Origin of the sequence: Achromobacter sp. UMC71 (assembly GCF_014170305.1) — a bacterium.
In the GTDB taxonomy this organism is placed as follows: Bacteria; Pseudomonadota; Gammaproteobacteria; order Burkholderiales; family Burkholderiaceae_B; genus Achromobacter.
In genome coordinates, this window is the sequence record NZ_LZZT01000028.1 from 1 (window position 1) to 54698 (window position 54698).

Consider the following 54698-nt stretch of genomic DNA (forward strand, 5'->3'; position numbering starts at 1 on the left):
GATTTCCGGAGAACCCCATGCCTGATCCCCTGCTGGCCGCGCGCGGCGTGACCCGCCGCTTCGGCGGCCTGACCGCTGTCAACGACGTCTCGCTGGCGCTGCGGCCAGGCGAAGTCCATGCCGTCATCGGCACCAACGGCGCGGGTAAATCCACCCTCATCAACATCCTGTCCGGCGAGCTGGCGCCCAGCAGCGGCGAGGTATCGCTGGGCGGCCGCGACATCACCGCCTGGGGCCAGCCCGAGCGGGCCCGCGCCGGATTGGGCCGCAGCTACCAGCGCTCGACCTTGTTTCCCGAACTGAGCGTGTTCGAGAACTGCCGTCTTGCCGCGCAAGCGCGGCGCCAGCGCTTCTGGCATTGGTGGCGGCCGGCGTCATCCTGCGCCGCCAGCGCGGCGCTGGCCACCCAAGCGCTGGCGCGCACCGGCCTGGCCGATGACGCGGCGCAGCCCGCCGGGCTGCTACCGCACGGACGCAAGCGCCAGCTTGAAATCGCGATGTGCCTTGCCGGCGAACCGCAGGTGCTGCTGCTGGACGAACCGCTGGCCGGCATGGGGCCGGAAGAAACCGACCGCATCCTGGCCCTGTTGCAAACGCTCAAGGACGGCCACGCCATCCTGCTGGTGGAGCATGACATGGACGCGGTGTTCCGCATCGCCGAGACGATCACGGTGATGGTCAACGGCAGCAGCATCGCCAGCGGCAGCCCGGCCGAGATCCGCGCCAACGAGCAGGTGCGCACCGCCTACCTGGGCGATGAATCGGACGCGCACGGCGACGCGGGAGACACGTCATGCGCGCACTGATCGAGGCAGGCGGCCTGCATGTGTATTACGGCGCCAGCCATGTGCTGCGCGGCGTCGACCTGCGCATTGACGCCGGTGAATCGGTGGGCCTGGTGGGCCGCAACGGCATGGGCAAGACGACGTTGATCCGCAGCCTGGTGGGCCAGGTCCGCAGCGCGCACGGCAGCGTGGCCGTGCGCGGCCAGGACTGCACTCGCGCCCGCCCGCATGCCATCGCGCAACTGGGAGTGGCCTACGTGCCGGAGGGCCGCGGCATCTTCCCCAACCTGAGCGTGCGGGAAAACCTGCTGGTGGCCGGCCGCAAGGGGCAACAGGACCGGCAGGACTGGACCTACGAACGCGTGCTGCAGACCTTTCCGCGCCTGACCGAAAGACTGGGCCACGGCGGCCAGCAGCTGTCGGGCGGCGAGCAGCAGATGCTGGCCATCGGCCGCGCGCTGATGACCAACCCCGACCTGCTGATTCTTGATGAAGCCACCGAGGGCCTGGCGCCGCTGATCGTGGCCGAGATCTGGAAGATCATCCGCCAGATCCGCGCCACCGGCATGTCCACCCTGATCGTGGACCGCAATTACCGCGCGGTGCTGGCGCATACCGACCGCTGCGTGGTGATGGAAAAAGGCCTGATCGTGCAGGACGGCGACAGCGCCGCGCTGGCGGCCAGGCCCGAACAGCTGACGCGCTATCTGGGCGTGTAGCGGGAAGGCCGGCGGCCCTGCCCGCGCCGCCGGTCAGATCAGCGCTTCGATCAGGAACGGACCGCGGCGCTTCAAGCCTGCCTGCAGGGCGCGGGCAAAGCCTTCTACCGTGTCCACGCTGACCGCTTCCACGCCCATGCCGCGCGCCAGGTGGGTCCAGTCCAGGTAGGGTTCTTCCAGGTCGAGCATGCGGCGCGCGTTGCGGCCGGGTTCCACGACACCCACGTTCTTCATTTCGCCGTGCAGCGTGGCGTAGGACCGGTTGGCCAGGATCACCGTCAGGCAATCGAGGTTTTCGCGCGCCTGCGTCCACAGCGCCTGCAGCGTGTACATGCCGCTGCCGTCGGCCTGCAGGGTGACGACCTTGCGGTCCGGGCAGGCCACCGCCGCGCCTGTGGCCATGGGCAGGCCGATGCCGATGGCGCCGCCGGTCAGCATCAGCCAATCGTGCGGCGCGCTGCTGGCGCTGTAGATCGGAAATTCGCGGCCCTGGGTGATGGATTCGTCGCAGACGATGGCGTTTTCGGGCAGGTGGTGCGCGACCAGGATGTTCACCGCCGCGCCCGTCAGCTTGCCCGTGGCGGGGACCTCGTAGGCAGCGGCCGGCGCGGCCAGGCGCGGCGCGTCGGCGGCGATGCCCAGCTCGTCGGCCAGCCATTCCAGCGCATGCGCCAGGTCTTGTTCGCCGGTGGCCAGCACCACCTGCTGGCAATCGGGCGGCGCCAGCAGGCTGGGCTTGCCGGGATAGGCAAAGAAACCCACTGGCGCCTTGGCGCCGGCCAGCACCAGGTGGCGCACGTCTTTCAGCTTGGCCACGGCCAGGTCGATGGGATAGGGCAAGCGGTCCACCGGCGTGCGCGCGCCGCCGCGTTCGATGCGGCGGTTGGAGGTTTCGGACATCAACCGCACGCCGGTGGCGCGCGCGATGCGGCCGGCGGCATTGAGCGCGCGGTCGCGCAGTGCTGCGCCGCCCAGCATCAGGGTTGTGACTTCGCCGCTGCGGATCGCCTGGGCGGCGGCGCGGACGGCGTCGATGGACGTATGCGGCACAACGGCGTCAGTGACCTTGACGGGGGCCGGCGTATCGGCCGGCAGTTCGGTCCAGGCGGTATCGGCCGGCAGGATCAGCGTGGCGATATTGCCCGGCTTGCGGCGCGCCACGGCGATGGCCTCGGCGGCGTCGGCGGACATGGCCTGCGCGGTCAGGCTGCGCTTGACCCAATGCGACATCGGCCGCGCCACGCCTTCGACGTCGCTGGTCAGCGGCGCGTCGTATTGCACGTGATAGGTGGCGTGGTCGCCCACGATGTTGACCATCGGCGTGCGCGCGCGCTTGGCGTTGTGCAGATTGGCCAGGCCGTTGCCCAGGCCCGGGCCCAGGTGCAGCAGCGTCGCGGCCGGCTTGTCGGCCATGCGCGCATAGCCGTCGGCCGCGCCGGTGACGACGCCCTCGAACAGGCCCAGCACGCAGCGCATTTTCGGCTTGCGATCCAGCGCCGCCACAAAGTGCATCTCGGACGTGCCCGGGTTGGCAAAGCAGACGTCCACATCGTTGGCAAGGAGGGTATCGCAAAGACTATCAGCGCCGTTCATCGTGTTTCCCTGGTTGTTTTGTTGGCTCGGGCAGGCGGCGAACCGCCCGCCCCCTGGCATGATAGGTAGCGTAGCGCAAACTCGGTAGAGCCATTTTCCGCGCTCGGCATGGAACCATTCCGGTCTCGTTCCGGCTGCCGGAATTTTCGCCCCCTAGGCCAGGATCTGCCCCAGGAACGCCTGCGCGCGCTCGGAACGCGGCGCGGAAAAGAAGTGGTCCGGCGTATCAACCTCGACGATGGCGCCCTGATCCATGAACACCACGCGGTCGCCGACCTCGCGCGCAAACCCCATTTCGTGCGTGACGCAGACCATCGTCATGCCGTCCCGCGCCAGCGACACCATGGTGTCCAGCACTTCCTTGACCATCTCGGGGTCCAGCGCCGAGGTGGGCTCGTCGAACAGCATGATCTTGGGCTGCATGCACAGCGCGCGGGCGATGGCCACGCGCTGTTTCTGGCCACCGGACAACTGGCCGGGATACTTGGCCGCGTGCTGCGGAATCTTGACGCGTTCAAGGTACTGCATGGCGCGGCGCTCCGCCTCTTCGCGCGCCACGCCCTTGACCAGCATCGGCGCCAGCGTGCAGTTCTCCAGCACGGTCAGGTGGGGGAACAGGTTGAAGTGCTGGAACACCATGCCGACTTCCGCGCGGATGCGCTCGATGTTCTTCACATCGTCGTTCAGCTCGATGCCGTCGACCACGATGCGGCCTTTCTGGTGGTCTTCCAGCCGGTTGAGCAACCGGATCGTGGTGGACTTGCCCGAGCCCGACGGACCGCACAGGATCAGTTTTTCGCCGGGGCTCACTTGCAGGTCCAGCCCGTCCAGCACCTGGAAGTCGCCATACCATTTCGAGACGCCCTGCATCGTGATGATGGGCGCCGCGCGATTCATTCCGTCCATGGCGTCAGGCCTTTGAGATGTCGTGGTTATCGCCCGCGCCGCTCCAGTAGCCCGGCACGGTCAGGCGCTTTTCCGAGCGGCGGAACAGGTAGGCCAGGATGCTGCACAGCGCGAAATAGATGACGCCTACCAAGGTGTAGACCGTCAGCGCCTGGAACGTGGCGCCAGCCAGCATTTCACCGGCGCGCATCAGTTCGTACACGCTGATCACCGCCACCAGCGAGGTTTCCTTGATCAACACCAGCGCGTAGTTGCCCAACGCGGGAAAGATGGTGCGCAGCGCCTGCGGCAGCACGATGCGCTGCAGCCGCTGCCCGCGGCGCAGGCCCAGCGCGCGGGCCGCCTCGTACTGGCCCGAATCCACCGACTGGATGCCGCTGCGGAACAGCTCGGCCAGGTAGGCGCCGAAGTTCAGCGTCAGCCCCAGCACGCCGGCCACGAAGCCGTTGATCACCACACCCATCTCCGGCAAGCCGTAATAGATGTAGAACAGCTGCAACAGCAGCGGCGTGCCGCGGATGATGTCGATATACAGGCGCGCGGCGCGGCTCAACGCCCGGTGCCGCGACAGCCGGCACAGGCAGACGACCAGGCCCAGCGCCACCGCCAGGAATGCCGAACAGAAAAACAGCGCCAGGGTCCAGACCGTGCCCTCGGCCAAGGGGGTCAGGTACATGCGCAGGGTAGCGAGATCCAAGTCGTGCTCCTTATCCGTGCCGGGACGGCCTTATTTGCTGAGCAGGTCCGATACGCCCCACTTCTGCCCGATGGCGGCCAACTCGCCGTTGCGCTTCATCTCGGCCAGCGCGGCGTTGACGGCGTCCAGCAACGCGGCGTTGCCCTTCTGCACCGCCATGCCCACCTGCCACTTGCGCTGCGGCTGATAACCGGTGTCCAGCTTCACGCCCGGGATGTTCTTGGTCTTGATCTGATAAATGATGCTGGGCGGATCGACGATGCCCAGGTCGATGCGGCCGGCGCGCACGTCGGCCAGCAACGTTGAATAGTCCTGGTAGGTCGACACCTTGGTGCCGGGCATGTCCTTGATCATGTTGAACTGCACCGAGTCCACCAGCACGCCGACCTTCTGGCCCTGCATGTCCTCGAACTTGCCGTAGCGCTTGGCGGCCTTGTCGCTGACCACGATGCCCTCGCCCCACTCGTAGACTGGCGCCGAGAAGTCGATGGCGCGGGCACGCTCCTCGGTAATGAACAGGGGCGCGGACATGACGTCGGCGCGGCCCGAGGTCAGCGTCGGAATCAGGCCCGAGAACGGCACGTCGGCCAGCTTGTCGGACACGCCCAGGTGCTTGGCCACCGCGGCCGCCACGTCCACCATGATGCCTTCCAGGCGGTTCGATTGCGGATTCTTGAAGCCGTGGGGCGGCGCGGACGCGGTGGTAACCACGTTCAGCGTCTTGCCGGCGCGCACTTCGTCCAGCGTGCGCCCAACCCCGGCGCCGGCTTGCGCCAGCAGGGCGGCCGAAGCCAGGCCGAGCAGGATGGATTTGAGTTTCATGGAATTCCCCTTGTATGAATGAATGCCGCGGGCGCCGGATCAGGCCGGACGCCCTTGCGGGTACTGCCGTACCGCCACCGCCGCCAGCGCGCAGAATTCCTGCATGACGGTGGCGGCCAGGAAGGCCGTGGCGCCCTGCACGTCCTGCGGCGGCGAAACGGTATTGACGTCGAACGCCACGAAGTTCAGCCCAGCCAGTTGGCGCAGCAGCGCCAGCCCTTCCTTGGGCGACAGTCCGCCCCACTCCGGCGTGCAGACGCCAGGCGCGCACGACGGATCGAAGATGTCCATGTCGAAGCACAGGTAGACAGGCCGCTCGCCGATGCGCTGCTTGATGTCGTCCAGCGCGCCCTTCTGGTCGGCGTCGAATTCGTCGTAGGGCATGATCGTGTAGCCGACCTCGCGGCCGAACTCCAGCACGCCCGGCATGAAGGAACTGCCGCGCGTGCCCACGTGGAAGCTGCGCTGCACGTCCAGCAGGCCCTCTTCGGCGGCGCGGGTAAAGGTGGTGGCGGTGTTGTAGCCGGGGATCGGATAGGTATCCGTATGCGAGTCGAAATGCAGCACCACGAAATCCGGATGGCGCCGTGCCACCGCGCGCAGCTGCGGCAGGGTCACCGCGCCGTCGCCGCCCATCGAAATGGGAATGGCGCCGGCGTCCAGGATGGCGCCGATGCCGGCCTCGATCAGCGGATACGAGGCGTCGGGGTCGCCGGGATGGCAGGCCACGTTGCCCACGTCGACCGCGCGCAGGAATTCAGGCGGATTGTCGATGCCGTGGCGACGGAAGATATCCACCGGCCGCAGCAGGCGCGACTGCTCGCGAATGGCGTCCGGGCCCTGGCGCGAGCCGACCCGGAACGGGTGCGTGCCGCAATCAAAGGGGATGCCCACGACGCAGGCGCGCGCGGCGCCGGTGCCGGCGTCACGCGCTGACGGCAGGCCCATGAACCCCGAGACGGGATGAAAACAGACTTCGGTGGACGGCGGCACAGCGCGGCTCCCTGGCGTCGGCCAGCCGCGTCGGAATCGCGTCTGGCCAAAAAATTTAGATTCAATCGAATCGCTGTGCGATACGATCACGTCAAAATCAGAGTAACGCGCAAAAAGACCAGCCGCCAATTAGGGAATTTCCCTGAGCGGCTCGCCTATTACCTTATTAAATTAGTCGGAAATATGCCGTGGCCGGCTCGCGCATGGTGCGCCGCGCGCGCACCAGATTGCAGCCTGCCCTGAGGCAGGCCCGCGCGGTCAGGCCTCGTCGCCCAAGGACGGCAACGCGCCGCGCAGCGAGCCGCCGGGCGGCTCCCACTCGTAGAACGGATGCGAGCGTCCCAACGTGCGGGATGCGCTGATGGCATGGGCCGTTTCCACCACCTGGGGACCGAACACGGCCTGCGCCTGCTCGAACGACCAGCGGCTGGAAGGCACCGACACATTGACCGCGCCCAGCGGCGTGCCGCCCGCGTCCAACACGGCCGCGCTGATGGTCATGTCGCCCGGATAGAACTCGCTGTTGGAACGCGCATAGCCATGCCGGCGCGCGAATTCCAGCTCGGCCATCAATGCGTCCAGGTCGGTGATGGTGGAGGCCGTGAAGGGCTTGCGGTCGCAGCGCTGGAGCAGGCCGCGCGCCACGTCCGGGTCCAGGCGCGCCAGCACCGCGCGGCCCGATGCCGTGGTGTACAGCGGCAGGCGCATGCCGACCGGCATGTTGACGAACATTTCCTTGTGGGTGGCAAAGCGCGCCACGTAGACCATGTCCAGCCCGTCGGGCTCGGCCAGGCTGCAGGTTTCCTGGCAGTTGCGGTTCAGCGAGTGCAGGAAGGGGTTGCCGCCCAGCACCAGCGGGCTGGTCTGCACATACTTCATGCCCAGTTCCAGCGACCACGGCCCCAGCGAGAACTTCTTGCTGGCCGGATCCTTGCGCAGGTAACCCAGCGTCCATAACGTATGCGCGAAACGCTGCACCGAACTTTTGCTCAAGCCCGTGGCCTCGGCCAGTTCGGGCAAGGTCATCGCCGGCCGGCCTTCGCCGAAGGCCCTGAGCACGGAGACGCCGCGCGCCAGCGCGGCGATGAACAAGGGGGAATCCTCGGCGGGTTGGGGTTGCGTCATGGCGCGCGGAGCGTCCGGGGGAAAAGCGCATAGCGTACCGCATAACGGTTTACCCGTATCGCATCGCGATCCTCGTCACCGAGCAGTCCCTGACGAACCGGGTCGACAACGGCTCGCCGCCACCAAAAGAAAACGGCCCGCGCTAACGGGCCGTTTGCCTCATGCCGTCTTGCTCAGCGGATCGGCCACGGGTACATGGCGCCGCCCTTGCTCCACAGCGCGTTGGTGCCGCGTTGCAGGCCCAGCTTGCTGTCCTTGCCGACGTTGCGCTCGAACACTTCGCTGTAGTTGCCCACGGCCTTGATGGCGTTGTAGGCCCACTTTTCATCCAGGCCCATGTTCTTGCCGGCGCCCGGCGTCACGCCCAGGATGCGGGCGATGTTGGGGTTGTTGCTCTTGAGCATCTCGTCCACGTTCTTCTGGGTGATGCCGTATTCCTCGGCTTCCAGCAGCGCGAACAGCGTCCAGCGGACGATGCCCAGCCAGTTCTCGTCGCCCTGGCGCACCATGGGGCCCAGCGGCTCCTTGGAGAAGCGTTCCGGCAGGATCTCGTAGTCGTCCGGCTTGGCGACCTGGGTGGCGCGCACGGCGGCCAGTTGCGAGGCGTCATCGGTGAAGGCGTCGCAGCGGCCGGATTCGAACGCGCGCACGACTTCGGTGACCTTGTCGATCACGACCGGCTTGAACTCGATGTTGTTGGCGCGGAACCAGTCGGCCAGGTTGAGCTCGGTGGTGGTGCCCGGCTGCACGCAGACGGTGGCGCCGTTCAGTTCCTTGGCGCTTTTCACGCCCAGCTTCTTGTTCACCAGGATGCCCTGGCCGTCATAGAAGCTGGCGGCCACGGCCGACAGGCCCAGCGAGGTGTCGCGGGTCTGGGTCAGCGTGACGGTGCGCAGCAGCACATCGACTTCGCCCGACTGCAGCGCGGTGAAGCGTTGCTGGGTCGACAGCGCGGTGCCCTTGAATTTGGTTGCGTCGCCGAACACGGCGGCAGCCACGGCGCGGCAGATGTCCACGTCCATGCCTTCCCATTCGCCCTTGCTGTTGGTGGCCGAGAAACCGGACACGCCGTCGGTCAGGCCGCACTGCACATAGCCCTTTTTCTTCACCGCATCCAGCGTGGGGCCGGCCACCGCTGCCTGGGACGCGCAAGCCAGGGCAAGAGCGCCGGCAGCAAACGAGATCAACCGCTTCATTATTGCTTCTCCTGAATTAGGTGCCCGCGCCGGCCTGTAGGCCTGCCGCGGCTGAAACCGAGCCCATGCTTTGCGGGCCGGCCGCCAGATTACGCGATGTCCACGGCGTGAACAACGCGCAAGCGCCTAGTGGAAACCCGAGGTGAAAGCGTCCGGCAATGGCCCCTAAAGTCCGATCACCGAACTTTATCCGCACCCTCCACGACCGATGACGCCCACCCTGCGTGCCATACTTTTTTCGCGACCTGTCCGAAAGACGGCGCAATCTACATTCCCAGAAAAACCGGCCGCGCCACAACAAAAAACCCGGGCTGCGCGCCGGCATTCGGCCGATTCATGGAGGAGACAAATCCATGGCACAAGCAAGGAAACCGCAGCCCCGCAGCCTTGCGGCAGGACATCGCCGCCACGCCCTGAAAACCCTGTTGTACGCCACGCTGGCCGCCTGCGGCCTGGCCGCGGGCGCCGCGCACGCGGCCGACGCCTGGCCCGGCAAACCCATCAAGGTGATCGTGCCCTACACGCCGGGCGGATCCACCGACATCGTCACGCGCATCGTGATGGAAAAACTCGGGCCGCGCCTGAAGCAGACCATCATTGTCGAGAACCGGCCGGGCGCCAACAGCAGCGTGGGCGCGGGCATCGCCGCCAAGGCCGACCCCGACGGCTACACCTTCCTGTCGATCCTGCCGGCCTACATCATCAACTTCCATCTGTACAAGCTGGGCTACAAGCCCGAAGACCTGACGCCGGTGGCGCAGATGGCCGACCTGCCGCTGTTTCTGTTCGTGGCGCAGGACCTGCCCGTGAACAACCTGGCCGAGCTGGTGGCCTATGCGCGCAAGCACCCGGACAAGCTCACCTACGCGTCCAGCGGCAACGGTTCCAGCGCGCACCTGACCGGCGCCGACTTCGCGCTGCGCAACAAGCTCACGATGACGCACGTGGCCTACAAGGGCAGCGCGCCGATCCTGACCGACCTGCTGGGCGGCCGCGTGTCGATGGTGTTCGACCCCATCCTGGTGCCGATGCAATACGTCAAGCAGAACCGCCTGAAGGCGCTGGGCTTTACCGGCAAGGCGCGCTGGCCCACTGAGCCCGACATCCCCACCATGGAAGAAGCCGGCATGCCCGGCTTCGTGACCGGCTCCTGGGCCGGCCTGATGGCGCCGGCCAACACGCCCAAGCCGATCATCGAACGCATGGCGCGCGAGATCAGCGAAATCGTGCAAGAGCCGGACGTGCGCCAGAAATTCTTGGACGCCGGCTTCCTGCCGGCCAGCGGCACCAGCGAGCAGTTCGCCGAGCTGATGAAGCAGGACTCGGCGCGCTACGCCGACATCATCAAGCAGGCCCGCATCACGGTGGACTAAGGCACGCGGGGCGCGCCGGCAAGCCGCGCCCCGCCCGGACAGAAGGCAACCATGATCGACAAATTCATCGACACCCCCCAGGCCGCGGTGGCCGACATCCATGACGGCGCCACGCTGCTGGTCAGTGGCTTCGGCGGCGCCGGCATGCCCACCGAACTGCTGCACGCCCTGATCGAGCAGGGCGCGCGCGACCTGACCGTGGTCAGCAACAATGCCGGCAACCACGAAACCGGCCTGGCCGCGCTGATCAAGGCCGGCCGCGTGCGCAAGGTGATCTGCTCGTTTCCCAAGGCCTCGCACTCCTGGGTCTTCGACGCGCTATACCGCCAGGGCAAGATCGAACTCGAATGCGTGCCGCAGGGCACCATCGCCGAACGGCTGCGCGCCGCCGGCGCCGGGCTGGGCGGGTTCTTCACGCCCACGGCCTACGGTACCGAACTGGCCGCCGGCAAGGAAACCCGCATCATCGACGGCCGCGGCTACGTGTTCGAGTCGCCGCTGCACGGCGACTTCGCGCTGGTCAAGGCCGACCAGGCTGACCGCTGGGGCAACCTGACCTACCGCAAGAGCGCCCGCAACTTCGGCCCCATCATGTGCATGGCGGCCAAGACCACCATCGTGCAGGTGCGCGCCAAGGCCGCGCTGGGCGAACTGTCGCCCGAAGCCGTGGTGACGCCCGGCATCTTCGTGTCGCGCGTCACCGAAGTGGCCAACGCCGCGTTCTCCAGCTGAAGGAACCCGCATGCATACCCCCCTGACCCGCGAGGCCATGGCGCGCCGCCTGGCGCTCGACATTCCCGACGGCAGCTACGTCAACCTGGGCATCGGCATGCCGGTGCTGGTGGCGGCCCATCTGCCGGCCGGCCGCGAAATCGTGCTGCACAGCGAAAACGGCATCCTGGGCATGGGCCCGCCGCCCGCCGAGGCAGACATCGACCTGGACCTGATCAACGCCGGCAAGCAGCCGGTCACGCTGCTCGACGGCGGCGCGTACTTCCATCACGCCGATTCGTTCGCCATGATGCGCGGCGGCCACCTGGACATCTGCGTCATGGGCGGCATGCAGGTCGCGGCCAATGGCGATCTGGCCAACTGGTCGCTGAACAAGCCCGGCGAAGCCCCCGCCGTGGGCGGCGCCATGGACCTGGCCGTGGGCGCGCGCAGCGTGTACATCATGATGGAGCACACCAGCCGCGACGGCTCGCCCAAGATCGTCGAGCGCTGCACCTACCCGTTAACGGGCGCCGCCGTAGTGGACCGTATCTACACGGACCTGGCCGTCATCGACATCACCCCGGCGGGCCTGGTGGTCCGGGATATGATCGACGGCATGACACTGACAGAACTGCAGCGGCGCACCGGTGCGCCGCTGCGCGCAGGCTGATGCTGCCCAACCTTCCCCCACCCGGCTACGCCGCGCCACTGGCCCCTGAAGACCACCCCGACCAGTTGCGCGGCGATCCGGACTACATGCTGACGCTGGCGCGCGGCCTGCACGTGATCCGCGCGTTCGGTACCCGGCGCCATCCGCAGACCGCCGCCGAACTGGCGCGCCGCGCCGGCCTGCCGCGCGCGGTGGTGCAGCGCTGCCTGCACACGCTGATGCTGCTGGGCATCGCCGAACAGCATGGCCGCCAATACGTGCTGACCCCGCGCATCCTGGGCCTGGGCTATGCCTATTTTTCGTCTACGCCGTTCGTGTCGCTGGCCCAGCCTGTGCTTGAGGAACTGAGCGCCACCGTCAACGAAACCTGCGCGCTGGCGATCATGGAAGGGCACGAAATGCTCTACCTGGCGCGTTCCGAGGTGAACCGCCTGCTGGCAACCTCGATGGGCCTGGGCAGCCGCTTGCCGGCCTATTGCACGTCCATCGGCCGGGTGTTGCTGGCGCAATTGTCCGAACCCGCCCTGGCGCGCTACTTCGCCGCGGTCGACCTGCAGCCCTACACGGAATTCACGCTGGTCACCGAAGCGCGGCTGCGGGCGGAACTGGCGCGCATCCGCGAGCAGGACTACGCGGTGGTCGACCAGGAGCTGGAATTGAATGTGCGCGCGATCTCGGTGCCCGTGCGCTCGGCCAGTGGCAAGGCCTGCGGCGCGGTGAACGTCAGCGTCAAGGCGGCGCGGGTGCCGCTGGAGCGGCTGACGGGAGAATTCCTGGCGCCGATGCGGCAGGCGGTGGAACGAATCGGGGAATTCCTGGCAGCATGACCGGCGCTGCCGGACGCGCGGAGCGCCCGGCCAGGACCGGGCCTGGACCAGCGGCCTTTCACGCCGCGCCGGCCGACCCGCTTACAGGTCGGTCGTGTCCAGCGTGAACGCCGCCGCGGCGCGGCCGATGCGGTCGTTGACGGCGTGCCATTCGTCGCTGGCGGGCGGCGCCTGCACGATGATGCGGGCGTAACCCTGGCCGTCCAGGTCGCGCAGCAATGCATACAACGCCTGGGCGTAGCGCGCCGGATCGGCGGGCACCTGCTGCCATTGGATGCGCGGGTCGATCGCCGAGGGCCGCGGCGCATAGGCCACCACCACCACCTTGCCCGCCGGCAGGCCGCGGCCTTGCTGCACGGCCTGCAAGCGCGCATCGGACGCAAGTTCCAGCGCGGTGCGCGGCGCGTAGTGCGCCTTCAGCGTGCCGGAGGCGCGCGGCGCGGCGGCGTCGGGCGCGAACACCTGCACGCCCAGCACGGCTTCGATCTGCGCGGCGGTGACGTGGCCGGGGCGCAGCAGCACCGGGCCCGCGCCGCGATCCAGCCGCGACAGGTCCAGGATGGTGGATTCGATGCCGACCTCGGACGCGCCGCCTTCCAGCACCGGCATGCCGGCCGCGACTTCGTCGGGAAATTCGCTTTTCACATGGTCGGCGCGGGTCGGCGAGACCTGGCCGAACTTGTTGGCGGACGGCGCCGCCACGCCGCCCTGTCCGTTCGGCTTGCCGGCGGCGAACGCCGCCAGCAGCGTCTGGGCCACGGGATGCGAGGGGCAACGGATGCCGATGCTGTCCTGTCCGCCGCTGACCGTGTCGGCGATATGCGGCGCGCGCTTGAGGATCAGCGTCAGCGGACCCGGCCAGAAGGCGTCGATCAGCAACCGCGCCTCGGGCGGCACGTCGGCCGCCCAGTACGACAGGTCGCCCTGCGGCGCGATGTGCACGATGACGGGGTGGTTGGACGGCCGGCCCTTGGCGGCGTAGATCTTGGCCACCGCCTGCGGGTTCTCGGCGTCGGCGCCCAAGCCGTAGACGGTCTCGGTGGGAAACGCGGCCAGTTCGCCGTCCAGCAGGCGCTGGGCGGCAAAGGCGATGTCCGCGGCGCTGGCGGAATGGGACGGCTTGGCGGACATGGCGTCAGTCGGGCGCCTGCATGCCCAGCGCGGCGGCCACGCGCGCGGCGTCGGCCTGGGCCTCGGGCAGCGTCGCCGCGACGATGGTGACGTGGCCCATCTTGCGACCACGGCGCGCTTCGCGCTTGCCGTACAGGTGCAGCTTGGCGGTGGGCACCGCCAGCGCCGCGGCCCAGTCGGGTTCGCGCTGCGCATCGCCCGTCGCGGACGGATACCAGATGTCGCCCAGGATGTTCAGCATCACCGCGGGCGCCAGCAGGTCGGTGCTGCCCAGCGGCAGGCCGGCCATGGCGCGCGCCTGCTGTTCGAACTGGCTGGTGACGCAGGCGTCCATGGTGTAGTGGCCGCTGTTGTGCGGACGCGGCGCGATCTCGTTGACGATCAGACTGCCATCCTTGAGCACGAAGAACTCCACGCACAGCACGCCGTGATAGCCCAGGCCCTGGGCGATCGATTGCGCGGCCTGGGTGGCGCGCGCCTGGCGTTCGGCGTGGGCGGCGTCCAGCTTGACCGGCGCCGCGGTGGACACGGCCAGGATGCCGTCACGGTGTACGTTACGCGCCACCGGGAAGACCACGCTGACGCCATCGAAGCCGCGCGCGATCACGACCGAGATCTCGTAGTCCAGCGGCATCAGCGCTTCCAGCACGCAGGCCACGCCGCCGAATTCGGCAAAGGCGGCGAGCGCGGCCTCGCGCGTATCGATGCGGGCCTGGCCCTTGCCGTCGTAACCCAGGCGGGCGACCTTGAGGATGCCGGGGAACAAGGCAGCCGGCGCGGCGCGCAGGTCGGCTTCGCTGCGGATGGCCGCGTGCGGCGCCACCGTGATGCCTTGCGCGGCGATGAATGTCTTTTCGGAAATGCGGTCCTGCACGATCGCCACCGCATCGGCGGCCGGGCTGACCCGGCAGCGGGTCGCCAGCGCGCGCAGGCTGGCGGCCGGCACGTTCTCGAATTCGGTGGTGACGGCCTGACAGGTCTGGGCCAGGCGCTCCAGGCCGGCCTCGTCGTCGTAGGCGGCCTGGATGTGCAGGTCCGCCACCATGCCGGCGGGGCATTCGGCGGCCGGGTCCAGCACGGCGACCTTGTAGCCCAGGCTTTGCGCCGCGTGGCAGAACATGCGGCCGAGCTGGCCGCCACCGAGCAGGCCGAGCCAGCCGCCGGGGGCAATGGTGAAAGCAGTCGATTGCGTCATTCGGATCAGGCCTCGGGCGGAACCTTCATATCGCGCGCGGCCTGCGTCTGGCGCGCGCGGAACGCCACCAGTTTCTTGTGCAGGCCCGCGTCGGTGCCCGCCAGCGTGGCGATCAGGTGCAAGGCGGCATTGGCGGCCCCGGCTTCGCCGATGGCGAAGGTGGCCACCGGCACGCCCTTGGGCATCTGCACGATGGACAGCAGCGAGTCTTCGCCGCGCAGGTACTTGGACGGCACCGGCACGCCGAACACCGGCACTTCGGTCAGGGCCGCCATCATGCCCGGCAGGTGGGCCGCGCCGCCCGCGCCGGCGATGATGCCGCGCAGGCCGCGATCAAACGCCGCGGCGCCGTATTCGGCCATGTCCTGCGGCATGCGGTGCGCGGAGATCACGCGCGCCTCATAGGGCACGCCGAAGTCTTCAAGCATGGTGACCGCGTGCTTCATGACCTCCCAATCGCTGGAAGAACCCATAATCACGCCCACCACGGGGGTGGCCTCTGCCGCTGCGGAAGTCTTGGCTGTCATAACCGGTGTCAAAGAGTTGGATTACCGCGGCGAAACCGCGAAACCCGGTATTTTACCCGGCGCCGGCAACACCCTTACGGCGGACTGGCGGAACCCAGCCAGAGATAGGTCGTGGGATTGTCCGGGCAAGGCCCGAAACCGCACTGCAGCGTGGTACTGCCCAGGTTGCCCAGCACCATGATGAAAAACAGGGCCATGACCAGCACGCCCAACGCCGAGACCGGCCGCTTGAGCACGTTGTCGCCCCACTTGCGGTCGGCCGACAGCATCACCACGCAGAACACGACCAGGACGCTGAAGACGATGAACGCCCAGGTATAGAAATGCAGCCCCAGGAAGGGCGTGCCGTAGCCGGGATCGCCCGGCGCAATGTGCAACAGCACCTGGCGGCCCGCTGCCACCATGCCGCCCAGCGAGGCAGCGATCGTCATGGCGTAGTGCATGGGCGACGGGCCCAGCCGCATATTCAGCATCAGCCCCACCCCGGCCAGCACCAGGGCCACCCGCTGCAGCAGGCAAAGCGGGCACGGCAGCTCGTCATAGGTGAATTGCCAGACGAACGCCAGGCACAGGATGGCTGTCACGCCCAGCAGGGCCAGGCCATTGAGAATGCGCGAGCCGCGCGCGGGATTGCGGGAAAAAATCATGGCCGTCCCTAGAGCGAGAGCGCCAGGGGGCTGGTCATGTGGAACTGGCACCAGATGGCGAAGACCAGCAGGGTGATCAGCCAGAAGGCGACGCAGGGGCGGCGCTTGCCGATCATGCCGAACCACACCGCGGCCAATCCGGTCAGGAAAGGCAACATCATTATCATGCGCAGCTCCTTTCTACATCCGGTGGGCGATACGCCCTCGCGGCGGCTGCGGGCCGCGCCCGGCAAGTTGGCTAAAGGGAAAGCCGCGCGGCCGCGCCGCCAGCTTCCTGATGCAATGTGCCGGCGAGTATAGCGTAACAATAAGCAATAATTCTTACCAAAACCTGGGGATTTCCCGAGGTCACTGGGCTCGCCAGGCGAAAAAAAACCGCTCGGATATGAGCGGTTTTTTCAGGGAAGGCCCAGGCCTCAGGCGATCAGGCGATCCAGCGCTTCGCGGTACTTTGCGGCGGTTTTTTCCAGCACGTCCTGGGGCAGGCGCGGCGCGGGCGGGGTCTTGTCCCAGGTCTGGGTTTCGAGCCAGTCGCGCACGAACTGCTTATCGAACGACGGCGGGCTGATACCCACGCGGTAGCCGTCGGCCGGCCAGAAACGCGAGGAATCCGGGGTCAGCACTTCGTCCATCAAGTAGAGCGTGCCATCGTCGTCCAGACCGAACTCGAACTTGGTGTCGGCGATGATGATGCCCTTGGTAGCGGCGAACCTGGCGGCTTCTGCGTACAGCTTGAGCGTCACATCACGGATGCGTTCCGCCATTTCCTGGCCGACTTCCTTGACCACGTGGGCGAAATCCACGTTTTCGTCGTGCATGCCGAATTCGGCCTTGGCGGCGGGCGTGAAGATGGGCTCGGGCAACTGGCTGGCCTGTTGCAGGCCGGCGGGCAGCTTGATGCCGCAGACGGCGCCGGTGGCCTGGTAGTCCTTCCAGCCGGAACCGATCAGGTAGCCGCGGGCCACCGCTTCGACCAGGATGGGCTTGAGGCGCTTGACCACCACGGCGCGGCCGCGCACCTGGTCGATCTCGTTGGGCGCGACCACGTCTTCGGGCTTCACGCCGGTGGAGTGGTTCGGCAGGATGTGGGCCAGCTTCTGCAGCCAGAACTCGGTCAGTTCGGTCAGCACCTGCCCCTTGCCGGGGATGGGATCGTCAAGAATGACGTCGAACGCCGAGATGCGGTCCGAGGCGACGATCAGCAGCTTGTCGTCGCCCACGGCGTACATGTCGCGGACCTTACCGCGGCCCAGCAGCGGCAAGGACGTGATGCTGGATTGATGCAAAGCAGAAGTCACGGGAAAAATGGCCTATGGCAAAAAATGAGGGCGCAAGAAAGCGCATAGGTTACTGCAAATAGGTCTGTCTTGCCGGGGCGCGGACCCCGGGTTAGTCTGGCTGCATTCCAATATATGCGCCGGCCGAGGCCGCTCGTCACGGCGCCCCCTTTTCACCTGGAGGAGACAAAGTCGTATGCAGGATGCATCCCTAAAACGCGCGTCCCATGCCGACGCGCAGGTCCACCTGACCGGCGGCTGCCAGTGCGGGGCCGTGCGCTATGCGGTGACCGATGAGCCCATCATGGCGGCCACCTGTCATTGCCGCGATTGCCAGTATTCCAGCGGCGGCGCGCCGGCCCACGCGCTGATGTTCCCGGCCGGCTCCGTCATCCTGCTGCGCGGCAAGGCGCGCGAACACCGCTACAAAAGCGACTCGGGCCGCACCGTGATGCGCAGCTTCTGTGCGGACTGCGGCACGCCGCTGTTCGGCGGCTCCGACACCACGACCTATGAGGTGGTGCGGGCCGGTTCCCTGGACGACCCCGAGGCCTTCCATACCCGTGTCAGCCTGTGGACCGATTCGGCGCCGTCCTGGCACCACGTGGACAAAGCCGTGCCCCACTTCCCCAAGAACGCGCCTCCCGCCTAGGGCGGCGGAAAAAAAACGGGCCCCTGCGGGCCCGCTTTTTTTGTCGCGCTGCCAGCCCGGCTGGCCAGCCCAGAAGGGCCACCCGCCGGGGCGGCTGACGGCTTACTGCACCACCTGGGCGAGCTTGCCCGACGCGTACTGGGCGGCGATGTCGGTCAGCGGCAGGGCCTTGATCTTGCTGGCGTTGCCGGCGGTGCCGAATTCCGTATAGCGAGCCACACAGATTGCCTTGGCGGCGGCGCGGGCCGGCTTCAGATATTCGCGCGGGTCGAACTTCTCGGGGTTCTCGGCGAAGAAGCGGCGGATCGCGCCGGTCATGGCCAGACGGATATCGGTGTCGATATTGATCTTGCGCACGCCGTACTTGATGGCTTCCTGGATTTCCTCGACGGGCACGCCGTAGGTTTCCTTCATGTTGCCGCCGAATTCGCGGATTTCGGCCAGCAGTTCCTGCGGCACGCTGGAGCTGCCGTGCATCACCAGGTGGGTGTTGGGCAGACGGGCGTGGATTTCCTTGATGCGGGCGATCGACAGGATGTCGCCGGTGGGCTTGCGCGTGAACTTGTAAGCGCCGTGGCTGGTGCCGATGGCGATGGCCAGGGCGTCCAGCTGGGTGCGGCGCACGAAGTCGGCGGCTTGTTCCGGGTCGGTCAACAGCTGGTCCATGGTCAGCTTGCCGTCGGCGCCGTGGCCGTCTTCCTTGTCGCCTTCCATGGTTTCCAGCGAGCCCAGGCAGCCCAGTTCGCCTTCAACCGTGACGCCCAGCTTGTGGGCGATGTCCACGACCTTCTTGGTGACGTCGACGTTGTAGTCGTAGTCGGCGATGGTCTTGCCGTCTTCCTTGAGCGAACCGTCCATCATGACGCTGGAGAAGCCCAGGTCGATGGCGCCTTGGCAGACCTTGGGCGACTGGCCGTGATCCTGGTGCATGACCACGGGAATGTGCGGGTAGGACTCCACGGCGGCCTGGATCAGGTGCTTCAGGAAGCCTTCGCCGGCGTACTTGCGGGCGCCGGCCGAGGCCTGCATGATCACCGGGCTGTCGGTCTCCGCCGCGGCTTCCATGATGGCCTGAACCTGTTCCAGGTTATTGACGTTGAAAGCCGGAATGCCGTAGCCGTGCTCGGCGGCGTGGTCGAGCAACTGGCGCATGGAGACTAGGGCCATGAGTGGTCCTCCTTAGGTACTGTGGATTGAAAGATGGTTGAAATCGAGCCGAATGGCGAGATTTTACGGGGGAATCGAAGAAAGGTCTTGAAACCGCAGGTATCCTATCCCTTCAGCCGATGCCGCCGGCGCCCAGCGCGCCGGTCCTCCCCCCTTGGAAGGAGCTCCCGCCCTCCCCCGACACGGGGAAAGGCCGAAGCAGCCCCCATCTTTCCCGCCGACCCCTAAGCCATCCGGGGGACGGCGATCCGTCCGGCCCACGGCTGGGCCGCCTCCAGTTGGGCCGACAGGGCCAGCACGACATCTTCACGGCCATAGCGGCCCACCACCTGCACCCCGACCGGCAGGCCAGCCTCGGTCCAGACCAGCGGCAGGCTGGCGGCCGGTTGCCCGGACGCGTTGAACGCCGCCGCGAACGTACCGTAGGTGGCGACCTTGCGGCGGAAATCCAGGAAAGTGCCGCTGGCGGTGGAAAGTTCGCCCAGTTTCAACGGCAACTGGGTCAGTGACGGTGACAGTATGGCGTCATAACCCGCCATATAGCCGTCCAGGATGCGGCCGATGGCATGAAAACGGTTGACGCTGGCGATGTACTGCGCCGCCGGCAGCGCCTTGCCGTAGTCATAGCCTTGGCGCAACACCGGCTCCAGGTCCTGGTCGTGCAGCGGCTGGCCGGTAATGCCCAGGCGGGTGTCCACCGACAGCACGATATTGCCGGCCAGCACATTGGCGTGCGCCAGCACGAACGCCTCGTACTCGATGTCGGGGGGGGCGCCCTCGACCACCTCGTGCCCGAGTTCCCGGCACAGCGCGGCCGCCCGCTCCACCGCCGCGACGCATTCGGGTGCCACCGGCACGCCACTCCAGGCGCTGCGCCAGACGACGATGCGCCGCTTGCGCGGCGGATCGGACAGCCGTTGCAGATAGGAAGCCGGCGCCGCCGGCGCCGCGTAGGGAGCACCCGGCTCGGGCGCTGCGATGGCGTCCAGCGCCGCAGCCGTGTCGCGCACCGAGCGCGACAGCACGCCATCGGTCGCCAGGCCGCCCCAGCCTTCGCCCCGCGACGGCCCCATCGGCACGCGTCCGCGCGACACTTTCAGACCATAGACGCCACAAGCCGCGGCGGGGATACGGATCGACCCCCCGCCATCGCTACCATGAGCCAGTGGCACGATGCCCGCGGCCACCGCCGCCGCCGCGCCGCCGCTGGAACCGCCGGAAGAACGGGTCGGGTCCCAGGGGTTGCGGGTGGGTCCGCCGTTTCGCTGCGCCTCGGTGGTGGGCGCCATGCAGAATTCCGGCACCGTGGTGCGCGCGAAGGGAATCAGGCCGGCCGCCTCGAAACGGTCGGCCAGGGTAGCGTTGCGGACGTAGGCGGTGTCGTTCAGCAGGCGCGAGCCCAGGCTGGACGGAAAGCGTGTATGCGCCAGCCCGGAGTCCTTCAGCAAAAAGGGAATCGCACGGAACGTACCCGCCTGGCGCCACGCGCGCGCCACCGCCAGCGATTCCTCATAGCGCTCGTAGCACAGCGCGTTGAGCGCGGGCGCACGCTCGCTCGCCAGTCTGATCGCGCAGGCCATGAGGTCTTCGGCGCTGACTTCGCCTCGCGCCAGCAGGTCGGCCAGCGCCAGTCCGTCCAGCCTCTGATACTCGTTGTCACGCATACTGCTTGCTCCGGGTTGAGGGGTCCGACAGCGCCGCCAGCTCGGGTTTGTTCCAGGCCTTGCCCGGCACCGAGTCGATCAGGCGGCGCGTATATTCATGTTGCGGGTGGTAGAAAATCGTGGCGGCGCGGTCCAGCTCCACCAGTTGCCCCTGCCGCATCACGGCGATGCGGTCGCAAATCTGCGCCGCGACGCGCAGGTCGTGGGTGATGAACAGCACCGACAGGCCGAACTGGCCGCTGACCGTCTTGAGCAAGTCCAGCACCTGCGCCTGAATCGACACGTCCAGCGCCGACACCGCCTCGTCCGCCACCAGCAAGCGCGGCTTGAGCGCCAGCGCGCGGGCGATGCCGACCCGCTGGCGCTGCCCGCCCGAGAACTGGTGCGGATAGCGCTCTCCGGCGTCACCGCCCAGGCCCACCAGTTCCAGCAGTTCCCGGGCCTCGCGCAGCGCGGTCTTGCGGCTCTCGCCGAAGGCGATCGGCCCCTGCGCCACGGCCTCGATGACCCGGTGGCGCGGGTTGAGCGATGCGTACGGGTCCTGAAACACCATCTGGATCTGGCGCCGGTAGGGGCGGAAATCGCGGGGCGCCATGCCCACCAATTCGCGGCCTGCCATCCGCACGCTACCGCTGTCGGGCGAGATCAGGCCGATCAGGGTGCGTCCCAGCGTCGACTTACCCGAGCCGGACTCCCCCACCAGCCCCAGGGTCTCGCCTTGGCGGATCTCCAGCGAAATGTCGCGCAGCGCCTCGACCCGGCGCCCGCCGGTGGCAAAGGTCTTGCACAGGTTGGCCACGGTCATCAGCGGCGGCGCGGGTGCGGCCGCGTCCTTGCCCTCGGGCTTGTGCGGGACCGCAGCGATCAATTGGCGGGTGTAGGGATGCTGCGGCCGGTTCAGAATGTCATCGGCCGCCCCGGCCTCCACCACTTCGCCCTTGCGCATCACCACGATGCGATCGGCGATGTCGGCCACCACGCCAAAATCGTGGGTGATGAAGATGACGCCGATGCCCATGCGACGCTGGATGTCCTTGATGAGGTCCAGGATCTGCGCCTGCGTGGTGACATCCAGCGCCGTGGTCGGCTCATCGGCGATCAGGACGTCCGGCTCCAGCGCCAGCGCCATCGCGATGACGACGCGCTGGCGCTGGCCGCCGGACAGCTGGAACGGAAAGGCCTCGTACATGCCCTGCGGATCGGGCAGCAGCACCTGCCCGAACAGTTCCAGCACCCGCTGGCGGCGGGCGCCGGCGCTCAGGTTGGTATGCCGTTCCAGAACCTCGTCGACCTGGCGCCCCACCCGCATGATGGGGTTGAGCGCCGTCATCGGCTCCTGGAACACCATGCCGAAGCAACGGCCGCGCAAGCCATGCCAGTCCGTGGCCGACAGACCGACCAGGTCGCGCCCGCCATACAGGATCTGGCCCCGCGTGACGCGCAGTTGATCCGCTGGCAACAGACCCATGATGGCGTGGGCCGTAACCGACTTGCCCGAGCCCGATTCGCCCACCACGCACAGGATCTCGTTGCGGTTCACGGTGTAGGACACGCCCTGCACCACCGTCGGCCCGTCATGGGCGGCGGTCACATTGAGATCACGGATTTCAAGCAGCGCGCTCATCACGTCGTCCTCCTGCGGGCCAGTTTGGGATTGAGTGCGTCGTTCAGCGCTTCACCGATAAGGTTGAGCGACAGCACGGTCAACAGGATCGCCAAGCCCGGAAACACGCTCATCCACCAGGCATCGCGCAACACGCTGCGCGAGGCGCCGATGATGTAGCCCCAAGTCATCGCATTGGGATCGCCTAGGCCCAGGAAGCTCAGCGCCGATTCCAGCAGGATGGAACTGGCAATCATCAGGGACCCCGACACAATCACGGGTGACAGGCTGTTCGGCAGGATCTGCGTCAGAATGATGCGCAGATTGGACTGCCCCGACAGCATCGCCGCCTGCACGAACTCGCGGTTTTTCAGGCTCATGAACTCCGCCCGCACGAGTCGCGCCAGCGGCGGCCACGAGACCACCGCGATGGCGAAGATCACCGTGGCCATGTTGGGCGTCAGGATGGCCACCAGCACCACCGCCAGGAAAAAGCTGGGAATGGTCTGGAACAGCTCGATGAAACCGACGATGGCCTGGTCCACCCGTCCGCCATAGAAACCGGCCAGAGCGCCGACCGTGATGCCCAGCAGAATGGAGACTGCCGTGGACACCGCAGCCAGCACCAGCGTGATACGCGAGCCATAAGCGATACCGGTGGCGATGTCGCGGCCCAGCGTATCGGTGCCCAGCAAGGCGCCGTCGGACAACGGCGGCATGAAGGGGCCGTTGGTGATGTCCCAAGGGCTGTCCGGAAAGATCCAGCTTGCGGCGATGGCCACCAGCGTCACCAATGCCAGCACGATCAGGCCCATGATGCCGCCCTTGTTGCGGCAGAACGATTGCATGAAGGTTTTCATTTGAGTTCGATCCTGGGGTCCGCCACCGTGTACAGGATGTCGGTGACGAGGTTGACCACGACCACGATCAGGGAGGCCATGAAGAACACGCCAAGCAGCACGCTGTAGTCGCGCTGGATCAGCGCATCGAACGCCAGCCGGCCGATGCCGGGCCAGGCGAAGACAGTCTCCACCAGCAGCGACCCGCCAATCAGCCCGCCGGCCTGGATGCCGGCGTAGGTGATGACCGGCAGCAGCGCGTTGCGCAGCACGTGGCGCACGATTACCGTGCGCTCGGACAAGCCCTTGGCACGCGCGGTCTTGACGAAGTCCAGCTGGCTGATTTCCAGGATCGAGGCGCGCGTCAACCGCGCGTAGACCGCCATGTAGAACATGCCCAGGGTCAATGCCGGCAGCAGCAGGTGCCTGGCCACGTCCGCCACGCGGGCCAGACCGGAGAGATTGGCGCCGACGCTTTCGTAGCCGAACGCGGGTAACCATTCCAGGTTCACCGAAAACAGCAGAACCAGCATCAAGCCGACCCAGAACAGCGGCGTGGCGTAGGCCAGCATCGACAGGGTCGTGATGACGGTATCACCCCATTTGCCCACCCGCAGGGCTGCCTGGGTACCCAGACTGACTCCCGCCAGCAGCGCGAAAGCGAAGGCCGACAAGGTCAGCAGCAAGGTCGCCGGCAGGTGCTGCAGGATCAGGCTCGATACCGGCGCCTGCTGCCGATAGGAATAGCCCAGGTCTAACGTGGCGACGTTCTTCAGGTAGTGGCCCAACTGCACCGGAATCGGCTTGTCCAGCCCGAATTCCTGCCGCAGCTTGGCGATGAACTCGGCATCGACCGCCCCCGATTGGCCCGCCAGGATCTCGGCCGGGTCGCCCGGGGCGGCCCGCACCAGAAAGAAGTTGAAGAGCGCGATCATCAGCAGAACCAGGACGCTCTTGACCACCCGGTTCGCCAGGAACTTGGCAATCTTCTTCATTCTTTGGACAGCCAAGTGTCGCTCTGCGTATCCACCACGCCAAGCGCCGTGGTCACGGCGTCATGCACGCGCTTGTTCAGCAGGGTCGAATAGTTGGTGTCGGCCAGCCACAGCACCGGCACATCTTCCACCAGGATGCGTTGCACCTCGCTGTAGAGCTTCTGGCGCTCTTCGTCGGTGGCGGCAGTCGCGGCGGCGTTGAACAGCTCATCGACCTTGGGGTTGTTGTACTGCGACGTATTGGTGAACATCAGCCCCTTCTTGATGTTGCTGCCCAAGTAGGTGCGGGACACGCCGATGGCCGGATCTCCATACTGGAAGACCCCGTTGGCGCCCATATCGAAATCCCAGTTGCCCACGCGGCTGGTCCAGCCGCCGACGTCGGTGTTCTCCAGCGTCACGGCCACGCCGATCTTGGCCAGGTTCTGCTTGATGTATTCGGCCACGCGGCGCGGCATCTCACCATAGGGCAGCGGAATCAGGCCAACCGTGGCGCGCACGCCTTTGGCGTCTGGCTTCAGGCCCATCTCGTCCAGCAGTGCGACGGCCTTTTTCGGGTCGTAGGGATACGGTTTGACGTTGGCGTCGTAGAAACGCGTGTTGTGGTGGATGGGGCCGGTGGCGACCGTGCCCGTGCCGAACATGATCTTGTCGGCAATGAACTGGCGGTTGATGCCGTACATCAAGGCCTGGCGGAAGCGCTTGTCCGAAAAGGGCGGACGGCCGCCGTTCAGCTCGATCCACTGCATGGTCGACCAGTACTCATACCCTTTGTGAGTCTGCGTGATGTTGGGCAGCTTGGCCACGCGCGCCAGATCCACAGGCTCAATGTCCTGCAGCCAAGCCTGCATCACGGTGCCCTGCTCCAGCGCCACGCGGCGCGAAGCCGAGTCGGGAATCACGCGGTAGGTGATGCCGTCCAGGTAAGGACGCCCCGCCTTCCAGTAGTGTTCGTTCCTGACCAACTCGATGTAGGACCCGCGTTCCCAGCGCTTGAACTTGAACGGGCCGGTGCCGATCGGCGCATTGTTGTGCGGGTTCTGCCCGATCGGCGTATCGCCGTCGTACAGGTGCTTGGGCAGGATCGCGCCGCCGCCGATGTCAAACGCATACAGGAAGGCAGAGTACGGCTGCTTCAGCTTGAACACCACGGTCTGCGCGTCCGGCGCCGAGACCTCCTGCACATTGGCCATCAAGGTGCGCGTGCGCGGTGTGTTGGCCAGTACCTTGGTGTACGTGAACACCACGTCATCGGACGAGAACGGCTTGCCATCGTGCCATTGCACCTGAGGCTGCAGGTGGAAGGTGTAGGTCAGGCGATCCGGCGACACCTCCCACGACCGGGCCAGGCCGGGCTGGGGCTTCAGGTCAAAGGAATACGTCAGCAGGCTTTCGAAGATCTTGCCGGCCACCAGTTGCGTGCTGGCGACCTGCTGCACCGCCACGTTCAGGGTTGGCGGCTCGGGGCTCAGGATGGCCGTCAGCACTCCGCCGTATTGCGGGGTTTCGGCGGCATGCGACGGGAAGGAAGCAAAGGGCAACAGGCTGGCCGCAGCCAGGGCGCAGCGCGCCAGGACGCGCAGGGCGTGGGAAAAGGTCATGGCAGGAATCCGTAAAAAGGAGCTGGAGCGCGTACGGGCTCAGGCTTGCCGCGGCTCGACGCCGCACCAGTCGTTGATGAAGAGTGCCAGCGAGGTGGCGACGCGCACCATGCTGTCCACCGACACGCATTCGTTGAATCCGTGCACGTTTTTCACCTGAGGGCCGTAACAGGTCACCGGCACATCCATCATCAGCCGGAAGTGGCGGCCGTCGGTGGTCGCGGTCAGGGCCGTTGGCTGCGGGGGCTCGCCAGTCACGCGGCGGTGGGCGTCGGCCAGCAATTGCATCGCGGGCACATCCAGGTCGTACTCGCAGCCCGGCGCGTGAAACCCTTCGTAGCGGATGTCGATGCGCACGTCGCTGTCGGTCAGCCCGGCCTCGACTGCGCGGATGCATGCCTGCACCCGCTGCTTAGCGGTGTCGATCGACATGTCCGGGTAGCAGGCGATGCGCATGCCCAGCGTGCACACGCTGGGCACCGACGAATTCCAGTCGCCCGCGTGGATCTGCCCGAGGTTGAAATTGATGGGATGCGCATGTTCGCGGTAGGCCGGGTGGCGGTTTTCCGGCAGGTTCCATTCATGTTCGAGCTGTTTCATCGCCTCGACGATGCGCAATCCGGTCTCCACCGGATTGACGCCCGTCGTCATGTAGGCGGCGTGCGCGGGCCGGCCCACTATGTCCACATACATCCAGAACACGCCGAGTTGGGCGCTCATCATGCGCTCGTGCGTGGGCTCGGGAATGACGACCGCATCGAAGGCGCTGAGCTTGGCCGCGGCGATCGCGCTTTGCAGCGCCGAAACCGTGGCAAGGGTACCGTTGCCGGTGTTTTCCTCTTCCAGCACGCCGTTGAAACCCACCGCGCCGGCGGGCTGCACCCCCAAGTCCTGCAGGGCCTTGAACGCCGCCAGCGCGCAGACGATGCCGGCCTTCATATCGCCCGCGCCCCGGCCATACAGCCAGCCATCACGTAATTCACCGTCGAACGGCGCCGGGTCCCACAGTTCGTGCGGACCGGTCGGCACCACGTCGAGGTGGCCGTTGAACAGCACGGCGCGTCCGCCCGCGGCGCGCGGCTCGTGGCGCGCCAGCACGTTGTAGCGGCCGCCATCGGGGCAGCAAGCCGGCGAATACAGCGGCAGGTCCTTGAGTTCCTCGGTCCGTAACGCGATGCGCTCGGAGGCCAACCCCAGGTCCGCCAGCGCGTCCTCCAGGAACCGGGCGGCAGACATTTCCTCGCCGGGCAGGCTGCGGCACTGCACGAATCCCGTCAACGTATCGGTCATGTACTGGCGAAGCCTGCATACGGCTTCGGCGATCTGGTCCTGACTCAGGCTGGCTGCTGCGACGGCGGTCATTGCACTCCCCTTGTTGGATATGGCGATTTAAAATCTTAAGTATCAATTATTGATACTTAGATATCTATATTTGTCATGATAGAGTTCACGAAAGCGCGGGGCAATACGCAAAACATGGGTAATTTCCCTAGCCTGGCCGCAAACGGAAGCCGCTACAGTGCGTAGCCAGCGCCCCGTGGCGACGCGCGCGCGCCCCGCACCGACACCAAGACCAAGAAAATGGAGTAGATCGACATGGCCACGACCGAGACCCGGTTCAACCAATCCCTGGCGAAAGGCTTCGGCATCCTCGAGGCTTTTTCCAACCACCCGGGCCCACTTAGCCTGAACGAACTGACAGAGCTGTCAGGACTGGATCGCAGCTCGACCCAGCGCATGCTGCACACACTGGTGGCGCTGGGTTACCTCGAACGCGGCAACAACCAGCGCGGCTACGTACTCGGCAAGAAGATCCTGGATCGCACCTTCGACTTCCTGCGCGGCCATCCACTGCTCGAGCGCGCCACCCCGATCCTGGAGCAGCTGCAACAGGAGTGCGGCGAACGGGTCGACCTGAGCCTGTTCGATGACTTGACCATCGTCTACGCGTTGCGCCGCCAGACCAAGCGCCAGACCTTCTATGCCACGCTGGTTGGCCGGCGCATGCCGACCTTCTCGTCTTCAGGCGGCCGCGCGATCATGTCGTACCTGCCCGACGCCGAGGTCGACGACATCCTGGCGCGCAGCGACCTACGGCCGCTGACTCCAAAGACCATCACCGATCCCGACCTCATCCGCCTGCGGGTGCGCGAGGCGCGGGTACAGGGTTATGCCCTCTGCATGGAAGAAAGCATGGTGGGCGAGATCGTGCTGGCCAGCGCCGTGGTCGACCACAGCGGCCGCCCGCTGGCAGCGATCCACATTTCCGGCTTGCTGGCGGAATGGACGCTGGAGTCCTTTTCCCAGCGTTTCAGCTCGCTGGCGGTTTCGGCGGCGCGCGCGCTCAGCGGCCGGCCAAACCGCAATTGAGGCGGCGTCCCGTTGCCGGGAACCCCCTGGCGCCGGCCGCGTTGCGCGGCCGGATGCCTTATCGCATTATTTTTTTGGGATTCTAAGCATCAATATTTGATACTTAAGACTTATAGATAAGACCACGCACTATGCCAAGGCTGGCCGCCACCGTCGCGACCAGACTGGCCACCGTGGATAACGATGCAGAAGCCTGGTTGGCGATGCAGTAGCGATTGCCCCGGGCCCGGCCCTTACCCTGCCCCGGCGGGACTGCACTGCACTAGGGGCGTCCCGCGTGCGGCACGTCCACCTCAGTCACCAGGATCCGGCCTTCGGGTTTGGCACGGCGGTTGGCTTCGATGAAATCCGGCGCCGCGGCCATGAACAGGGTCTTGCCGTCCGGGCCGCCCAGGGCCGCGGCGAAGATGCCGAGTTCGCCCGTGTCGATCTGTTCCAGGATCTTGCCGCCGCGCGCCAGCCGCACGATGCGCTTGCCGATGGCGTCCGCCACCCACAGGGCGCCCTCGGCGTCCAGCGCCCCGCCGTCCGGGCCGATGGCCGAGGCGCCGATCAGCACCGACAGGTCGTCGGATTCGGGCAAGGCGCCGAAATTGGCCCAGTCGCGCCGCGGCCCCAGGGCGCCATTGGCCAGGATGTCGAATTCCGAGATGCGGTTGCCGAAAGTCTCGTTGACGATCAAGGTCTTGCCGTCCGGCGTGATGAACGAACCGTTGGGAAAGCACAGCCCGTCCGCCACCACCTGGGCAACCCCGTCCGTATCCACCCGCACCAGGGTGGTGGTGGCGACAGGTTCGCCGGCCATCAGGTCAAAGCCGAAATTGCCCACGTAGGCCCGGCCCTGGTCATCCACCACCAGGTCGTTGATCGGGCCGCCGGTCAGGGCGGACAGATCGGCGTGCTGCGTGAGCGTGCCGTCCGGCTCGCGCCGCAGCAGCTTGCGGTCTTTCATGGACGAGATCAGCAGGCGGCCGTCGGGCAGCCAGCCCAGGCCCGAGGGCTGCTGCAGCACACGGCAGATCACCTCGACCCGGCCCTGCAGGTCGACGGCGATCACCTGGCCCGTATAGAAATCCGACGCCCACAAGCGCCCGTCGTGCCAGCGCAGCCCTTCCAGGTAGGTGTACCCGGAGGCCAGGACGGACAATTCGCGTTTCGGCATGGCTTTGTCTCCCTATATCGGTGGCGGCGCCTGTCCGGCTCCGCTTGTTTTCGGCGGCTCGCCGGCTGGCGGCGAACCTGGGAGCAGCCATTTTGTCATGCCGTGGGCGCGCCAGGCGGACCGACCTGACCCGTCCCCAAGCTGACAACTAACTGTCAGGTTCACGGCGTTAACATCGCGCCCCAAGGGTTAACCCGCGACGCTTCGGTTGCCCCCGGCATATCCGTCATTGGACCGATTCGCCCCGCCCCGTGCCGGCGGGTAAGGCCTTTGCGCCGATCGATATGGTCCCTGTTTTCCGTTTTAGAAGATGAATACTAAGAAGCTGACGCGTTACATCGGCATCGCCATGGTGCTGGGCGTCGTGGTGGGCTATTTCTGCAATAAGTACGCGCAGAACGCGCAAGAGGCAAAGGAAATTGCCTCGTACTTCAGCCTGATCACGGACATCTTCCTGCGCATGATCAAGATGATCATCGCACCCCTGGTGTTCGCCACCCTCGTGTCCGGCCTGGCCAGCATGAGCGATGCCAGCGCCGTCGGCCGCATCGGCCTGCGCGCCATGTTCTGGTTCATCGCCGCCTCGGCCATCTCGCTGCTGCTGGGCCTGGCGCTGGTCAACATCTTCCAGCCCGGCGCGCACCTGAACCTGGCGCTGCCCGATGCCGCCGCCACCGCCGGCCTGAAGACGGGCGACTTCACCCTGAAAGCGTTCATCGCGCACGTGTTCCCCAAGAGCATCGCCGAAGCCATGGCGAACAACGAGATCCTGCAGATCCTGGTGTTCTCGCTGTTCTTCGGCGCGGCGTTGTCATTCATCCGCGGCAAGGGGCACAACACCATCTACAACATGATCGACGAGCTCGCCAAGATCATGTTCCGCGTGACCGACTACGTCATGCGCTTCGCGCCGCTGGGCGTGTTCGCCGCCATGGCCGCGGCCATCACCACCGAAGGCCTGGGCGTGCTGGTCAGCTACGGCAAGCTGATCGGCGAGTTCTACCTGGGCCTGGCGCTGCTGTGGGCCATCCTGTTCGGCGTGGGCTACCTGTTCCTGGGCCGCGCCACCTTCCGCCTGGGCGGCCTGATCAAGGAACCCACCCTGCTGGCGTTCTCGACCGCCAGCAGCGAATCGGCCTACCCCAAGACCATCGAAGCGCTGGAGCGTTTCGGCGTATCCAAGCGCATCTCGGGCTTCGTGCTGCCGCTGGGCTATTCGTTCAACCTGGACGGCTCGATGATGTACCAGTCCTTCGCGGTGCTGTTCATCGCGCAGGCCTACAACATCCAGATGAGCTTCTCGCAGCAGCTCACGCTGCTGCTGGTGCTGATGGTGACCAGCAAGGGCATGGCCGGCGTGGCGCGCGCCTCGCTGGTGGTGGTGGCGGCCACGCTGCCGATGTTCCACCTGCCCGAAGCCGGCCTGCTGCTGATCATGGGCATCGACCAGTTCTTCGACATGGGCCGCACGGCCACCAACGTGGTCGGCAACAGCCTGGCCACCGCCGTCATCGCCAAGATGGAAGGCAACGAGGAAGACTTGACGCCCAAGGCCGACATCGGCCAGCCGGCCGGCAGTGCCTCGCAACCCGGCCAGGCCGCGACGCGCGACGCCTGAACGGACGCGTCGCGCTGACGCATTCCTGAAATTGGAAACGGGCGCCGCATCATGATGCGGCGCCCGTTTCCGTTTCTTGACCGTGCGCCGCGCCCGGCGCAACATAGAAGCCCCTTGGCCCATTAAGGGCGACGTGCAACAGGCGACGAGCAACGGGCGGCGTGCAACGGGTGTCGCGCTGGACATCGCGCCTGGCACACCGCGCCCATTACCCATGCCATGAAATCTCTACGCTTGCGCACCGCGCTCGCGGCGGCGGCACTGATGGCAGCGCTGCCCCCCGCTCACGCCTGGACCCGCATTTCCTGCGACCTGTCCGGCATCGTCGCCACCCTTCCCGAACAGATGCGCCAATACCGCACCGACGGCACCGAGGTGTCGCACGTGCTGTTCCGCTTGAATGTGAAGGCGGCGGATATTCCCGACGGCGCACGCGCCGACACCGACTGCACCGAATTCGTCGATCGCCAGATCGACGTGGCGCTGGACAACGTCGACCCGTCGGCCGTGCGCAAGGGCAAGCCCTTGAAGCTGCTGTATCGCTACGACGAGTCGCTGGGCGAGGCCCGCGCCACCCGGTTTGAGCTGGCGCGCTAGCAGACACCGCCGTCAGACCGCGATGCCCAAAAGAAAACGCCCCGCTAGCGGGGCGTTGCAAGGCTTAGTCGTTGACCGAGCACGAGACGGGTGAGCCGTCCTCGAATTCCACGTCGTAGGTGTGGACCGGGTCCCAGGGCAGCGTGAACCAGAGTTCATAGCCGTCGCCGTCTTCGTCGAACAGCCACAGCGCGCGCAGCACGGCCTTTTCGGCCATGGCTTCGGCGGTTTCCTCGGCCAGCAGCTGGTCGTCTTCGATGCCCAGCTTCTTGCAGTGCTCGTACGAGTAGTTGTCGAGCAGGAATTCGGCGGCGGCCAGGACGTGGTCATCGAGGTTGTCGATGATGCCCTTGACCACTTTCGAAGCGCCGCTGTCGGGCTCTTCGCCGTCGGTCTGGATCATGACGTGGATAGGCGGGCGGCCGTCGCCGACCGGCACGTTCTCCGCCGCCCAGAGATCGGGTTCTTCGGGGTCTTGGGTGAAATTGAATCGTGCCATCGCGCGCTCCGGAAAAAGGGGAGACGAGCCGCGCAAACCGTGGCTGCGTCGTCATCCGCCCATTTAACCAGATGCGCGCGTCGGCCGCTTGCCCGGTGGCGGTGTTTTTGCACACAAGCCCTGCGCGGGCGCAAAACACCCCGATCCTGGCAGGGATGTCAGACGCGTTCCAGCGGAAAGTGCGGCAAGTCGGGCAATTCCACCCGGATCGCATCGCCCGCCCGGACCGGCCCCCCCTGCAACACGACGGCCATGATGCCGGCCTTGCGCACCAGGTTGCCGGCCGCATCACGCCCCAGCACTGCTGCGGTCAAGCCCTTCTGGTAGTGATCCAGCTGCGCACACGGATTGCGCAGTCCGGTAATCCTCAGCACCGCCTGTGGCCCGATGTGCAGGCAGGCATCGCGCGGCAAGCCCAGCAGATCCAACCCACGGGTAGTGATGTTTTCGCCCAGGGTGCCTTCGGCTACGTTGAACCCGGCGGCCTGCAATGCATCGTGCAGTTCGCCATGGATCAGGTGGACCTGGCGCAGATTGGGCTGCGTCGGGTCGGCCCGGACGCGCGAACGGTGCTTCACGGTGACGCCCGCATGGGCGTCGCCCTGCACGCCCAGCCCCTGCAGCAGCACGATGTCGGGCTGCACCACCTTGGAAAAGCCATGGCCCGGACTGGCGGCCACGGCGGTCACGATCGCACCCATCAGGCGTCTCCTTGCCAGGTCAGGCTGCCACCAGGCCGCGCGGTTCAACAGCGGGCGCCTGTGCCAGGCCGGCGGGGTAGTGGGTCGAGAATACCAGCCGGCCGGCGCTCCACGCATGGCTGATCAGGGGCAACGCCCCGACCTGCGCAACGGCCACCAAGTCGGCGCGCAGGCCCACCGCGATGCGGCCGCGGTCGAACAGGCCGCAGGCGTCGGCCGGATTGGCCGTTACCAACGCGATGGCCTGCGGCAGCGTCAGGTCGGTCTGCGCCGCCACGGCTAATGCCGCGGCGATCAGCGTGGATGGCTGGTAGTCCGAGCACAGGCAACTGGCCACCCCCGCGCGGATCGCGTCAATCGCGCGCATCGAGCCGCTCTGGCTTTTGCCGCGCAGCACGTTCGGCGCGCCCAGGATGGTAGGCAAGCCGCAAGACACCGCCGCGCGGGCCGTGTCCAGCGTGATCGGGAATTCGCTCATCGACACGCCCAAGTTGCGCATGGTGGCGATGCGATGGATAGAATCGTCGTCATGGCTGGCGGTGGGAATGCCCAGGCCGTGGGCATGCGCCAGCAGCGTTTCCACGCGCTGCACCGCGCCGTCCTTGGAACGGGTCTTGGCGCGCGCGGCCTCTTCGGCCTGCTCGCGGCTCATGGCGTGGTTGCCGATCATGTATTGCAGGTACGACTCCAGCGTCTTGAACTGGCCCTGCCCCGGCGAATGGTCCATCACCGACAGCAGGTCGACCGCGCCTTCATCCATCAGCGCCTGCAGCACCGGCAGCGAGGTGGCGTCGGTGACTTCGTAGCGGCAATGCACCCGGTTGTCGACCAGGCTGTGCTGGCGAAACGCGCGCACGCTGCGCACCACCTGGGCGGCGGTGTCGTTGTTGCGCACGCCCCATTCGCTGTTGGCGAACGACAGCGCGTGATAGGGCGTGGTGATGCCGGCCGCGGCATTGCGGCGGTCGACCTGCGCCACCGCGAAATCCAGCGGAAACAGCACCTTGGAGCGCGGCTCGGCTTCTTTCTCGATGGCGTCGCAATGCAGGTCGATCAGGCCCGGCACCAGCGTCTGGCCGCGCAGGTCGATTTCGTGGCCGGCGCGGGCGCCGTCCGGCGCGATCGCCACGATCACGCCGTCGTCGATGAGGACGGCGCTGTCTTCCAGCACGCGGTCCGGCAGCACGACGCGGGCATGGGTCAGGTAGGTACTGGGCATGGTCACTCCAATTCGACGGCGGCCTGCGCGGGGCGCAAGGCCAGGACCTGGGTCGCCACCGCGTCGCGCACTTCGGCGTCGTGGAAGATGCCCAGCAGGCAGCGCCCGGCGGCGCGCGCTTCGCGGATCAGTTCCACCACCACGGCGCGGTTGTCGGCGTCCAGCGAGGCGGTCGGTTCGTCCAGCAGCAGGATCGGATGCTGCGCGATGAAGCCACGGGCGATATTGACCCGCTGCTGCTCGCCGCCCGAGAACGTGGCCGGCGCCAGGCCCCACAGGCGTTGCGGCACGTTCAGGCGCCGCAGCAAAGCGGCGGCGCGGGTGCGGGCCTCGTCGGCATCCACCCCGGCCATGCGCAGCGGCTCGGCCACCACGTCCAGCGCCGACACGCGCGGAATGACCCGCAGGAACTGGCTGACATAGCCGATGACGTCGCGCCGCAGCGCCAGGATACGCTGCTCGGGCGCGCCGACCAGTTCCACCCAGTCGTTTCCGGCGCGCACGCGAATGCTGCCTTCGGTGGCCAGGTAGTTGCCGTACAGGCAGCGCAGCAAGGTGCTCTTGCCGGTGCCGGACGGGCCGGCCAGCACCAGGCAGTCACCGGCGGCGGCGTCAAAGTCCACCGCTTCCAGCACCGGCAGGCGGATGCCACCCTGGTTATGCAGGGTGAACATCTTTCCGAGGCCCCGCACCTCGATCATGGGAGTCGCTACAGTCATGGTCAGCTCTGCAAAATGGAAGACACCAGCAACTGGGTGTAGGGATGTTGCGGGTCGTCGAGAATCTGGTCGGTCAGGCCGCTTTCCACCACCTCGCCGCCGCGCATGACCAGCGTGCGGTGCGCCAGCAGGCGCGCCACCGCCAGGTCGTGCGTCACCACGATCGCGGCCAGGCCCAGGTCGGTCACCAGCTGGCGCAGCAGGTCGAGCAGGCGCGCCTGCACCGACACGTCCAGCGAGGCGGTCGGTTCGTCCATGAACACCAGGCGCGGATGGGTGACCAGATTGCGCGCGATCTGCAGGCGCTGCTGCATGCCGCCCGAAAACGAGGACGGCGCGTCGTCCAGGCGGCCGGCATCGATTTCCATCTTCTGCAGCCAGCTGCCGGCGGCCTGGCGCAGTTCGCCGTAGTGGCGGTCGCCCACCGCCATCAGGCGCTCGGCGATGTTGGCGCCCGCGCTGACCTGCATGCGCAGGCCGTCGCGCGCATTCTGGCGCACGAAGCCCCAGTCGGTGCGCGACAGCAGCCGCAAGCGCGCGCCCTGCAGCGCGGCCAGATCGGTAAAGCCCTGGTCGCGAGTGTCGTACCAGACGCTGCCCATCTCCGGCGGGGTCTGGTACGACACGGCCGACAGCAAGGTACTCTTGCCGGAGCCGGACTCGCCCACCACGCACAGCACCTCGCCCGGGAACAGGTCGAAGCTGACGTTGCGGCAGCCATGCACGCCGTCCCAGGTGCGCGTCATGTTGCGCACGGAAAGCAAAGGTTGGGCGTTCATGCGGTGGCCTCTTTCGGGTGTTGCTGCGCCTGGCGGTCGTTGCAGTATTCGGTATCGGAGCAGACGAAGCGGCGCGTGCCGGCGTCGTCCAGGATGATCTCGTCCAGGAAGCTGTCGCGCGAGCCGCACACGTCGCAGCACTCCGACCACTTTTCCACCGTGAACGGATGGTCTTCGAAATCCAGGCTCTTGACCCGCGTGTACGGCGGCACGGCGTAGACGCGTTTTTCGCGGCCGGCGCCGAACAGCATCAGCGCCGGGCTGTTGTCCAGCTTGGGGTTGTCGAACTTGGGGATCGGCGACGGCCGCATCATGTAGCGGTCGTTGACGATGACGGGGTAGTCGTAGGTGGTGGCGATGTGGCCGTGCTGCGCGATGTCTTCGTACAGCTTGACATGCATGCCGCCGTATTCGGCCAGCGCGTGCATGGTGCGGGTTTCGGTTTCGCTCGGTTCCAGCCAGCGCAGCGGCTCGGGGATCGGCACCTGGAACACCATGATCTGCCCGGCCGCCAGCGGTGTTTCCGGAATGCGGTGGCGGGTCTGCACGATGCTGGCGTCGCGCGTGGATTCGGTGGTCGCCACGCCCGTCACCCGGCCGAAGAAGCGGCGGATGTTGATGGCGTTGGTGGTGTCGTCGGAGCCCTGGTCAATGACCTTGAGCACGTCGCCCGGGCCGATGATGGACGCGGTGACCTGGATGCCGCCCGTGCCCCAGCCGTAGGGCAGCGGCATTTCGCGGCTGCCGAACGGCACCTGGTAGCCGGGAATGGCCACCGCCTTGAGCAGCGCGCGACGCAGCATGCGCTTGGTGGACTCGTCCAGATAGGCGAAGTTGTAGTGGTCGTCGCGTTCGACGGTGCTGCGGGTATGGGAGGAGCTCATGGGGCAACGGCCTCGTCCAGCTGGCGGATGTTCTCGGAATCAGGCGCGGAATCGGGCACGGCGCGCTCGGTGCGCATGCGCCGCAGCAGCTCAAGATTGGCCTGGAAGTCAACGTAGTGCGGCAGCTTCAAGTGCTGCACGAAGCCGGACGCCTCGACGTTGTCGCTGTGGTACAGCACGAATTCGTGGTCGTTGGCCGGCGAATCAGCGCGTTCGCCGAGTTCCTGCGCCTTCAGCGCGCGGTCCACCAGCGCCATCGACATGGCCTTGCGCTCGCCGTAGCCGAACGTCAGGCCGTAGCCGCGCGTGAACTTCGGCCCCTCTTCGCCGTTGCCGGCGAACTGGCTCACCATCTGGCACTCGGTGATCTCGATCTCGCCGACGGTGACCGCGAACCCCAGTTCCTCGATGTGCATGTCGACTTCCAGGAAGCCGTAGCGGATCTCGGCGGCGAAGGGGTGCGTATTGCCGTAGCCGCGCTGGGTGGAATACCCCATCGACAGCAGGAAGCCTTCGTCGGCGCGCGCCAGGTTCTGCAGGCGGGCGGCGCGCGAGGCCGGAAAATCCAGCGGCTGGCGGGTCAGGTCGAAGGGCTCGGGGTCGCCTTCCGGAATGGGCTCGGCATCGATCAGGTCGTCGTGCGCCAGCAGATCGGTGACGCGCGGCATGGCGCTGTCCAGTGGCTCGGCACCGGCCGGCAAAGCGTCGGCCTCGCGTTCGGCTTCCAGCGAGAAATCGAGCAGGCGCTGGGTGTAGTCGTAGGTCGGGCCCAGGATCTGGCCGCCGGGCACGTCCTTGAAGGTGGACGAGATGCGGCGTTGCAGGCGCATGTTGCCGGTGTCGATCGGCTGCGTGTAGCCATAGCGCGACAGCGTGGTGCGGTAGGCGCGCAACAGGAACACGGCTTCGATCACGTCGCCGGCCGCCTGCTTGAGCGCCAGCGCCGCCAGTTGCGGGTCGTAGAGCGAGCCTTCGGCCATGACGCGCGACACCGCCAGCGGCATCTGGCCGCGGATCTGGTCCAGGCTCAGTTCGGGCACGGCCCGGTCGCCGCGCCGGTAGTCGTCCAGCATGCGGTAGGAATTGAGGATGGCGCGTTCGCCACCTTTGACGGCCACGTACATGTCAGCTCTCCACGCGCGTGCTGCGGGGCAGCGCGCACAGTTGCCGCCCGTGCGTCAGGAAGACGTCGACGCCCAGCGGAAAACGTTGATGGTTCAGGCGCCATTCGCGCCAGAAGCCTTCCGGCAGCCCGGCCGCGCGCAGCGCCTGGCGGGTCTGGATGCCGGGGCCGGTCAGCGTGGCCTCGGCGCCCTGGTCCAGCGACTCGACTTCGAGCAGCAGCGTGGTGGACAGGTCGGGATAGGCCGGGTCGCCAGGGTGGCAGGCCGACAGCGCGGGCGCCGCGAATCCGGCCGGCACGCAGGCAAAGCGCGCCAGTGACGGCGACGGCACGATGGGGCAGGCGCAATGAAAACGCAGGAAATCCAGCACCCCGCTGTCCACGCCTTCAGGCAGCCACAGCGGCGTATCGACATCGACCAGCGTCAGCAGCAGCGCCGTCAGCGCCGGCGACAGTCCGGCCGGCACACCGCTGGCCGCGGCCGTTTCGACGACCCGGCCCGGATGCGCCATGGCGTCCAGCGCCGTGCGGAAAGTGTCCTGCGCGTCGTTCACCGGGTCCGCGAACCCGGGCAGCAGCTTGCGGCTGGCGGCCGCCGCGCTCAAGTGTTCCTGATGCATGTCAGTCCTCGCCTCGCACCATCGTGAAGAATTCGACCTTGGTCTGCGCGGCAACGCGCGCCTGGCTTTCGACGCGCCCCGCGCGATCGCGCGCCAGCGGTTCGATCAGCTGGGCCTGTACCGTGTCGTGCCAATCAGGCAACTGCAGCAGCGCGTCAGCCACCGCCGCCTGTTCGGCGTGGCGCAGGGACCGGCCCTGCACGTAGGCGATGCCGACCACGCCGTTGTCCAGGCTGACGGCGCAACGTGTCACGGTCATTTCGCCCAGGTTGAAACGCCCGCCGGTGCCGCCGCTGCGCGCCCGCACCATGGCCATGCCGGTCTGGGCCGGCCGCAACATCTGATGGGTCGGCAGGCCGCCCAGGGAGCCGAAGGCCCCGTCCAGCATGGCCGGATCGGCCAGCGCCAGCACCCGCATCCAGGCGGCCCGCTGCGCATTGGCCTCGCCCTGCGCTGTGTGTCGATGATCCATTATTTCCTCTAAACGTCTAGACGACCGGATGGAGTATGATCGCGTTCAGATCGAAGTTCAACAGCCTGGCGTGAATTTTTGATGACAGTTGCGGCGGGAACGCATCGCCTATCCCGCGCCCGCCGCTTGGTGCACAATCACAGCCATTCTTGATGAAGCCGATATGACAGATCACAGCATGAGCACATTCCATGGTTGAACGAGGTTCCGGCATCGCCGTGTGGCGCCAGATCGGCGAATCGCTGGCGGACGACATCCGCAACAAGCTCTATATGGCGGGCGAGCAATTGCCGTCCGAGCCCGAGCTGGCCGCGAAGTTCTCGGTCAACCGCCACACCATCCGGCGCGCCATGGGCGAACTCGAGCAAAGCGGGCTGGTGCGCATCGAACAGGGCCGCGGCACGTTCGTGCAAGAGCACGCCATCGACTACGCCATCGGCAAGCGCACGCGCTTTTCCGAAAACCTGCGCAGCCAGGGGGTGCTGGGCCACCTGGAAACGCTGGGCAGCCAGACCTTGCGCGCGGCCGACATCGCCAAGCACCTGGGCCTGGCGCGCACCGCCCCGCTGTTGCGCGTGCAACTGGTGGGCAAGGCCGAAAACCGCCCCATCAGCGCGTCCGAGCACTATTTCGACGAAAAGCGCTTTCCCGATTTCGCCGACCGCCTGAGCGCCTTGAAATCGGTGTCCAAGGTCTATGCCCACTACGGCATCGGCGACTACACCCGCAAGTGGTCGCGCATCACGGCCGCCCTGCCCTCGCCCGAGGTGGCACGGCTGCTGGGCCAGCCCAAGACGCGCCCGATCCTGCAGGTCGAAGCCCTGAACATCGACCAGGCCGGCGCGCCGTTGCAATACAGCATCACCCGCTTCGTCGGCGATCTGGTGCAGTTGATGGTGACCGACGAAAGTTGACCCCAAGCCGCGGCATCCCTGCCGCGGCCGTGCGACCCCACTCATCTAGACATCTGGTTGTAATGCAACACCGCTAACTTCCCACTCATGAACCAAGCACACGCCCCCTCGCCCCTGGCCGGTGTCACAGGCCAACGTATCCTGACCCCTCGCGGCATCGAGCACGCCAGCCTGCGATTCAACGCGGGACTGATCGACGATGGCGGCGGCACCGCCGCGCGCGGCGCGACCTGGTTCGATGCCGGCAACCTGCTGGTGCTGCCCGGCATCGTCGACCTGCACGGCGACGCCTTCGAACGCGCCATCATGCCGCGGCCCCGCGTCACGTTCCCCTACGACGGCGCGCTGTTCGACGTGGACCGCCAATTGCTGGCCAACGGCATCACTACCGAATTTCACGGTGTGACGCTGTCCTGGGAAGGCGGCCTGCGCGGCGAGGCCTACGCCGAGCGCATGTTCGAGGCGCTGGAACGCATGCGCCACGTCATGGGCGCGCGCCACTACGTGCACCTGCGCTTCGAAACCCACCATGTAGGCGGCGTCGACACCGCCCAGCAATGGATCCGCGACGGCCGCGTGCGCTTCGTGGCGCTGAACGACCACCTGCCCGGCATGGCGCGCCGCCTGGGCGATGACCGCAAGCTGCTCCAATACGCCGACCGCGCCGAATGCGATCTGGACACCTTCCAGGACCGCATCCGCCAGGCGATGGCCGCGGCCGATTCCGTGGCCGACGCTATGCGCGAGCTGACCGCCTGCGCGCAGGCCGCCGGGCTGAAAGTCGCCTCGCACGACGACCCCGACGCCGCCACCCGGCGCTACTACCACCAACTGGGCTGCGGCGTGGCGGAATTCCCGCTGACGCGCGAAGCCGCCGGCGTGGCGCGCGACCTGGGCAATTCCGTGGTGTTCGGCGCGCCCAACGTGGTGCGCGGCGGCAGCCATACCAATGCCCCCAACGCCACCGAGATGATCCGCGCGGGTCTGTGCGACATCCTGACCTCCGACTACTACTACCCCGCCCCGCTGGCGGCCGTGATGCGCCTGGTCAACGACGGCGTCCTGCCGCTGGAGCAGGCCTGGAACCTGGTGTCGCTGAACCCGGCGCGCGCCGCCGGCCTGCAGGACCGCGGCCTGCTGGCCCCCGGCCTGATTGCCGACGCCATCGTGGTGGATGACCAGGTGCCCGGCCTGCCGCGCGTGTGCGCCGCGATCGTGGGTGGCGAGCTGCGCTACGCCACCCGCGCCTTCGGCGACGACCACAGCCAGCGCATGGCGGCCTGATCATGCCCTTGGCCCACCGCTATGCCCTGTACCTGGCCCCCACCGGCCCCTGGCGCGACCTGGGCAGCCGCTGGCTGGGACGCTGCGCCGACACCGGCGCGGCCCTGCCGCCGCTCCCAGGCCAACCCGAGGCCGCGCAGGATTGGACCCGCGCGCCGCGCCACTACGGCCTGCACGCCACCCTGAAACCACCGTTCCGGTTGCGCGCCGGCGCCACGCCGCAAGACGTGGACGCCGCCGCGCGCCGCCTGGCCAACGCCGACAGCGCCTTTGCCATCCAGCTGGACTGCGAGCCGCTGCGCGGCTTTCTGGCCTGGCGCATCGCCGAACACGATGCCGACGGCCGGGCCCGCATCAACGCCCTGGCCGCCGCCGCCGTGCGCGGCCTGGACGAACTACGCGCCCCGCCCACCGCCGACGAACTGGCCCGCCGCCAGCCGCAGGCGCTGCCGCCCGAACAGCAGGCCATGCTGGCGCGCTGGGGCTACCCGTATGTGTTCGACACCTTCACCTTCCACATCACGCTGACCGGCAAGCTGGAAGGCGCCGCGCTGGAACAGGCGCAGGCCGTGGTCGCCGCCTTCGCCGACCCGCTGCGCGGCCAGGCGATGCCGGTGACAGGCGTCAGCGTCTACGTGCAGCCCGAGGCCGGCGCCGACTTCATCGCAGCGCGCCACTATGGCTTTGACGGCACCCGGGCCGACGCCGCCGGCGCCGCCTACCTGCAAGGACCGGCCGCGGCATGAACCCGCCCGCCCCCGCCAGCGGCGCGCGCCTGGTCTATCTGATGGGCGCGTCCGGCAGCGGCAAGGACACCTTGCTGCGCCTGATGCGCGCCCGCCTGCACGGCGATGAGCCCGTGCTGGTGGCGCACCGCTACATCACGCGCGACAGCGGCGCCACCGAAGACGCCCTGCGCCTGACCGAAGCGGAATTCGCGCGCCGCGCGGCGCTGGGCTGCTTCGCCCTGCGCTGGGCCAGCCATGGCTTGCACTATGGCATCGGCATCGAGGTCGATACCTGGCTGGGCTGCGGGGCGGCCGTCATCATCAACGGGTCGCGCGCGCACCTGGCCGACGCGCACCAGCGCTATCCCGCCCTGACCGCGGTGGAGATCACCGTGGAACCCGCCCTGCTCGCGCGCCGGCTGGCCGAACGCGGCCGCGAAAACCCGCAGCAGATCGCGCTGCGCCTGATGCGCGCGGCGCAGGACTTTGCCGTGCCCGAAGGCTGCCGCCTGCTGCGCGTGGGCAACAACGGCGCGCCGGAAACCGCGGCCGCCGAACTGCTGGACATCGCGCGGGGCCGGCTGGCCGCTTGAATCCGGCGGCGTTGCCGGTCCGCGATGCCATCACGCCGCGGGCCGGGCGTCCGCCCCCAGGTCCGCGCACAGTTCCAGCAGGATCGCCGAAAACCAATCCTCGGCCGCCAACGCCTGCTCGCGCCGCCGCCGGATCAGATTGATGGGCGGCAGTTCCCAGCCGAAATCCCACGGCACCATGCCCAGCTTGCCGCGCTGGCAGATTTCGCGCGCGATGTCTTCGGGCACCACCGACACCAGCGTTTCGTTGGCGCTCAGCATGCCTTCAATGACGTCGGTCGAATAAGCCTCCAGCACCGGCGACGGCGAACGCAGGCCGGCGCGGATGAAGTGCTCGACGATCAACTGGCGCGTCGGCGTATTGGCGGCCGGCAAGACCCAGTCCATCCCGGCAAGCGCGGCCCAATCCGGCTTGCGGCGGGCCAGGCGTTGCGCCAGCCGGCTGTGCGCGATCACCCGCGGCCGCTGGCGGTACAACACCCGGTGGCTCAGGTCGTCCAGCGCCACCGTCGAGGTCGCGCGGCTGATGATGCAATCGAGCTCGTGCCGGCGCAGCATCGGCACGAGGTGGTCGGTGGTGGCGCGATGCAAGGTCAGCGTGACGCCATGGCGCTGATGCAGCCGGCTGATCGCCGCCGTCAACAGCGCGCTCGATACGTAGGGCACCACGCCCACGTGCAGATGGGCAGCGCGGCCGTCGTGCAGCGCCTCGACCTCGCGCGCCCACAGGTCCAGGTCGTTCTGCAGATGGCGGGCGCGCACCAGCGCCAGCTCGCCCAGGGGCGTGGCCTGCATGCCCCGCCCCGTGCGCAGGAACAGCGGCGCGCCGAAGATGTCTTCCAGCTCGGCCAGCGCCTTGGTCGCGGCCGGCTGGCTGATGCCGGTGGCCGCCGCCACGCGGGTCAGCGTGCCGTGCTTGGCGATATTGGCCAGCAGGATCAGGTGCCGTTGCTTCAGGCGGTTGGCAAGGCGGGAAGCGTCCCAGATCACGGCGTTTTCCTATAACCAGATGGTTATTCAATTATGCCAACAAAGGCGATTGCAGTTATTTCATGACCCTATACTGGGGCCGTCCATCGCCGCCCCGCGCGGCCCGCCCAGCCAGCCCGAACGCCCATGTCCTCATCCTTTACGACCCGACCAGAAATACGCGGCACCTTCGGCGTCGCCTCGTCCACGCATTGGCTGGCCTCGCAGGTCGCCATGAGCGTGCTCGAGCGCGGCGGCAACGCGTTCGATGCGGCGGTGGCGGGCGGTTTCACGCTGCAGATCGTCGAGCCGCACCTGAACGGCCCCGGCGGCGAAGTCCCCATCCTGTTCTGGAGCGAGAACGAAGGCCGCATGCGCGCGCTGTGCGGCCAGGGTCCAGCCCCCGCGCTGGCCACGCCCGCCTACTTTCGCGGGCTGGGCGTGGACCTGGTGCCCGGCATCGGGCTGCTGCCCGCCACGGTGCCCGGGGCGTTCGGCGCCTGGCTGACGCTGCTGCGCGACTACGGTACTTGGGAACTGGCCGACGTGCTGCGCCCGGCCATCGACTACGCCCGCAACGGCTTTCCGATGGTGCCGCGCATCACGCAGGCCATCCTGGCGGTGCAGGCGCTGTTCCGCGGCGAATGGACCAGTTCGGCCGCGATCTGGCTGCCCGATGGCCGCGTGCCCGCGCCGGACGCCCTGATGCGCACGCCCGCCATCGCCGCCACCTACACCCGCATCCTGGACGAGGCCCACGCCGCGTCGCCGGACCGCCGCGGCCGCATCGACGCCGCACTGGACGTCTGGTACCGCGGTTTCGTGGCCGACGAGATCGACCATTTCTACACCCACGAGGCTGTGCGCGACACCACCGGCCAGCGCAATCGCGGCCTGCTGCGCAAGTCGGACCTGGCCGATTGGCGCGCGCGCTATGACGAACCGGTCACCCTGCAATATGGCCGCTATACCGTGGCCAAGTGCGGCGTCTGGTCGCAAGGCCCGGCGCACCTGCAGCAACTGGCGCTGCTGCGCCACCTGGGGGTGGATACGCTGGATCCTTGCTCGGCGCCGTTCGTGCATCGCGTGGCCGAGGCGGCCAAGCTGGCCTTCGCCGACCGCGCCGCCTGGTATGGCGACCCCGACTTCACCGACGTGCCGCTCACGGACCTGCTCAGCGACGACTATGCCCACGCCCGCGCCGCCGGCATCGGCCCGCGGGCGTCGGACGCGCTGCGGCCCGGCAGCCCCGGCGGGCGCGCGCCGCGCCTGCCCGACCTGGACGCCGCCGCGCGCACCCTGGCCGCGTCCGACACGCGTTTCGGCGTGGGCGAGCCGACCTTCGCCGCGCTGCCGCCCGTCGCCGAATGGGCCGCGCGCGAGATCTTCGTGGGCGACACCTGCCAGATCGACGTCATCGACCGCGACGGCAACATGGTCGCCGCCACGCCGTCCGGCGGCTGGCTGTCGTCCAGCCCGGTGGTGCCGGGGCTGGGCTTTCCCTTGACCACACGCTTGCAGATGACCTGGCTGGACGAAGGCGTGCCCGGCCAGCTGCAGCCGGGCAAGCGCCCCAACACGACCTTGTCGCCTGGCCTGGTGCTGCGCGACGGTCAGCCCTACATGGCGTTCGGCACGCCGGGCGGCGATCAGCAGGACCAATGGACCGTGGCGTTTTTCCTGCGCCATGTCATGGGCATGAACCTGCAGGAAGCGATCGAGGCGCCGTCTTGGCATATCGACCATTTCCCGGGTTCGTTCTGGCCGCGCGCCCTGACGCTGAACCGCCTGACGGTGGAGGCACGCATGCCCGAGGCCACGCTGCAGGCGCTGCGCGACGCGGGCCACGATGTGCGCGTGGGGCCGGACTGGTCCGAAGGCCGCATCAGCGCCTGCACCCGTGAACCGGCGGCTGGCGACGGCCTGCTGCTGCGCGCCGGCGCCAACCCGCGCGGCATGCAGGGCTACGCGGTCGGCCGGTAGCGCGAGTCCACACGTCAACGTTTTCCATCCAGCCGGCAACCAGACCGGCCACATCACAAGGGGTAAACACCATGAACATTTTCCAACGACTGCTGCGCGCATGCACCCTGGGCCTGGCCCTGGCCGCGCCTGCCTGGGCGCACGCCGCCTGGCCCGAGAAGCCGATCACGCTGATCGTGCCGTGGGCGGCCGGCGGGTCCACCGATATCCTGGCGCGCGTGCTGTCCGAAGGGCTGACGCAATCGCTGGGCCAGCCCGTCATCGTGGAAAACCGCTCGGGCGCGTCGGGCAACATTGGCACTACCTTCGTGGCCCGCGCCAAGCCGGACGGCTACACACTGCTGGTGGGCTCGATGAGCACCCACACGATGAACCAGGCGCTGTATTCCAGCATGCCGTTCGACGGGGTCAAGGACTTCACGCCCATCGCCGAGCTGGCGCTGGTCACCAACACCATGGTGGTGCACCCGTCGGTGCCGGCCGCCAACCTGAAGGAATTCATCGCCTACGCCAAGGCCAACCCCGGCACCGTCGCCTACGCCTCGGCCGGCCAGGGCTCCACCAATCACCTCAGCGCCGCACTGTTCGAGAAAGCCGCCGGCGTGAAGATGATGCACATCCCCTACCGTGGCGGCGCGCCCGCGGTGATGGACACCGTGGCCGGCCGTACCCAGGTGCTGTTCAGCGCCGGCACGCAGACCCTGCCGCACGTGCAGACCGGCAAGCTCAAACTGCTGGCCGTCACGGAAGAACAACGCTCGCCGCTGCTGCCCGACGTGCCCACCGTGGCCGAAACGCTGCCCGGCTATGAACTGTCGGTGTGGTACGGCGCCTTCGGCCCGGCCGGCATGCCGCCCGAACTGACCGCTCGGCTCAACCAGGAGATCAACCGCATCCTCAAGCGGCCCGACGTCATCAAGAAAATGGCCGACATGGGCGTGCTGCTGATGGACACCACGCCCGAGCAGTTCGCCAAGGTGCTGGCGCACGATGCCGACAAGTACGGCAAGCTGATCAAGGAACTGGGAATCACCGCCGAATGAGCACGCTTTTGGACACCGCCTGCGCCCTCGACCGCCTGGCGCAGGCCTACGCCGACGCGTCGGCGCACGCGGCCTTCGCCGCCGTCGACGCCCATGCGCAGGGCGTGCTCGGCCATACGCTGTGCACCATCAACCGCCACGACGCGGCCCGGATGCGCGTGGTGCGCCTCTACAGCTCGAACCCCGCGGCCTACCCGCCCGGCGGCAACAAGGACAAGCGCGGCACCGCGTGGGGCAACCATGTCCTGCTCGAATGCAAGGTATTTGTCGGCGAAGGCGAGGCCGCCATCCGCGAATTCTTCAATGACCACGATGCCATCCGCGAGCTGGGCTTGCAGTCGGTGATCAACGTGCCGGTGGTGTATGACGGCGCCTGCCTGGGCACCGTCAACTTCCTGATGCCGCGCGCCGCGCTGTCGGCGGCGGACATCGCCGCCGCGCGGCTGGCGGGCCTGCTGGCCCTGCCCGCCTTCCTGACGCTGGCACCGGGCTGACGCCAGCGCGGGGCCGGGGCCCAAGCCTAGATCAGCGCGCGGCGGATACGGGACGACACCATGTCGATCACCACCACGAACGCCACGATGATGATCATGACCGCGCAGGTCTCGGCGTAGCGGAAGCTGCGGATGATTTCCCACAGCACGGTGCCGATGCCGCCCGCGCCAACGATGCCGACCACCGAAGCCGAACGCACGTTGGACTCGAAACGGTACAGCGAATACGAGATCCATAGCGGCAGCACTTGCGGAATCACGCCGTAGACGATTTCTTCCAGCGCATTGGCGCCCGTGGCGCGCACACCTTCGACCGGACGCGGGTCGATCGCCTCGACGGCTTCGGAAAACAGCTTGGCCAGCACGCCGGTGGTGTGCACCCACAGCGCCAGCACCCCGGCAAAGGGGCCCAGGCCCACCGCCACGATGAACAGCATCGCGAACACCATTTCATTGATGGCGCGGCAGGCATCCATCAGGCGCCGCATCGGCTGGTAGACCCAGGCCGGCACCATGTTCGACGAGCACAGCAAGCCCAGCGGCACCGCCAGGACGATCGCCAGGAACGTGCCCCACACGGCGATCTGCACCGTCACGACCATCTCGTCCAGGTACATGCGCCAGTCGCGGAAATTGGGCGGAAAGAAGTCGGCGGCGAACTGCGCCATGTTGCCGGAGTCCCGCAGCAGGTCCAGCGGCCGCATGTCGGCGCCGCGCCAGGACATCACCAGCAGCGCCAGTACGACGGCCCAGACGAGCAGGACCGGCAGCGACGAGCGCGGCGCGGCGGGGGAACGGGAAGTGGGCACGGCCAGGGTCATATCGATTCCAGATGAAAAGTCCGATGAACGCGCGCCAGCGCCTGCTGCGAGGCGCCGGCGCGCGTGGCATCGTTACTGCTTGGCCGTGGCCGGTTGGCCCAGGCTGGCCAGCTTGCGGTCCAGTTCGGCCAGCTGCTTCTGCTTTTCGGCCTGGCTGATGGTGGCGTCGCCTTCGACCTTGGCCTTTTCGCGGGCCAGTTCGATCTGGCGGATCGGCACCAGTTGCTGGTTGTCCGACGCGCGAAAGCCCTGGTAGGTCAGCGCCTTCAGGTTGGCCAGTTCACGCTCGGCGTCCTTGCCCTTGCCGTAGTTCACGAAGAAGTCGCGGATCTTGGTCTTCATGTCGGCCGGCAGGTCAGTGCGCATGACCAGCGGATCGGCCGGGATCAGCGGCGATTTCCACAGGATGCGCACGCTGTCGTTGGCGTCCTTGCCGGTGCTCAAGCGATACCGCTCCAGCGCCTCGGTGTTATTGACGGCCACATCCACCTGCTTGTTGATGACCGACAGCAGGTTGGCTTCGTGGTTGCTCGAACGCACCGTCTTGAAGAAGGTCTTGGGCTCGATCTTGTTGGCGGCCCACAGGTAGTAGCCGGGCACCGCGGTGCCCGACGTGGAGTTGGGATCGCCGGCGCCGTAGCTCAGCTGGCCGCGGCGCTTGAGCACGTCGTCCAGGGTCTTCAGGTCGCTGTCCTTGTTGACGATCAGCAGCGACCAGTAGCCCGGGTTGCCGTCCTTGTCGATCACCGAAGCGAACACTTCGCCGTTGGCGCGGTCCACGGCTTCGATGGCGGCCTTGTTGCCGTACCAGGCCACCTGCACCTTGTTAAAGCGCATGCCTTCGATGATGCCGGCGTAGTCGGACGCGAAGAACGGCTTGACCGGCACGCCGATCGCGCGGCTCAGGTCATCGATGACCGGCTGCCACACCGACTTCAGGTTGGTCGACGATTCCGTCGAGATAATGCCGAAGTTCAGCGGCTTGGCGTCTTGCGCGTGGGCTTGCGTGGACAAGGCGGCAGCGGCGATCAGGGCACAAAAGGTTCTGCGTAGCATGGAAAGCTCCGGGTAGGAAAGCGGGGGAATCAGGCGGCGTAGGCCTGTTGGGAAAGCGGCGCCAGGCCCGCCGGCAGGGGCGGAAGCTGGGGCGAATATTCGGGCAGCAGCTCGCTCAGTTCCGAGCCGTACAGGTCGCGCAGCATGGCGGGGGTCAGCTCGGCCGAGGGGCCGTCGTAGACCACCTTGCCGTGGCGCAGCGCCACCACGCGGGGGCAGTAGCGCAGGGCCACGTCCACCTGATGCAGCGACACCACCACGGCCACCTTGCGCGTGCGGTTGATCTGCGCCAGCGTGTCCATCACGCGGCGCGAGGATTCCGGGTCCAGCGAGGCGATCGGCTCGTCGGCCAGGATCACGCGGGCGTTCTGCACCAGCGTGCGCGCGATGGCCGCGCGCTGCTGTTGGCCGCCGGACAGCGTCGAGGCACGCTGAAATGCATAGTCGTCTATACCAACCTGGGCAAGCGCATCGAGCCCTTGGCGGACTTCGGCGCGCAGGAACACGCGGATCAGGCTGCGCCACATCGGCACACGCGGCAACAGGCCGGTCAGCACATTGGTGATCACCGGCAGGCGGCCCACCAGGTTGAATTGCTGGAACACGAAACCGATGCTGGCGCGGGCGGCGCGCACGTTGCGCGACAGGCGGCCATTGCGCTGGATCAGCTGACCGTTGACCGTCACGCTGCCTTGCCCGGCATCGCCGGCGACAAAGCCGGCCAGGTGGCGCAGCAGGGTGGACTTGCCGGAGCCCGAGGCGCCCAGCAATGCCACCATTTCACCGTCCTGCACGCGCAGGCTGACGTTGTCCAGGGCCAGCGCGCCGGGATGGAAGGATTTGCTCAGGCCTTGCACTTCGATGGCGGTTGTCATCGTCGAATCCCCTTGGGTAGTTCATGGGCGCATTCTGTTTTCGCGGCATGACAGCGCGATGACGTGGCGATCGAATCATTTGGCGGAAAATGGGGGCATGGCAACCGACTGAAAGACATCCGTCATATAAGGCCACGCCGCTGTCGCAGGCCGCGGGTATATTCAAGGAATCCCCCCTTTCGCCAGGCGCTCATCATGATCAAAGGTTCCTGCCTCTGCGGCCGCGTTGCCTACGAAATCAGCGGCCCGCTCACCGACGCCCTCAATTGCCATTGCGAGATGTGCCGCAAGTCGCATGGCGCGGCGTTCCGCAGCCGAGCCACCGTCCAGGCCAGGGACTTCGCCTGGAGCAAGGGGGAAAACCACGTCACCTGGTACTGCTCGTCGCCGGGCAACTACCGCGGCTTCTGCGAAGCCTGCGGCACGCCCCTGCTCAGTCGCTTCGACCAGACGCCGGACATCTACGGCCTGCCCCTGGGCGCGCTGGACGACGACCCGGGCGTCAAGCCCGGCGCGCACTGCCACGTGGCCAGCAAGGCGCCGTGGTTCGACATCACCGACACGCTGCCGCAATACCCCGACGCCTACGAGAACGCGGAAACGGCGCTCCCGCACGCCGTTACATAAATATTCAACCTTGGGGTTGAGCTTCTATCGAAAAGCGGGCTATATTCAACCCCATGGTTGAACTTATGCCCTCCCCCTCCCTGGATGCCGTCTTTCGCGCGCTGGCCGATCCCACGCGGCGCGCGATGCTGCGCAGCCTGGCCGAGGCGGACCGGACCATCGGTGAACTCGCCGCGCCCCTGCGCATGAGTTTTGCCGGCGCCTCCAAGCACGTGCAGGCGCTGGAACGGGCCGGCCTGCTGCGGCGCACCGTCAAGGGCCGCAACCATGTGTGCAGCCTGGAGCCGGCCCCCATGGCCGACGCCATGCAATGGCTGCGTTTCTATGAACAGTTCTGGTCCGGCAGGCTGGACGCGCTGGCCGCCGCGCTGGCGGCCGACACGCCCCCGGACAGCCCCCAAGGAGAGCACCATGAGTGAATACGCCGTCGTCACCGGCCCCGAGTCCCTGACCTTCACCCGCGTCCTGCCGGGCAGCGTCGAGCGGGTCTGGGCCTTCCTGACCGAATCCGACAAGCGCGGCCAGTGGCTGGCCGCCGGTGACATGGAGCTGCGCGAAGGCGGCGGCGTTACGCTGCGTTTCGTCCACGCCGACCTGTCTTCCGTGGCCGAGCCCACGCCCGAGCCCTACAAGCCCTATGAAAACGGCGTCACCACGCATGGCGTCATCACCCGCTGCGAACCACCGCGGGTGCTGGCCTTCACCTGGGGCGGCTCGCGCGGCGAACCGTCCGAGGTCACGTTCGAACTATCGCCCCAGGGGCACGACACTCTGCTGGTGCTGACCCACCGCAAGCTGGCGACGCGCGACGACATGATCGACGTAGCCGGCGGCTGGCACGCCCACTTGGGCGTGCTGGCGGCGCGCCTGGCCGGCCGCAGCCCGGGCCCGTTCTGGTCCGCGCTGCAACGCTGGGAAACCGATTACCAGGCCCGCATCCCGGCGCGATAAGCGGCGCGGCGCCCGCGGCCGCCCCGGGGCGGCCGCCGCCCAGTCGTTCAATAGCAACTATCGCGCCGCTACGGCAGATAAAAACTGGCTAAATATTGCGCTTTGCAGTAACATCAGTCCGTGATTTTTCCGCAAAAACCGGGCTTCTGTCACTCTGCGTGCCAACCTGCGGTTGCGGGTCTATCCAGGCCATGCCTGGCTTGCCTCGCGGAACTGCAACCGGTTTTCTTGGGTGAAACCTGCCACTGTCCCGTAGCGCATCGCAGCACACCGCGCCGCCCGGCACTGCAGCAGACGCTCCAACCCGCTTCTTCCGGCTACGCGCCACAAGCGCCGAACCGCGACCAAGCCGCGCATCGCGCGCACACAGCCCTCGCGGCGCGAGTATCCGTCATTTCAGACATCCACTCGGGATGCCGTGGCCCCTACCGCGCCTGCCCGGACGTTTTACGTTCAACCGCTGGACCTGGCTTACAGAGTCCAACGCGCCCGCCGCCCCTGCGGCGCGCCATGCCGCGGGCATGGCGGCGCGTAATGATCAAGGAGTAAAGAATGGCTAAAGAAGAACTCATCGAATTGGATGGCATCGTTGACGAAGTGCTGCCCGATAGCCGCTACCGCGTCAAACTGGACAACGGCATCGAAGTCGGCGCCTACGCCTCGGGCCGCATCCGCAAGCACCGCATCCGCATCCTGGCGGGCGATCGCGTCACCCTGGAAATGTCGCCGTATGACCTGACCAAGGGCCGCATCAACTTCCGCCACAAGGACGAACGCGCTCCCGCGCCGCATCGTCCCCAGCAATACCGCCGCTAAGCCGGGCACCGGGCCGGCCCGTGCGCCGGCCCTGATCGCTTGCTTCGGCGCGGGCGGCCTTAACCTTTGCCCGCGCCCTGCCGTAGTAATGCGCAAGACCCCGGTTCATGAAAAAATGGCGCGCAGCCGCCATGCCGGCGGGACACGCACGAAGCAAGATGGATCTGACACAAGAATTGAAAGAAGCCGCTGACCAGCTCTCCCTGACGCGAAGACGATTCGCTCGGGGAGAAGAAGGCCTGCGCCTGCTCCATCAATCGCGCGAGGCGTTCATCAACAGCCTGCGCAACACCGGCCTGACCTACGCCGAAGCCAAGACCAAGTACGACAATTGCCTGGACGAGCAGGAAGTGCAGTTGCACGGCCTGCTGGACCAGATGATGTATGCCGAGCGCATGCACCAATTCGTCCTGCACCGCATCGCCTTGCAGCAGCCCCAGGCGGCGCCCCCGGCCGCGCCCGAACCGCAGGCGCAAACCGTCACCGCTTGACGCGTCTGCGGGGCCCGGCGCGCCCGCAGGCGCCCCGGCCGCGCCCTATCAGGGCTTGAACGCGCCGATGAAAATGGCGGGGTCGACCCGCGCATCATTCAGGCTGACATTCCAGTGCAGGTGCGGGCCGGTGGCGCGGCCAGTCGCGCCGACCTTGCCCACCAGGCCGCCGCGCGCCACTTCGTCGCCCACCTTCACGTCTATCGCCGACATGTGGCAGAACATGCTGACGAAGCCCTGGCCATGGTCCAGGAACACGGTCTTGCCGTTGAAGAAATAATCCCCCACCAGCGTCACCACACCCGCGGCCGGCGCCTTGATCGGCGTGCCGGCCGGTACCGCGAAATCCAGGCCGGAATGCGGGTTGCGTTCTTCGCCGTTGAAAAAGCGGCGCAGGCCGAACGGGCTGGACAGCCGGCCGCCCGTGACGGGGCGGTCCAGCAGCACGTTGCTGGGCGTGACGCCGGCGCGGTAGGCGCGGTTGGCCGCCGTCTGCTCGGCCAGCTCGCGTTCAATACGCTTCATGTCGTCAGGATCGGGATTGACCTGGCGCGGGTTCTTCAGCGTGATGTGCTGGGCCACATATTCCTTGGCGCGCACCGTGAAGGGCAGCTTGCGGGTGGCGGCGCCGTCGCGCACGGCTATCTCTTGCGCGCCGGGCTTGACCGTCAGCGGAATGCCGACAATGGCGATCCATTGCTTGCCATCTTCGCGCACCACCAGCACGCGGCGGTCGCGGTAGGTGACCTCGGGCGCGCTGGCCCCGTCGCCCAGGGACAGCACGGCCACGCCGCCCGGCACCGGCGCATTGAGCTTGCGGGTGATGAAGCCGCCCGCCTGGCCCGAAGCGGCTTGCTGCGCCCGGACCGGCAGGCCCAGGCACACGGCGGCCGCGGCCACGCCCAGCCGCAACATGTCTCGGCGTTGCAGCATCACTGTTGCAGGCACAGGTTGGCCGGTTCGATCAGGCTCTGGTCGCGCCGCGTGATGCGGGTCGACAGGCGGGTCTCGGTCTTGCCCTTCCAGGTGGTGGTGGTCAGCACCGCCTCGACGCCCAGGCTGTCTTGCTGGATCAGTTCGAAGCCGTTGCGCACCGCCTTCCGTTCGAAATTCACGCCGATGCCCTTCCAGGCGTCGGCAACGCAATTGGTGTAGTCCTCGGCCGAGCGCTGGGTGGATCCGAAGAACACCGGATCGCGGTCGCGCACGTCTTTGACGTTGGCGCAGGCCGACACGGCGAGCAGGGCGGCGGTAAGGGACAAGGCGGTACGGACCTTCATGTCGGGACTCTCAGACGTGGTGAAAAGGGTGGAGAAAAGGGGCGGCCAACTATACCGCAGCGTCCCCGGCAGCCGGTTGCGGGCGGCGCGCCGATTTGGGACGGAAGGCGGCGATGACCTCGGGGCGGGTCTCGGCATAGGGCCCGCCGATCAGGTCGATGCAATAGGGAATGGCGGCGAAGATGCCGGGCACCAGCACCGAGCCGTCGTCGGCCTTCAGGCCTTCGAGGGTTTCGCGGATGGCCTTGGGCTGGCCCGGCAGGTTCACGATCAGGGCGGCGTGCGAAGGCCGCTCGCGGATGACGGCGACCTGCCGCGACAGGATGGCCGTGGGCACGAAGCGCAGGCTGATCTGCCGCATCTGTTCGCCGAAACCGGGCATTTCCTTGGTGCCGACCGCCAACGTGGCCTCGGGCGTGACGTCGCGCCGCGCCGGACCGGTGCCGCCGGTGGTCAGGACCAGGTCGCAGCCGCAGGTATCGACCAGTTCGATCAGCGTGTCGGAAATGCGCGCCGGCTCGTCGGGAATCAGGCGGTCCACGGCCTGCCAGGGCGAGGCCAGGGCCCCGTCCAGCCATTCGCGCAGGGCGGGCAGCCCCTGGTCCTGATAGGCGCCGGCCGAAGCGCGGTCGGAAATGGACACCAGGCCGATGATCAGTTCGTCGGGGTGGCGGCGGGCGATTCGGGTAGGGGTAGTCATGACGAGGATGCTATCGCATTCTCCGCCGGCCCACCCGGCCGTGAGCGGCGCCCCGACCATCCGCAGCTGTCGCAAAAAGGGGAATCCGGGGGCGCCTGCGGGTTTGCGCGCTTGTCTGGGTCATGGGGCCTGGATAACATCCGCTCACAATCCGATCCCTCATTTTGAGACGCGCGCCGCGCCCTCCTGGTTTCTCATGTTCAAACGCACCCTTGGGCAGCATGCGCTGGCGGCGGCACTGGCCTTGACGGTCGCCGTGGCCGCGGGCTGGGGCGCCTGGCACTCGCTGGCGCTGCGGACCGGCCCCGCGCCCGCCGCGCCGGCAGGCGTCTATATCCATAACCTGGGCAATACCCTGCAGGACCAGACCCGCAACCTGTCGCGGCTGAGCCAGGCGCTGCGCACCGGCGACCGCCTGGTGGTCCTGGGCTCGTCCGAGCTCACCAGCACCGACCTGCGCTTTGTGCCCTACCGCTTCCTGGCCGACGAGCTGCAAATGCCGGTCATGGCGTACGGCCATTCCGGCTTCCAGTCACTGGGCATGCAACTGGTGCTGGCCGCCCTGGCCGACGACCTGTCGCCGGCCTCGCGC

Annotated in this window: 60 protein-coding genes (1 of these 60 running past the window's edge); 23 read left to right on the plus strand and 37 right to left on the minus strand. The window is 67.3% G+C overall.

Features of this window, described 5'->3' with window-relative positions:
• Positions 1-17 precede the first annotated feature (17 nt).
• A complete protein-coding gene (locus A9974_RS12645) occupies positions 18-806 on the plus strand; it encodes an ABC transporter ATP-binding protein (protein ID WP_183004437.1) in 789 nt (262 codons plus the stop codon).
• Positions 794-1504, plus strand: a complete 711-nt coding sequence (locus A9974_RS12650; RefSeq protein WP_183004438.1) for an ABC transporter ATP-binding protein — start codon at positions 794-796, stop codon at positions 1502-1504. Before A9974_RS12645 ends, A9974_RS12650 begins: the two co-directional genes overlap by 13 nt.
• A gap of 33 nt (positions 1505-1537) precedes the next feature.
• Here the strand turns inward: A9974_RS12650 and A9974_RS12655 are convergent, their stop codons facing one another.
• From A9974_RS12655 to A9974_RS12685, 7 genes are all read right to left on the minus strand, one after another.
• Complete coding sequence (locus tag A9974_RS12655; RefSeq protein WP_183004439.1) at positions 1538-3097, minus strand: acetolactate synthase large subunit; 1560 nt, start codon at positions 3095-3097, stop codon at positions 1538-1540.
• 153 nt (positions 3098-3250) lie between these two features.
• Positions 3251-4003, minus strand: coding sequence for an amino acid ABC transporter ATP-binding protein (locus A9974_RS12660; RefSeq protein WP_183004440.1), 753 nt, complete (start codon positions 4001-4003; stop codon positions 3251-3253).
• 4 nt (positions 4004-4007) lie between these two features.
• A complete protein-coding gene (locus A9974_RS12665) occupies positions 4008-4700 on the minus strand; it encodes an amino acid ABC transporter permease (RefSeq protein WP_183004441.1) in 693 nt (230 codons plus the stop codon).
• 30 nt (positions 4701-4730) lie between these two features.
• Positions 4731-5522: an ABC transporter substrate-binding protein gene (locus A9974_RS12670; protein ID WP_183004442.1), complete on the minus strand. Its 792-nt coding sequence runs from the start codon at positions 5520-5522 to the stop codon at positions 4731-4733.
• 39 nt (positions 5523-5561) lie between these two features.
• Positions 5562-6470, minus strand: a complete 909-nt coding sequence (locus A9974_RS12675; protein ID WP_183004591.1) for an arginase family protein — start codon at positions 6468-6470, stop codon at positions 5562-5564.
• Between the two features lie 303 nt (positions 6471-6773).
• Complete coding sequence (locus A9974_RS12680; protein ID WP_183004443.1) at positions 6774-7640, minus strand: IclR family transcriptional regulator; 867 nt, start codon at positions 7638-7640, stop codon at positions 6774-6776.
• A 173-nt stretch (positions 7641-7813) separates the two neighbouring features.
• Entirely contained in the window at positions 7814-8836 is a 1023-nt protein-coding gene (locus A9974_RS12685) for an amino acid ABC transporter substrate-binding protein (protein WP_183004444.1), read from the minus strand.
• 353 nt (positions 8837-9189) lie between these two features.
• Between A9974_RS12685 and A9974_RS12690 the strand changes: the two genes are divergently transcribed.
• From A9974_RS12690 to A9974_RS12705, 4 genes are read left to right on the plus strand one after another with little or no spacing between them, the layout of a single operon-like run.
• Positions 9190-10209, plus strand: a complete 1020-nt coding sequence (locus A9974_RS12690; protein WP_183004445.1) for a tripartite tricarboxylate transporter substrate binding protein — start codon at positions 9190-9192, stop codon at positions 10207-10209.
• A 51-nt stretch (positions 10210-10260) separates the two neighbouring features.
• Entirely contained in the window at positions 10261-10941 is a 681-nt protein-coding gene (locus A9974_RS12695) for a 3-oxoacid CoA-transferase subunit A (protein ID WP_183004446.1), read from the plus strand.
• Between the two features lie 10 nt (positions 10942-10951).
• Positions 10952-11593, plus strand: coding sequence for a 3-oxoacid CoA-transferase subunit B (locus A9974_RS12700; protein ID WP_183004447.1), 642 nt, complete (start codon positions 10952-10954; stop codon positions 11591-11593).
• Complete coding sequence (locus tag A9974_RS12705; protein WP_183004448.1) at positions 11593-12420, plus strand: IclR family transcriptional regulator C-terminal domain-containing protein; 828 nt, start codon at positions 11593-11595, stop codon at positions 12418-12420. Before A9974_RS12700 ends, A9974_RS12705 begins: the two co-directional genes overlap by 1 nt.
• Positions 12421-12501: 81 nt before the next feature.
• Here the strand turns inward: A9974_RS12705 and A9974_RS12710 are convergent, their stop codons facing one another.
• The 6 genes from A9974_RS12710 to A9974_RS12735 form a co-directional block, all read right to left on the minus strand.
• Entirely contained in the window at positions 12502-13551 is a 1050-nt protein-coding gene (locus A9974_RS12710) for an L-threonylcarbamoyladenylate synthase (protein WP_183004449.1), read from the minus strand.
• A gap of 4 nt (positions 13552-13555) precedes the next feature.
• Complete coding sequence (locus A9974_RS12715; RefSeq protein WP_183004450.1) at positions 13556-14746, minus strand: 5-(carboxyamino)imidazole ribonucleotide synthase; 1191 nt, start codon at positions 14744-14746, stop codon at positions 13556-13558.
• Positions 14747-14751: 5 nt separating this feature from the next.
• The gene (gene purE / locus A9974_RS12720) at positions 14752-15273 is read right to left on the minus strand and encodes a 5-(carboxyamino)imidazole ribonucleotide mutase (RefSeq protein ID WP_183004451.1); all 522 of its coding nucleotides are present in this window, start codon (positions 15271-15273) and stop codon (positions 14752-14754) included.
• Between the two features lie 74 nt (positions 15274-15347).
• On the minus strand, positions 15348-15920 hold the full coding sequence (locus A9974_RS12725) for a disulfide bond formation protein B (protein ID WP_183004452.1): 573 nt from the start codon (positions 15918-15920) through the stop codon (positions 15348-15350).
• An 8-nt stretch (positions 15921-15928) separates the two neighbouring features.
• The gene (locus A9974_RS12730; RefSeq protein ID WP_183004453.1) at positions 15929-16087 is read right to left on the minus strand and encodes a DUF5993 family protein; all 159 of its coding nucleotides are present in this window, start codon (positions 16085-16087) and stop codon (positions 15929-15931) included.
• Positions 16088-16336: 249 nt separating this feature from the next.
• A complete protein-coding gene (locus A9974_RS12735; RefSeq protein WP_183004454.1) occupies positions 16337-17218 on the minus strand; it encodes a phosphoribosylaminoimidazolesuccinocarboxamide synthase in 882 nt (293 codons plus the stop codon).
• A 175-nt stretch (positions 17219-17393) separates the two neighbouring features.
• Here A9974_RS12735 and A9974_RS12740 point away from each other — a divergent pair, with 175 nt between their 5' ends.
• Positions 17394-17849 (plus strand): GFA family protein, encoded by a 456-nt coding sequence (locus tag A9974_RS12740; RefSeq protein ID WP_183004455.1) that lies wholly within the window; start codon positions 17394-17396, stop codon positions 17847-17849.
• Positions 17850-17951: 102 nt separating this feature from the next.
• Here A9974_RS12740 and fba read toward each other — a convergent pair whose 3' ends face one another.
• From fba to A9974_RS12775, 7 genes are all read right to left on the minus strand, one after another.
• Positions 17952-19016 (minus strand): class II fructose-bisphosphate aldolase, encoded by a 1065-nt coding sequence (gene fba, locus A9974_RS12745; protein WP_183004456.1) that lies wholly within the window; start codon positions 19014-19016, stop codon positions 17952-17954.
• A 224-nt stretch (positions 19017-19240) separates the two neighbouring features.
• Complete coding sequence (locus A9974_RS12750) at positions 19241-20680, minus strand: amidase (RefSeq protein WP_183004457.1); 1440 nt, start codon at positions 20678-20680, stop codon at positions 19241-19243.
• Positions 20673-22304: an ABC transporter ATP-binding protein gene (locus A9974_RS12755; protein WP_183004458.1), complete on the minus strand. Its 1632-nt coding sequence runs from the start codon at positions 22302-22304 to the stop codon at positions 20673-20675. The genes A9974_RS12750 and A9974_RS12755 overlap by 8 nt, the downstream gene beginning before the upstream one ends.
• On the minus strand, positions 22304-23143 hold the full coding sequence (locus A9974_RS12760) for an ABC transporter permease (RefSeq protein ID WP_183004459.1): 840 nt from the start codon (positions 23141-23143) through the stop codon (positions 22304-22306). The genes A9974_RS12755 and A9974_RS12760 overlap by 1 nt, the downstream gene beginning before the upstream one ends.
• On the minus strand, positions 23140-24117 hold the full coding sequence (locus A9974_RS12765) for an ABC transporter permease (RefSeq protein WP_183004460.1): 978 nt from the start codon (positions 24115-24117) through the stop codon (positions 23140-23142). Before A9974_RS12765 ends, A9974_RS12760 begins: the two co-directional genes overlap by 4 nt.
• Positions 24114-25718: an ABC transporter substrate-binding protein gene (locus A9974_RS12770; RefSeq protein WP_183004461.1), complete on the minus strand. Its 1605-nt coding sequence runs from the start codon at positions 25716-25718 to the stop codon at positions 24114-24116. Before A9974_RS12770 ends, A9974_RS12765 begins: the two co-directional genes overlap by 4 nt.
• A 39-nt stretch (positions 25719-25757) precedes the next feature.
• Positions 25758-27080: an ArgE/DapE family deacylase gene (locus tag A9974_RS12775; protein ID WP_183004462.1), complete on the minus strand. Its 1323-nt coding sequence runs from the start codon at positions 27078-27080 to the stop codon at positions 25758-25760.
• Between the two features lie 234 nt (positions 27081-27314).
• Here A9974_RS12775 and A9974_RS12780 point away from each other — a divergent pair, with 234 nt between their 5' ends.
• Positions 27315-28088, plus strand: coding sequence for an IclR family transcriptional regulator (locus A9974_RS12780; protein WP_183004463.1), 774 nt, complete (start codon positions 27315-27317; stop codon positions 28086-28088).
• A gap of 262 nt (positions 28089-28350) precedes the next feature.
• On the opposite strand, the gene A9974_RS12785 is transcribed toward A9974_RS12780, so the two are convergent.
• Positions 28351-29250 (minus strand): SMP-30/gluconolactonase/LRE family protein, encoded by a 900-nt coding sequence (locus A9974_RS12785; RefSeq protein ID WP_183004464.1) that lies wholly within the window; start codon positions 29248-29250, stop codon positions 28351-28353.
• A 310-nt stretch (positions 29251-29560) separates the two neighbouring features.
• On the opposite strand from A9974_RS12785, the gene A9974_RS12790 reads away from it, so the two are divergent.
• On the plus strand, positions 29561-30868 hold the full coding sequence (locus tag A9974_RS12790; protein ID WP_183004465.1) for a dicarboxylate/amino acid:cation symporter: 1308 nt from the start codon (positions 29561-29563) through the stop codon (positions 30866-30868).
• Between the two features lie 264 nt (positions 30869-31132).
• On the plus strand, positions 31133-31465 hold the full coding sequence (locus A9974_RS12795) for a hypothetical protein (RefSeq protein WP_255468148.1): 333 nt from the start codon (positions 31133-31135) through the stop codon (positions 31463-31465).
• 64 nt (positions 31466-31529) lie between these two features.
• Here the strand turns inward: A9974_RS12795 and A9974_RS12800 are convergent, their stop codons facing one another.
• The 9 genes from A9974_RS12800 to phnG form a co-directional block, all read right to left on the minus strand.
• Positions 31530-31964, minus strand: coding sequence for a hypothetical protein (locus tag A9974_RS12800; RefSeq protein WP_183004467.1), 435 nt, complete (start codon positions 31962-31964; stop codon positions 31530-31532).
• Positions 31965-32122: 158 nt separating this feature from the next.
• Positions 32123-32665, minus strand: a complete 543-nt coding sequence (locus A9974_RS12805) for an MOSC domain-containing protein (protein ID WP_183004468.1) — start codon at positions 32663-32665, stop codon at positions 32123-32125.
• Between the two features lie 19 nt (positions 32666-32684).
• A complete protein-coding gene (locus tag A9974_RS12810) occupies positions 32685-33884 on the minus strand; it encodes an alpha-D-ribose 1-methylphosphonate 5-triphosphate diphosphatase (protein ID WP_183004469.1) in 1200 nt (399 codons plus the stop codon).
• Between the two features lie 2 nt (positions 33885-33886).
• Positions 33887-34603 carry a phosphonate C-P lyase system protein PhnL gene (gene phnL, locus A9974_RS12815; protein ID WP_183004470.1) on the minus strand — a complete coding sequence of 239 codons (717 nt, stop codon included), beginning with the start codon at positions 34601-34603 and terminating at the stop codon, positions 33887-33889.
• 2 nt (positions 34604-34605) lie between these two features.
• Positions 34606-35382, minus strand: coding sequence for a phosphonate C-P lyase system protein PhnK (gene phnK, locus A9974_RS12820; protein ID WP_183004471.1), 777 nt, complete (start codon positions 35380-35382; stop codon positions 34606-34608).
• Positions 35379-36266, minus strand: coding sequence for an alpha-D-ribose 1-methylphosphonate 5-phosphate C-P-lyase PhnJ (locus A9974_RS12825; RefSeq protein WP_183004472.1), 888 nt, complete (start codon positions 36264-36266; stop codon positions 35379-35381). Before A9974_RS12825 ends, phnK begins: the two co-directional genes overlap by 4 nt.
• Complete coding sequence (locus A9974_RS12830) at positions 36263-37390, minus strand: carbon-phosphorus lyase complex subunit PhnI (protein ID WP_183004473.1); 1128 nt, start codon at positions 37388-37390, stop codon at positions 36263-36265. Before A9974_RS12830 ends, A9974_RS12825 begins: the two co-directional genes overlap by 4 nt.
• A 1-nt stretch (position 37391) precedes the next feature.
• The gene (phnH, locus tag A9974_RS12835) at positions 37392-38009 is read right to left on the minus strand and encodes a phosphonate C-P lyase system protein PhnH (RefSeq protein ID WP_183004474.1); all 618 of its coding nucleotides are present in this window, start codon (positions 38007-38009) and stop codon (positions 37392-37394) included.
• Position 38010: 1 nt separating this feature from the next.
• Positions 38011-38481: a phosphonate C-P lyase system protein PhnG gene (phnG, locus tag A9974_RS12840; RefSeq protein WP_183004475.1), complete on the minus strand. Its 471-nt coding sequence runs from the start codon at positions 38479-38481 to the stop codon at positions 38011-38013.
• A 191-nt stretch (positions 38482-38672) separates the two neighbouring features.
• Here phnG and phnF point away from each other — a divergent pair, with 191 nt between their 5' ends.
• The 4 genes from phnF (at position 38673) to phnN (ending at position 42000) form a co-directional block, all read left to right on the plus strand.
• Positions 38673-39395, plus strand: coding sequence for a phosphonate metabolism transcriptional regulator PhnF (gene phnF, locus A9974_RS12845; protein ID WP_183004476.1), 723 nt, complete (start codon positions 38673-38675; stop codon positions 39393-39395).
• 87 nt (positions 39396-39482) lie between these two features.
• The gene (locus A9974_RS12850) at positions 39483-40679 is read left to right on the plus strand and encodes an alpha-D-ribose 1-methylphosphonate 5-triphosphate diphosphatase (protein WP_183004477.1); all 1197 of its coding nucleotides are present in this window, start codon (positions 39483-39485) and stop codon (positions 40677-40679) included.
• 2 nt (positions 40680-40681) lie between these two features.
• Entirely contained in the window at positions 40682-41425 is a 744-nt protein-coding gene (locus tag A9974_RS12855; protein WP_183004478.1) for a DUF1045 domain-containing protein, read from the plus strand.
• Positions 41422-42000: a phosphonate metabolism protein/1,5-bisphosphokinase (PRPP-forming) PhnN gene (gene phnN, locus A9974_RS12860; RefSeq protein ID WP_183004479.1), complete on the plus strand. Its 579-nt coding sequence runs from the start codon at positions 41422-41424 to the stop codon at positions 41998-42000. Before A9974_RS12855 ends, phnN begins: the two co-directional genes overlap by 4 nt.
• Before the next feature lie 30 nt (positions 42001-42030).
• Here the strand turns inward: phnN and A9974_RS12865 are convergent, their stop codons facing one another.
• Positions 42031-42990, minus strand: a complete 960-nt coding sequence (locus A9974_RS12865; RefSeq protein WP_183004480.1) for a LysR substrate-binding domain-containing protein — start codon at positions 42988-42990, stop codon at positions 42031-42033.
• 126 nt (positions 42991-43116) lie between these two features.
• Between A9974_RS12865 and A9974_RS12870 the strand changes: the two genes are divergently transcribed.
• From A9974_RS12870 to A9974_RS12880, 3 genes are all read left to right on the plus strand, one after another.
• Positions 43117-44952: a gamma-glutamyltransferase family protein gene (locus A9974_RS12870; RefSeq protein WP_183004481.1), complete on the plus strand. Its 1836-nt coding sequence runs from the start codon at positions 43117-43119 to the stop codon at positions 44950-44952.
• A 71-nt stretch (positions 44953-45023) separates the two neighbouring features.
• Entirely contained in the window at positions 45024-45995 is a 972-nt protein-coding gene (locus tag A9974_RS12875) for a tripartite tricarboxylate transporter substrate binding protein (protein ID WP_183004482.1), read from the plus strand.
• On the plus strand, positions 45992-46489 hold the full coding sequence (locus A9974_RS12880; protein WP_183004483.1) for a GAF domain-containing protein: 498 nt from the start codon (positions 45992-45994) through the stop codon (positions 46487-46489). The genes A9974_RS12875 and A9974_RS12880 overlap by 4 nt, the downstream gene beginning before the upstream one ends.
• Positions 46490-46515: 26 nt before the next feature.
• On the opposite strand, the gene phnE is transcribed toward A9974_RS12880, so the two are convergent.
• The 3 genes from phnE to phnC all read right to left on the minus strand — a co-directional run bounded on the left by phnE (position 46516) and on the right by phnC (position 49241).
• Positions 46516-47310 carry a phosphonate ABC transporter, permease protein PhnE gene (gene phnE, locus A9974_RS12885; protein WP_183004484.1) on the minus strand — a complete coding sequence of 265 codons (795 nt, stop codon included), beginning with the start codon at positions 47308-47310 and terminating at the stop codon, positions 46516-46518.
• A gap of 72 nt (positions 47311-47382) precedes the next feature.
• Positions 47383-48366 carry a phosphonate ABC transporter substrate-binding protein gene (phnD, locus tag A9974_RS12890; protein WP_183004485.1) on the minus strand — a complete coding sequence of 328 codons (984 nt, stop codon included), beginning with the start codon at positions 48364-48366 and terminating at the stop codon, positions 47383-47385.
• 29 nt (positions 48367-48395) lie between these two features.
• Positions 48396-49241, minus strand: a complete 846-nt coding sequence (gene phnC, locus A9974_RS12895; RefSeq protein WP_183004486.1) for a phosphonate ABC transporter ATP-binding protein — start codon at positions 49239-49241, stop codon at positions 48396-48398.
• Positions 49242-49436: 195 nt separating this feature from the next.
• Between phnC and A9974_RS12900 the strand changes: the two genes are divergently transcribed.
• The 5 genes from A9974_RS12900 to A9974_RS12920 all read left to right on the plus strand — a co-directional run bounded on the left by A9974_RS12900 (position 49437) and on the right by A9974_RS12920 (position 52126).
• Positions 49437-49868, plus strand: a complete 432-nt coding sequence (locus A9974_RS12900; protein WP_183004487.1) for a GFA family protein — start codon at positions 49437-49439, stop codon at positions 49866-49868.
• Between the two features lie 53 nt (positions 49869-49921).
• Positions 49922-50287 carry a helix-turn-helix transcriptional regulator gene (locus A9974_RS12905; RefSeq protein ID WP_183004488.1) on the plus strand — a complete coding sequence of 122 codons (366 nt, stop codon included), beginning with the start codon at positions 49922-49924 and terminating at the stop codon, positions 50285-50287.
• Positions 50280-50819 carry an SRPBCC family protein gene (locus A9974_RS12910; RefSeq protein ID WP_183004489.1) on the plus strand — a complete coding sequence of 180 codons (540 nt, stop codon included), beginning with the start codon at positions 50280-50282 and terminating at the stop codon, positions 50817-50819. Before A9974_RS12905 ends, A9974_RS12910 begins: the two co-directional genes overlap by 8 nt.
• Positions 50820-51371: 552 nt before the next feature.
• The gene (infA, locus tag A9974_RS12915; protein WP_006221179.1) at positions 51372-51635 is read left to right on the plus strand and encodes a translation initiation factor IF-1; all 264 of its coding nucleotides are present in this window, start codon (positions 51372-51374) and stop codon (positions 51633-51635) included.
• Positions 51636-51793: 158 nt separating this feature from the next.
• Positions 51794-52126, plus strand: a complete 333-nt coding sequence (locus A9974_RS12920; RefSeq protein ID WP_183004490.1) for a hypothetical protein — start codon at positions 51794-51796, stop codon at positions 52124-52126.
• Positions 52127-52174: 48 nt separating this feature from the next.
• On the opposite strand, the gene A9974_RS12925 is transcribed toward A9974_RS12920, so the two are convergent.
• The 3 genes from A9974_RS12925 to mog are packed head-to-tail and all read right to left on the minus strand — an operon-like array spanning position 52175 to position 54106.
• Positions 52175-53059 carry a peptidoglycan DD-metalloendopeptidase family protein gene (locus A9974_RS12925; RefSeq protein ID WP_183004491.1) on the minus strand — a complete coding sequence of 295 codons (885 nt, stop codon included), beginning with the start codon at positions 53057-53059 and terminating at the stop codon, positions 52175-52177.
• Positions 53059-53406 (minus strand): hypothetical protein, encoded by a 348-nt coding sequence (locus tag A9974_RS12930; protein WP_183004492.1) that lies wholly within the window; start codon positions 53404-53406, stop codon positions 53059-53061. Before A9974_RS12930 ends, A9974_RS12925 begins: the two co-directional genes overlap by 1 nt.
• A 49-nt stretch (positions 53407-53455) precedes the next feature.
• Positions 53456-54106, minus strand: a complete 651-nt coding sequence (mog, locus tag A9974_RS12935) for a molybdopterin adenylyltransferase (protein WP_183004493.1) — start codon at positions 54104-54106, stop codon at positions 53456-53458.
• A 196-nt stretch (positions 54107-54302) separates the two neighbouring features.
• Here mog and A9974_RS12940 point away from each other — a divergent pair, with 196 nt between their 5' ends.
• A protein-coding gene (locus A9974_RS12940) for a D-alanyl-lipoteichoic acid biosynthesis protein DltD (RefSeq protein WP_183004494.1) crosses the window boundary here: on the plus strand, positions 54303-54698 show its 5' end (the start). Its footprint extends 729 nt past the window's final position; only the first 396 of its 1125 coding nucleotides appear in the window; its start codon is at positions 54303-54305; its stop codon lies beyond the right edge, outside the window.

Coding starts and splice junctions, on each gene's coding strand:
- A9974_RS12730 (WP_183004453.1), bottom strand. CDS start 16,087: ATGATAATGATGTTGCCTTTCCTGACCGGATTGGCCGCGGTGTGGTTC.
- phnK (WP_183004471.1), bottom strand. CDS start 35,382: ATGAACGCCCAACCTTTGCTTTCCGTGCGCAACATGACGCGCACCTGG.
- A9974_RS12755 (WP_183004458.1), bottom strand. CDS start 22,304: ATGAGCGCGCTGCTTGAAATCCGTGATCTCAATGTGACCGCCGCCCAT.
- A9974_RS12670 (WP_183004442.1), bottom strand. CDS start 5,522: ATGAAACTCAAATCCATCCTGCTCGGCCTGGCTTCGGCCGCCCTGCTG.
- A9974_RS12675 (WP_183004591.1), bottom strand. CDS start 6,470: ATGGGCCTGCCGTCAGCGCGTGACGCCGGCACCGGCGCCGCGCGCGCC.
- A9974_RS12740 (WP_183004455.1), top strand. CDS start 17,394: ATGCAGGATGCATCCCTAAAACGCGCGTCCCATGCCGACGCGCAGGTC.
- A9974_RS12750 (WP_183004457.1), bottom strand. CDS start 20,680: ATGCGTGACAACGAGTATCAGAGGCTGGACGGACTGGCGCTGGCCGAC.
- A9974_RS12785 (WP_183004464.1), bottom strand. CDS start 29,250: ATGCCGAAACGCGAATTGTCCGTCCTGGCCTCCGGGTACACCTACCTG.
- A9974_RS12825 (WP_183004472.1), bottom strand. CDS start 36,266: ATGAGCTCCTCCCATACCCGCAGCACCGTCGAACGCGACGACCACTAC.
- A9974_RS12660 (WP_183004440.1), bottom strand. CDS start 4,003: ATGGACGGAATGAATCGCGCGGCGCCCATCATCACGATGCAGGGCGTC.
- A9974_RS12695 (WP_183004446.1), top strand. CDS start 10,261: ATGATCGACAAATTCATCGACACCCCCCAGGCCGCGGTGGCCGACATC.
- phnE (WP_183004484.1), bottom strand. CDS start 47,310: ATGACCCTGGCCGTGCCCACTTCCCGTTCCCCCGCCGCGCCGCGCTCG.
- phnH (WP_183004474.1), bottom strand. CDS start 38,009: ATGCATCAGGAACACTTGAGCGCGGCGGCCGCCAGCCGCAAGCTGCTG.
- purE (WP_183004451.1), bottom strand. CDS start 15,273: ATGACAGCCAAGACTTCCGCAGCGGCAGAGGCCACCCCCGTGGTGGGC.
- A9974_RS12880 (WP_183004483.1), top strand. CDS start 45,992: ATGAGCACGCTTTTGGACACCGCCTGCGCCCTCGACCGCCTGGCGCAG.
- phnG (WP_183004475.1), bottom strand. CDS start 38,481: ATGGATCATCGACACACAGCGCAGGGCGAGGCCAATGCGCAGCGGGCC.
- A9974_RS12790 (WP_183004465.1), top strand. CDS start 29,561: ATGAATACTAAGAAGCTGACGCGTTACATCGGCATCGCCATGGTGCTG.
- A9974_RS12910 (WP_183004489.1), top strand. CDS start 50,280: ATGAGTGAATACGCCGTCGTCACCGGCCCCGAGTCCCTGACCTTCACC.
- phnL (WP_183004470.1), bottom strand. CDS start 34,603: ATGACTGTAGCGACTCCCATGATCGAGGTGCGGGGCCTCGGAAAGATG.
- A9974_RS12855 (WP_183004478.1), top strand. CDS start 40,682: ATGCCCTTGGCCCACCGCTATGCCCTGTACCTGGCCCCCACCGGCCCC.
- A9974_RS12870 (WP_183004481.1), top strand. CDS start 43,117: ATGTCCTCATCCTTTACGACCCGACCAGAAATACGCGGCACCTTCGGC.
- A9974_RS12765 (WP_183004460.1), bottom strand. CDS start 24,117: ATGAAGAAGATTGCCAAGTTCCTGGCGAACCGGGTGGTCAAGAGCGTC.
- A9974_RS12850 (WP_183004477.1), top strand. CDS start 39,483: ATGAACCAAGCACACGCCCCCTCGCCCCTGGCCGGTGTCACAGGCCAA.
- A9974_RS12715 (WP_183004450.1), bottom strand. CDS start 14,746: ATGACGCAATCGACTGCTTTCACCATTGCCCCCGGCGGCTGGCTCGGC.
- A9974_RS12795 (WP_255468148.1), top strand. CDS start 31,133: ATGGCAGCGCTGCCCCCCGCTCACGCCTGGACCCGCATTTCCTGCGAC.
- A9974_RS12900 (WP_183004487.1), top strand. CDS start 49,437: ATGATCAAAGGTTCCTGCCTCTGCGGCCGCGTTGCCTACGAAATCAGC.
- infA (WP_006221179.1), top strand. CDS start 51,372: ATGGCTAAAGAAGAACTCATCGAATTGGATGGCATCGTTGACGAAGTG.
- A9974_RS12805 (WP_183004468.1), bottom strand. CDS start 32,665: ATGGGTGCGATCGTGACCGCCGTGGCCGCCAGTCCGGGCCATGGCTTT.
- A9974_RS12775 (WP_183004462.1), bottom strand. CDS start 27,080: ATGACCGCCGTCGCAGCAGCCAGCCTGAGTCAGGACCAGATCGCCGAA.
- A9974_RS12725 (WP_183004452.1), bottom strand. CDS start 15,920: ATGATTTTTTCCCGCAATCCCGCGCGCGGCTCGCGCATTCTCAATGGC.
- A9974_RS12655 (WP_183004439.1), bottom strand. CDS start 3,097: ATGAACGGCGCTGATAGTCTTTGCGATACCCTCCTTGCCAACGATGTG.
- A9974_RS12705 (WP_183004448.1), top strand. CDS start 11,593: ATGCTGCCCAACCTTCCCCCACCCGGCTACGCCGCGCCACTGGCCCCT.
- A9974_RS12760 (WP_183004459.1), bottom strand. CDS start 23,143: ATGAAAACCTTCATGCAATCGTTCTGCCGCAACAAGGGCGGCATCATG.
- phnD (WP_183004485.1), bottom strand. CDS start 48,366: ATGCTACGCAGAACCTTTTGTGCCCTGATCGCCGCTGCCGCCTTGTCC.
- A9974_RS12925 (WP_183004491.1), bottom strand. CDS start 53,059: ATGCTGCAACGCCGAGACATGTTGCGGCTGGGCGTGGCCGCGGCCGCC.
- A9974_RS12780 (WP_183004463.1), top strand. CDS start 27,315: ATGGCCACGACCGAGACCCGGTTCAACCAATCCCTGGCGAAAGGCTTC.
- phnC (WP_183004486.1), bottom strand. CDS start 49,241: ATGACAACCGCCATCGAAGTGCAAGGCCTGAGCAAATCCTTCCATCCC.
- A9974_RS12700 (WP_183004447.1), top strand. CDS start 10,952: ATGCATACCCCCCTGACCCGCGAGGCCATGGCGCGCCGCCTGGCGCTC.
- A9974_RS12800 (WP_183004467.1), bottom strand. CDS start 31,964: ATGGCACGATTCAATTTCACCCAAGACCCCGAAGAACCCGATCTCTGG.
- phnN (WP_183004479.1), top strand. CDS start 41,422: ATGAACCCGCCCGCCCCCGCCAGCGGCGCGCGCCTGGTCTATCTGATG.
- A9974_RS12810 (WP_183004469.1), bottom strand. CDS start 33,884: ATGCCCAGTACCTACCTGACCCATGCCCGCGTCGTGCTGCCGGACCGC.
- phnF (WP_183004476.1), top strand. CDS start 38,673: ATGGTTGAACGAGGTTCCGGCATCGCCGTGTGGCGCCAGATCGGCGAA.
- A9974_RS12690 (WP_183004445.1), top strand. CDS start 9,190: ATGGCACAAGCAAGGAAACCGCAGCCCCGCAGCCTTGCGGCAGGACAT.
- fba (WP_183004456.1), bottom strand. CDS start 19,016: ATGGCCCTAGTCTCCATGCGCCAGTTGCTCGACCACGCCGCCGAGCAC.
- A9974_RS12650 (WP_183004438.1), top strand. CDS start 794: ATGCGCGCACTGATCGAGGCAGGCGGCCTGCATGTGTATTACGGCGCC.
- A9974_RS12875 (WP_183004482.1), top strand. CDS start 45,024: ATGAACATTTTCCAACGACTGCTGCGCGCATGCACCCTGGGCCTGGCC.
- A9974_RS12685 (WP_183004444.1), bottom strand. CDS start 8,836: ATGAAGCGGTTGATCTCGTTTGCTGCCGGCGCTCTTGCCCTGGCTTGC.
- A9974_RS12710 (WP_183004449.1), bottom strand. CDS start 13,551: ATGTCCGCCAAGCCGTCCCATTCCGCCAGCGCCGCGGACATCGCCTTT.
- A9974_RS12770 (WP_183004461.1), bottom strand. CDS start 25,718: ATGACCTTTTCCCACGCCCTGCGCGTCCTGGCGCGCTGCGCCCTGGCT.
- A9974_RS12645 (WP_183004437.1), top strand. CDS start 18: ATGCCTGATCCCCTGCTGGCCGCGCGCGGCGTGACCCGCCGCTTCGGC.
- A9974_RS12905 (WP_183004488.1), top strand. CDS start 49,922: ATGGTTGAACTTATGCCCTCCCCCTCCCTGGATGCCGTCTTTCGCGCG.
- A9974_RS12830 (WP_183004473.1), bottom strand. CDS start 37,390: ATGTACGTGGCCGTCAAAGGTGGCGAACGCGCCATCCTCAATTCCTAC.
- A9974_RS12680 (WP_183004443.1), bottom strand. CDS start 7,640: ATGACGCAACCCCAACCCGCCGAGGATTCCCCCTTGTTCATCGCCGCG.
- A9974_RS12930 (WP_183004492.1), bottom strand. CDS start 53,406: ATGAAGGTCCGTACCGCCTTGTCCCTTACCGCCGCCCTGCTCGCCGTG.
- mog (WP_183004493.1), bottom strand. CDS start 54,106: ATGACTACCCCTACCCGAATCGCCCGCCGCCACCCCGACGAACTGATC.
- A9974_RS12920 (WP_183004490.1), top strand. CDS start 51,794: ATGGATCTGACACAAGAATTGAAAGAAGCCGCTGACCAGCTCTCCCTG.